Here is a 57238-nt window from a genome sequence, read left to right as displayed (position 1 = left end):
CTCAGTAACGCGGGTCTCTTGCGTGAAGTCACATTTGAGGCCTCCACACGCGTTCGATATTGGCTACTTCGGGCCCGCTATCACTTTGTCCCGGGCACGAGCGCGAGCGATGGATGCCGCTTCCGGCGCCATAGCCGTGGAAAGATTGCCCCAGCGGCTCGACAGCCTCCACTTGCTCAGATCGATGGCGTTCGGGTGACGAAGACCAGCAGCCAAGACGTTCCCCTACATCGGGATGGAAAAAGGAGGGTGCGAGCCGCGAGGGCCTCATTTCATGCCCGGCATACGAGCCTTTGCTCGGTATTGCGCCAGCCTCTGCCAGAATCCGGCGCGCCAGTTTTTTCCTGAGGAGCAAGTTGATGACCGTTCAAAAGAAGGTTCCCTTCGTCACCTTTCTCACGCGTGTTCGCGATGAGTCAGTCCAGGGCCCAAATCCATATCGCTGGGAAGAAAAGACATCTGACGACTACTTTGCCGGCAAGCGCGTCATCCTGTTCTCGCTGCCTGGCGCCTTCACTCCGACCTGCTCGACCTACCAACTGCCCAATTTCGAAGAGCTCTATGATGAGTTTGAGAAGGAGGGAATTGACGCGATTTACTGCGTCTCCGTCAACGATGCCTTCGTCATGAATGCGTGGGGGAAGTCCTTGGGCCTGCAGAAGGTCGAGCTCATCCCCGATGGCTCAGGCGAGTTCACACGCAAGATGGGCATGCTGGTCGCAAAGGACAATCTCGGCTTCGGGATGCGCTCCTGGCGCTACGCCGCCCTGATCAACAATGGCGTGGTGGAGCAGTGGTTCGAGGAGGAAGGTTTCTCCGACAACTGCGAGGCCGACCCCTATGGCGTCTCATCCCCCCAAAACGTTCTCGAAACGCTGAAAGCCGCCGCATGACCTAGAAAACGTCTCACTGGTGCCATTGCCCGCCCCAAGAGGCTCTCTCGACAGGATTATCGCGCTCACCATGCAATCCTCAGCAAGCCTGCTTCAGCGCCAGAAGCAATCCATGGTCGCATCGCCTCAACTCATTGAGTCGATTCGCTTGCTGCAACTGGCGCATACTGAACTGCATCAGTTCGTGGAGCGGGAAATCGAGAAGAACCCGCTCTTGGAATCTGCGTCAAACGATGGCGGGCCTTTTGGCGATGTTTCGATTTCGGGAGCGGATCAGCCTGTCGGCCCTGGCGCAAACGCCGTTGAAGGACCGACCGGGGCAGGGTCGCCTGAACGGCTCGGGCAATGGAAATCACTTGGCAACACGACCAACAACCCGCCGGGCAATGGCCCTTCCCTCGACGAGTTTGCCACCCTCGCCGAAACATTGCACGACCATGTCGCTCGTCAGATCGCCCTCACTGCGTTCACACCACAGGAGCGGCTGATCGCTGGCCAGCTTGCCGCCGATCTGGAAGACACTGGCTATATTCGGGCAAACCTTTTGGAGCTGGCCGAGAGCCTGAATGTCCGTGAGGCTGTTGTGGAACGGGTTCTCGGAACCTTGCAGCAATTTGATCCACCGGGAGTTTTTGCGCGAAGTCTCAGAGAATGCCTCGAGATCCAGTTGCGCCAGCGAAACCGGCTCGACCCGGCAATGGCAGCTTTGGTTGCCCATCTTGAAAAGCTTGCGCGACGGGATTTTGAGGCACTGAAGCAGCATTGCGGCGTCGATGAAGAAGACCTTCTCGACATGATGCATGAGATTCGGGCGCTCGATCCCAAGCCTGGGAACCGATTCCAATCCGGTGCGTCTGAATCAATCATACCCGATGTCTGGGTCACGCCCTCACCGCAAGGCGGGTGGCAGATCGAACTTGATCCCGCCACGCTGCCAAAGCTGCTGATCAACCAAAGCTACTATGCCGAAGTCTCGCGTCAAACTGCCCAAAATTCGAAAGATCAAGCATTTCTCGACGAATGCTTGCAAAACGCGAACTGGCTAATCCGCAGCCTCGATCAGCGCGCCAAGACCATTGTTAAGGTTGCGGCTGAAATCGTGCGTCAGCAGGATGCCTTTTTGGAACATGGCGTCGCCCACCTGCGGCCTCTCAATCTTAGAACCGTCGCTGACGCGATCGGCGTGCACGAGTCGACGGTCAGCCGGGTGACCTCGAACAAGTACATGCTTACCCCGCGCGGAGTCTTTGAACTGAAGTATTTTTTCACCGTCGCGATCGCGTCCTGCCAAGGCGGCGATGCGCACTCCGCCGAAGCTGTCCGGCATCGGATCAAAGCGATCATTGCCGCAGAATCTCCCGGCGACGTGCTTTCCGATGAGGACATCGCTGTCCGGCTGAAGGAAACCGGCATCGATGTTGCGCGCCGCACCGTCACAAAATATCGCGAAGCAATGAACATCCCCTCCTCCGTGCAACGCCGCCGGGAAATGCGCTTGTGTTTTTAGATTTGGGTCAAGGCAGCCAACATCACGTTGCATTGCATCAAAGTGGAGACTTCGTTCATGACCCAATCCGCAGCAGGCGTCATGGACGCTGTTCTGCACGACCCAGAAAAGCCCGTCCCACCGTCTGGTCCCGCATGGGGTGCGGTCATTTCGCTTTCCTTGGGCACCTTCGGGCTGGTCACGGCAGAGTTTCTGCCTGTTAGCCTGCTCACGCCGCTCGCACATGATCTCGGCATCACCGAGGGAGCGGCTGGACAGGCGATGACGGCGACCGCTATCGTCGGGGCGATCTCGGCGCCGACGGTGGCTATCATCACAAAGCGCCTGGACCGCAGGCTCGTCATGTGGGCGATGACGCTGCTGCTGATCCTGTCGGACGTTCTGGCGGCCGGCGCGTGGTCGCTGGCGGTTCTCCTGACTGCACGCGTCGTGCTCGGCATAGCGCTCGGAGGCTTCTGGTCAATGTCGGCAGCACTGGCGATGCGGCTCGTTCCAAGCCACCTCCTGCTGCGCGCTATGGCGATCATCCTCACCGGCGTTTCCGTGGCTACCGTTTGCGCAGCTCCAATCGGCGCTTATGTCGGCGATATCTGGGGATGGCGAAGTGCCTTCATGCTCGCCGCAGTCGGCGGCGCGGCTACACTGCTGGTGCAACTCATAACCATTCCGAGACTGCCTCCGATTGGAGTGGCTAGCTTCCGCAGCCTGCTGGATGTGGCTAAGATTCCGATGGTCAAGGTCGCGCTTGTGGTCGTCCTGCTTGTCGGTTCCGGCCACTTCGCCGGAATCACTTATATCCGCGCCTTCCTCGAGAAGGTTCCCGCTCTGGACGTCGAGACGATTTCGCTTGTGTTGCTTGCTTTTGGCATCGGGGGATTCTTCGGCAATTTGGCCGGCGGGCTTCTGGCCGAGTACAGTCTCAAGGCAGTCGCGGCCCTTGCACCGCTGCTCATAGCGATAGCCGCTGTTTCGCTGCTGATGGCGGGAGCATCGGCCTTCGCCTCGGCGATTGCGGTTGCCGGGTGGGGCTTTGCCTTCGGCGCCGTGCCGGTGGGATTACAGACGTGGATGGTGCGGCGGGCCGTTCCCGAGCAGGCCGAAAGCGCCGGTGTGCTGATGGTCGTAGCATTCCAAGTGGCAATCGCAGCCGGCGCGATTTTCGGCGGAGTATTGGTGGACAATGCCGGGATTACCAGTGCCATTGCCTACAGTGCTGTTGCCACGTTCGCCGCCGCCCTGACAGTGTTGCTGCTCGGCCCGAAGCGCGAAACCTAGACCGCCTGACAGAAGAGGCCTCAGCAGCGCAAGCGGCACGAGAGATGCGATGCACGGCGCGGCGCGGTCCTCCGCACGATTACGCATGGACCAGCGCAAGCGCCTCGCCGGCTTCACCTCCGGGCCACGCGACCTTCGCCGCCAGACACGCGAACCTCGCCGGCACCGGTTTCCATTTGGCGACGGTGAGCGCTGGCGGCGCGATGGAACCCTTGCTGGCGGTCATATCCTTCACGACAAGCCGGCATTCTGGGCAAGCGACAGCTACGCGCCGGCCATGCCCGTCAGAACGCCGGTGACGATGCCGCTCGATAGCGCAGACAGGTCGCGAATTGCCAGTCGTGTCAACGGCGGCCGGATTATCGTCGACCGCGCGTACCTTGTTTCGGCCGCAGACTATCGTTCGGCAGCTTGATGATGTTGACTACATAGCCTAGGAGCTATATATGACTTGGGAAGTCGTTTTTGGCGATGAGCTCGATGGGGAGTTCGAGGCGTTGCCCCAGACAGTCCAAGATGAGCTATTGGCTTCGGCTAAGCTGCTCGGTGTGTTCGGGCCCCAGCTGGGGCGACCGCATGCGGATACCTTGAATGACTCGTCGTTCGCGAACATGAAAGAACTTCGCTTCGACGCTGATGATGGTGTCTGGCGGGTTGCGTTCGCATTCGATCGGAAGCGGAAGGCGATCCTGCTCGTCGCCGGCGATAAGTCGGGCGTGAGTGAGAAGCGCTTCTATAAAAGTCTGATCGCCAAGGCGGACAAGCGCTATCAAGGGCATCTCGACCGTTTGGCGGCGGCGAAGAAGGAGAAGAAGTGATGGGACGCAAGCTTGATGACCTAATCGCTGCGCTCCCCGAGGATCGTCGGGAGCGGGTCGACGCGCGTTTCGAAGAGTTAAGGGGAGAAGTCGAGAGTCTCGGCGATTTGCGGCGTGCCGCTGGAAAGGCCCAGGCCGAAATCGCTTCGGTCCTCAAGATCAAGCAGCCTTCGGTCTCGAAGATCGAGAAACAAGCCGACATGTACTTGTCTACTCTTAAAAGCTACGTCGAGGCGATCGGGGGGCAACTCGAACTCGTCGTTCGCCTTCCCTCGCGCGCGCCCCTCCGTATAGAGCGGCTCGGCGACGTCGTGGCTCCCAAAGCCGTCTCCGTGCGTAGCGTTAAAAGAGCGGCAGGTGGACGTAATCGCACAAAGGCCGCACGCGCCGGCTGACCTCACTCTGTTTCGGCTAAAGACTACCGATGGTGCGAGATGGTCTCGTCGATGCAAGGGGCGGCAGCTCATCGCTCAATCAGCTTCGCGCCATCACATGGCACGGCTTACTTGGGCAATGCGGCGGGTTCCTGACGCCAGTCAAGGGCCGATTCTGGACGATATGCTCGGAGCCGATCTGGCAGGCGTTCATGCTGCCAAGGTTGCGTTTGCGGCCAACAAGTCCAACGGACACGCCCTGGACGAAATGCGGATCTCGCATGTCCACGAGTACCGCGTCGTACTTACGACCATTGGCACCGAAGACGCCGAGGCCGTTTTAAAACGTTGCCTCCTTGACCGGGAGTTTGGTGCCGAAGCTGCCGTCGGGCTGCAAGTGATCTGGCAGCAGCGGCACGAGCCGATGCCGGAGGGCAAGTTCGGCAATTGGCCCGACTTTGCGCGCGCTGCTACAAACCGCTCCAGAGACCGAGCCCAGACGCGCGATATTGCCGAAGTTCTCATAGCGGCTGCCCACACAGTCAAGGAGGAAGGTTCCCCTAATGACCTGGTACGCGTCGCGCGGTTTGTTGGATGTGCCGTCCTCATGCCTCATGGCGATCGAGCCGCAGAGTTCAATGAAATTCTGATTGGAAACATTACCCATGGTGTAAGGCGCGAGCTAGCGCAACGCATGGTCGTTGGTGGCCTCGTTGTTCCTGCCGACACAATCTTGAGTGGGCTTGAAGCGGTGATGGCCGAATATGGCGATCGTAAATGGATACGAGACCACGAGCTGCCCGCACTTTTCGCTTGGGTCGAGTTGCTGCCGATGTCGGACCGACCAACGGCCTTCTTCGTGGGGCTGGATATACTCGGGACAAAATTCGATTTCAACAAATGGAATGTACGCAATTTGTTGGGCAGCGCGCGCTATCTCGAGGAGGCCCAGCGGATCGAGTTGCTGCGAGGTCTCGCGACGCGCTATCCTTCTCTGACTACCTTGAGCGAATTGACGCCGAGGGGGACGCGGAAGGCGGTTTTGACGCCGGGCCCCGTCACCCGGACATCTCGTCTGGTTTGCCGTGGCCTGTCGTCGCCAGTTCAAGTCTCAGTATTGTGAACGGCCTTTCGCCGCTCACCGCTACCCGACCACAACGGCAGCGATGCGGCGCGTTCCTGACATTCGGCCTAGGGCCGGACGGTGACCCGCAGCTTTCAGCAGCAACCGTTAGGGTAGCCGCCGTTCGCTGGAGGCTCCTTCGGCAGCGATCGTCTTGGAAGAACTGCCTCGTCTCGGACTCTGCCGTATATTCGGCCACGAATCTGCAATTATTGATGTTGAAAACGATTCAAGCTCCCTAGCCGATGGCGCGGCCTATCTTGTGCGCTTGGTTCAGGCATGCAAAGTACTCCATTCGTTCGCGCTTCCGGCGTTCGCAGATTACTGCGGCTGACACCATCTTTACATGGATTGACCATGAGACTTTCAACCGTCTATGCGCGCTTCTACAAGTCGTTTAACTTCGACCATATCCGCAAGGCGACGCCCCATGCCCAGCCCAAGGGCGATTGGGAAATGTTTCGTGACGCCTGGTATCCCTACGTTGAGGTCGAGTTCGACAGTCGGATTACGACCATCGTCGGCGCGAACGAATCTGGGAAGAGTCACCTTCTGAGTGCGGTCGAGAAGGCCGTGTCAGGGATTGGCTTCGAGCAGCGCGATCTCTGCCGCTACTCGCCTTTCTTCAGCGTGGAGCGGGAGGCGACCTCGCGCGATTTGCTCTTGAAGCTCGGCAACGTCGAGCCGGCCAGGCTGAAGGATCTGCGGGAGGCGATCGCGGACGGCAAGGAGGGCTACGCCAACGCGCTAGTGGAAGCCATTAACGAACAACTGGAGCGTACCTCAACTTCAAAAAGTGGTGGGTCCAGGACCGTGATTTCTCGCTGAAGGTCACACCGCGCGAACACGAGTTGGTATTCACGATCAGGGACCGTACGGGGACCGAGTATACCTTTGACGAGCGCAGCAGCGGCCTCAAATACTTCCTCTCATATCTCATCCAAGCCCAGTCGCACCGTCCACAGACTGAGCGCGAAAGCCTCTCGACCTCAACAATCTAGTAATTGTGCCCTGCGGATCGGCGAGCGAGATCCCTTACATGCTCTACCTGATCAGAGGTCGGGATACCGACAAGCCGCCTGTTGTCGCCCTCCTCGACTCTGACCCCGCAGGCAACGATGCGGCCAACCATATGCGGACGGACAAGAAGGCGAAGCGCCTGATCGACAGCCAACATGTCTTGCAGCTGGGAGCACTTGAACTCGCAGACGGCGTCGAGGTGAAGGAGATTGAGGACCTGATCCCCGTTGAACTCGCCACCGCCGCGATGAACGCGTGCATCGGCGAGATCACGCGGTTTCGCGATACGGAAGCTCCTACCATCTCCCTGCAAAGCATTCAGGCCCAGATTGAAACCGGCAAGTCGATGTTCGCCGCCATTCAGGCGGTCGCCAAGGCAGAGAGCGGACATATCGAGAAGCTCGGCTTCGCACGCGCCGTCGTTGAGACAATCGAGCGAGATAAGGGTGAGCTCCAGGGGCCTATCGACATCTTTCTCGAGCGCATGTCCAGCCTCTTCAAGGCTGTAAACAAGGCGAGGCGGCAGGCACAGCGGGAAGCGAACCGCGAACGCCTCGGGGCAATGATCATGCGCTATCACAGGATCTTCATCCGCGATCACAAGAGCAGCGGGACTTGCGAGCAGGGTGCCGAGATCCTCGAGGAGATCCAGAGCCAGCTCGACGACACGCCGCAGTCCGACGACGTCCGCATCCGCATCCAGGTCATCCGCCGCGAGTTCGCCCTGGACGAGGATCCTTCAGCGGCGATACCTCACTTCGAGGCGTTTGTGGAGAGTCTAGCGAATCTCAGATTGCCCATGCAGGAGGTTGTCGAGCCTGACACGACGAGCAAGACCAAAGTGGCCGCATCCATATCGAGCCTATTCAAGGGCGAGGCCGCCTCAACTGAGGCAGTTGAACTCTTAGCCGAAACTAGCCCTTCTGAATTGGTCCAGCCGCCGGCGACTGCTACAAAAAAGGCTGCTGCCGGGCAGGCTCCGCCCGCTTCGACGGCTGCCTGACTCGCCCGTCAGATCGAGAGGCGCTGCTGTTCAGCATGGCTCGTGCGTCGGACTGAACTGAAAAAACGTCAGGTTTCCGGATCCGGGGTTGGCGAGTCCAGCGTCCGAGATTGGGCGCATAGCTGCCAATAAGACACGTAGAGTTAAACGCCTTCGTGCTGACGTGAACGACCTGCGAGGTCGCGAGCGTTAGAAATTCGAAGCCTCCTGAATCTATCCTAAATCCGAATCTAGTGACCTAATTTGTCCAACAAGCACACGCAATTCGGGTTGAGGCGTGATCCAGAAAGTTCGAAAAGCTTCCAGGAACCCCAGCGCGCGCCCTGCCGGAACCTGGCCGAGAATGATGGCGGAGCCGGCAGCAACGAAATTGATGGCCACGCCGGAGACAATCTGGCCGCCCCATGGGTGAGCGAGGCGAAACTGTGCACTAGCGCGAACAATGACGGCGGTGAACCGCGGCCGCCCAGGCGCCGCAACCGCGAGGCAGGCGAGCAGCAACGGCCCGGAGAACACCAGTTGCGCGGCGGCGGTGGTGCGGGTCGCATCCTGCACCGCCATGATGACGGCGCCCGCCGAAGCGAGCATCGCGAGCAATCGGACAGCAGGCACAGCATTCAAATCCTCGAAGGCGTCCGTCGACATTCGACAAGAGACACATGGCGCGGCGCGAGCGCTGGGGCTGTACGACTGACGAAAGCGGCTCTCAATCCGAGGCGATGCCGTTCTTGATCCGCGTGAGGCGGCTTTCGCCTTCCTCCGGGCCGAAGCAGCTTTCGAAATCATTGCATTCCCGGCAACTGGGCGCGCTGCACAGCGAAAAACCTTCGGCCTCGCAGAGCTTGCGGTAAAAGTATTTCTTCCATTTCATGTTTTGGGTGTTGCCGGCCGCCAGCGTCGGAAAATGCGAGGCGAGCAGGCGGCCGAGGTCGGTTCGTTTAAAAAGGCCAAGGTCCTGCCAGAGGTGGTCATTGCGCATGGCACGCCGGGCGATGATCCTGGCGAAGCGGGCGCTCGTCGGGTCGCCAGGTCGGGCATGCGCCAGCAGCAGTCCATGCAGAAGTTCTTCCTCCAGATCCGGCTCGGGCTCGCTCACCTCTTTCAAGGCAAACGCGTTGATAGGAATAGCAGGGAAACAGCGGGACAGGACATCGCGCAGCTCGGCGCGCGAAAGTCCGGTTGCCTCCGTCGCCGTCGCCTCGCCGGCGTCGATCTCCTCGAGCGCACGTGAAAGCACACAGGCAAGCACATGCTGGTCGAACCTCCTCTCCAGCTCGATCTGCGGCCACTGGCCGGTGCTGAGCCGGGCATAATGTTGGGCAAATATGGTGCGTTCTCCTGGTTTGTCCTATCAAATCATGCAGAGACCCGGCCTGCCGCAACATGGGTCGGGCAGTTCTTCGAGTATACGCAGTCGCGGATCGCCTCGCGGTCGAGTAGTTCGGCAATTTTCGTCTGGTCCATCGGCTCTGTCGCAAATTCTGTGATTGGAAGAGGCGTTTCGCGAGCCCCCGCCCTGCCGTTTGCGCCTGATGGGAACACTGGCGCCGGAAATGCCCTCGCAGAGTTGGAGGTGGACCGTGCAGGACAAACGTCGCGTGCTGAGTGCGGCCACATGGTCGGCCCCATTCAAGCCCGCCAGACTCTCGGTTGAATGACGTTTGATTCAAAGCGTCAGCGGGTGAGTTCCAGCGCACGTTCAGGACAGCATCGCGCGCCTCGCGATGCAGGCAGCTCCTCCCCTTCCGCAACTTCAATGTCACCAGGCAGGATGTAGCCCTCGTCATCAAGCTTGAAGATGTCCGGCGCTTGCGCCGCACATCGCGCGTGACCCTGGCATTTGGCCTTTTGGACGATGATGCGCATGGCGCTGCCTCCATTGTCTGTGCCCCGACTCGGGGCGGGCCTAAGACCAGTCCAGGATCAAATTTTCGATCCCGAACACATGGCCGCCAGAGGTTATCGGTGCCGTACCCTGCTTGATCCTGAAAGCCGGGATGCGCGCCAGCCACTCCTCCAGCCCAATGACAATCTCCCGCCGGGCAAGGTGTGAGCCAAGGCAACGGTGGGGACCATAGCCAAACGCGGCGTGGCGGTTGTCCTCCCGGTCCAAATCGATCGTGTTGGGGCATTCGAATTCCGCCGGGTCACGATTGGCAATCATCGTGGCGCAGGAAACATAGTCCCCCTTCCGGATCGGCGCGCCTTCGAAGTCGATATCTTTCGTAGCCACGCGGATCAACTGAATGGGCGGATAGGCCCGCAGCAATTCTTCGGTTGCGAGCGGGATGCGGTCCGGTTCGCTCCGCAGCAATTGCTGATCTTTGAGGTTGCGCGCGAGGTACGCCAAGTCAAAGCCTATAGCTGCTGCGACCGTGTCGAGCCCAGCGACGAAGACAAGCACGCCGATGCCGCGGACTTGGGTGTCCGTCAGCCGGCGGCCCTCGACCTGTGCCTGCACGATAAAGGTCATGAAATCGTCAACCGCCTCCTGGCGGCGCATGGCTGCAAGTTCGTCGATGAATGCCACGATCGTCCGGGCAGCCACAGGTCGTTCCTTATCGTCGCCGTGGAGCAGATCTTTCCCCCAGCCGACGAATGTATCGAGTCGGTCATCGGGCAACCCCAGAAAGCGAAGAAAGGTGCTCACCGCGAAAGGAAAGGCAAAATCCTTCATCGCGTCGCAGCTTGTGCCCGATGCGACAATTCTATCGATCAGCATGATCGCTTGCTCGCGGACAGCCGGCTCCAACACCCTCACCCGCTTTGGCGAAAGCAGCGGATTGAGCAGTGAGCGAAAGACGCCATGGGCCGGTGGATCGAGCTCAAGCGGGATCGTCGGCCAGTTTTCACCCAGAATGGAGGAGAAGATGCTGCGATGGCTGGAAAAAGTCTCTGCGTCCTGCAGCACCTTCCGCTGGTCCGCGGCACGGGTGATGACCCAGGTACCCCGGCCATCTTGCGTGTTGTAGCGGGAGTAAAAGATCGGAGGCCCGTCATGTACGCAAGCGACAGCTGCGTGTGGATCCCCGTTGGGTGTTGGTGGCATCCCTGGCGATGTAAACAGGCTGAAGTCCCTCACCATTTCTGGCGGGACATGATCTGGAACGGGGTTGGTCGCCATTTTATTTTCTCTACATTGGCGTTCATGGCTCGATTGAGATTGCACCGCTGTTCATAAAGTCGATTTCCAGCATGGGCACGTCTCTTGTCGGGCGCCTTCTAGATTCTGTCGCCTGATACAGCCCACCTGCACCAGCGCGGATGAGATCGGTTGCGAAGTCGATCAGAAGGGGCATCTCCGCCGCGCTGCGGTCATGAAGCAAAGCCGCCGCTTATCCCCGTTAGGGTTGAGAGGCTGGTCAATCACCTCTGAGCTCCGTGACGCACTGCTGATGCCCTGCTGATCAAATTGTCGAAGCAAGTCGCGTGCCGGATAGGCGTACCCATGGCGCTGCACCAAGCAATGCCAGCCTGCACTAGGCCCGCCGCTGATGATCACCTGTCCATCTTCTTAGGACAACGTCCGACAACCGACATCCGTGGTCGGTTTGTCGAGTCCGCGACATCGGGCTGTTCGGCTTGGCTGCTGCTGCACAGCCTTCCGGTCGACGAGCGAGGAGATCGCTCGCACGGCCCGGATTGAGCAACGACGCGATCCAGCGCAAGGTTCGGGTGCGGTCCGACAAGACCCGGCCGCGCTTCCGCTTCGGTTCGGCGCTGATGGCATACGCGTTGTTGTAGCCGCTGCAAGGATTTCCCTCAGACGGCGATGCACTCGTGCGCACCGGTCCGGCGACGACTAGCTTGACTGTATCGATGCCGTCGATTCCGGCGTGCATCATCTGACCGTGCGTATGCGCTACGACGGCAAGCTTTTCCGCACATGGACCTAAATTTCCTCGCGAGCCGCTGTCGGAACGTGGTGCCGAGTCCTATGGCGGCCGGTTCAATCCGAGGGCCTGTCGGGCTCTACACATCCCTGTCGGTCGGACCGGGAACGCGTGGCAGACTCTCGGCCAGAAACCGCCAGTCGCTGCGCTCGCGTTCGCCTTCCTTGCGCGTGCCGAAGAACTGGATGATCATCTTGCCGTCGGCGCCATAGGCTTCAACGGACGTGACGTGACCGTCCCTCGTCGGCTTGCGCACGGCCCAGACCTCGCGGATGTGATGAGTCCTAAGATGCAGATGGAAGGTCTCGTCAAGCACATTGATCCGCGGCCCGATCTGCTTGACGGACTTGATCGGGCCGGAATGGATCTGGATGCAACCACGATTGCCGACAAAGCACATGATCGGCATCTCGTCTTCGGCAGCCTGTTGGAACAGGGCGCCAACGGCATCATTGTCGAGCAGCCAGGCGTAATCCTCGTCGGCCATACGCATCGCCTGGCAGCGGCTGAGCTTCAGTGTCTTCAACATATGGTGGAACTGATGCACGTCGCTCAGCCGGCTCCAGTGCTCGCGTAGGTCGTCGACCGTGGCGGCTTGGTCTGGACTCACTGCGTTATCGCGCGCCCCGCTCGCCTCGATCGATATGATCGGCTCCTGGTCGGAGGATACGAGCTCTGCCGCCAGATCCTGATAGGCGTGCAGGTTCGAGGCGGGCCTGAGATGTACTTTGTGCATCGCCTCGCCGGTGGCATCAAAGAATTGCAGGCTGCGGCGGATCTCGGCTCCCTCGCGCTTCTCGACGGCGAAGCCATACGCCCACGCTTTCCGGAAAATGCGCAGGTCGATGTCGTCGCCGAGCACCATGGCATGCTGGTTGCCGGTGACCACTTTGTCGTAGACGCCGATCTTTTGGTGCACGGCACTTTCGTTGCGGGTGACCGCCATCACCTCGCCCACAGCTTCGAGGCCGGTCAGCAGATCATCGACGCGCGGCTCGATGCGCACCGCGCCGTGACCACAATGCGCCGCGACCAATTCGGCTTCCGAAATGCCCAATCGAGCGGCGAGATCATGCTCCCGGATTTTCGGATTGTCTTCGCACGCCCGCCGGATTTCGTCCGGCGACGGTTTCTCGCGCTGGTCCATGTCTTACCCCTGCTTCCACCTACGTGTGAGGATCAGCTGCCCTGCCGGTGAATTTTCAGCCGATAGGGCGCGCCGTAATGCTCGACCCTGATCTGCTGCTGGCCCGTGAACAAAGTGTCGCTGGACAGCGTGCGCACGTCGTCGCACCCGCGCGAAAACCGGGGGTGCTATCGGAGCGGCGAGACCCGATTGACACGAGCAGGCACATGCCGATGGAATCACATCGAGCCGGTCGGTGGCCACCGGGCGGTGGTGAGCGATTGTGGGTGTTGTCGCAATCGGCCAATCGGTCATTCGGATGCCACGGGCGGCGCTGCTTCGCCAAACAAAGCGTGTCTGACCCAGTCCTGACATGTTGCTCTCTTGCTTCGCCCCATCGATCGCGAGGGCACCCACGACACGATTGTGGATCGGCAGTCTCTTGCCGCCTCGCCAAATGGAGCTTCAAAAACCGTGCCAATTGCGCCGAAGCAAGCTCAGAAGAAGTCTTCTGTAATGGTCATTGGTTTAATGTGAGTTCAGCCAACAACTCAGGCCCAACATCCCGCGTGGCGGACCCGACAAACCCGACAGTACGTGTCGGTTGGCCGACACCTTCGCAGCAATGGACTCACAAGAACCACCGCAGTGTCAGAGATGCCGCGCTGTGTTGAAACATTTTTTCGCTTTGGCACGGTGCATGCAACGTGATGCGCAAGCAGGTCCCGGACTGAGGAGAATGGAGCCATGATTACGCTCACCGACAACGCTGTTGCCGCGATCAAGACTGCTCTTTCCCGCGCCAGCGAGCCGGCGGAAGGCTTTCGCATCATGGTCCAGGCCGGCGGCTGCGCCGGCTTCAAATACTTAATGGGCCTGGAGAGCGTGTCGCGCGATGGCGACGCGATCACCGAGACAGATGGGATCAAGCTGTTCGTGGACGCGGGCTCCCAACCGCATGCCGCCGGCATGACCGTCGACTTCCTCACCGGGCTCGAATCTTCCGGCTTTGTCTTCGATAACCCCAACGCGCGCGAGAAGTGCGGCTGCGGCAAGTCCTTCAGTTGATCGCCCGAAGCGCCTGTGCGGGTCCATGAAGCGATTGCCGCCGACGGACTCATTTGCGGCAGAGGAGGCTTATATGGCCGGCACAACAGATGTCCCTGTCCTCAAGAACAAGGCAAGGTCGAAGCCGATCTTGGGACCGGCAATCGCTTCAGGTAGGATGCAAAGAACGTCGCCTCCCGAAACAGTTCGGTTCCTGGTGGCACCCAAGCTGCTGGCGGCCAAATCGCGCCGCTGCGCCAAATTCGGCTTATCGATAACGTTGTCGTGTTCGGGCGTCCTTACCTGCGGGCTGACGGCGGCGACTGCGGACTTGTCCGTGTCGACGCCGATCCGGTCTAAGTCAAACTCTCGGGCGTCTGCGCCGGCTGCCAGTTCGGGCCCATCATCATCAACGGCATGCGCCAGAGGCTCAATCAGGCGGTCGCACGCTCGCGTCATTCCGGTCAACTGAGGATCGCACATGAAACCTGTCTACCTCGACAACAACGCAACCACACGGGCCGATCCTGAGGTCGTGCAAGCGATGTTGCCGTTCTTTAGGGATCAATTCGGCAACCCTTCGTCGGCGCACGCTCTTGGCGCCTCAGTCAGTGCGGCGGTGAGAAAGGCGCGGAGGCAGTTGCAAGCTCTAATCGGCGCGGAGTTTGACGATGAGATCACCTTCACCTCGGGTGGGACAGAAAGCGACAATGCAGCGCTTCTTTCGGCGCTCGAGGCGACGCCCAACCGAACCGAGATCGTGACGTCCGCGGTCGAGCATCCCGCCGTGCTGACGCTCTGCGCGCATCTTGAGAAGACCCGCCGCGTCAAGGTGCACAGGATCCCGGTGGATTGCCGTGGCCGGCTCGACCTCGACGCCTATATGGCCGCCCTCACCCCACAGGTGGCAATCGTCTCGATAATGTGGGCGAACAATGAGACTGGTGTGATCTTCCCCGTGGCCAGGCTTGCCGAGTTGGCCAAGGAAGTGGGCGCCCTTTTCCATACCGATGCTGTGCAGGCGGTCGGCAAGCTTCCGATGGACCTGAAGTCGACCGCAATCGACATGCTGTCGCTCTCCGGCCACAAGCTGCACGGGCCGAAAGGGATCGGCGCGCTTTTCGTAAAACGTGGCGTCAATTTCCACTCGCTGATCAAGGGGGGCCACCAAGAACACAACCGGCGTGCTGGCACCGAGAATACGCCCGGCATAGTCGGGCTCGGCATGGCGGCCGAACTCGCCTTGAAATTCATGGACGACGAGACCACACGGGTAAAGTCGCTCCGCGACCGTTTAGAGGACGGGATTCTCCAGCGCATCCCAAGCACCTGCGTCACTGGTGATCCCCTGGAACGGTTGCCCAACACCGCAAACATCTCCTTCGAACATGTCGAAAGTGATGGAATTCCACTCCTCCTCAGCCGCGTGGGCATCGCGTGTTCCTCCGGCTCCGCCTGCACCTCCGGCTCGCTGGAACCGAGCCATGTCCTGAGCGCGATGAAAACGCCACACGCGGCAGTCCGCTTCTCCTTGGCGCGGGACAACGGCGAAGCGGACGTCGACCGGGTGCTCGAGGTCATGCCGGCAATCGTGGAGAAGCTGCGTGGCTTTCCCAGTTCTGGGCCGGGTAAGCGAAGCTCCGACGACGTTCAATCCGGTCTACGCCTGAGCGGCAGCAGAACAGGCTACCGTTCATGACCCGTCATGTCTTTCTCAACGATACGACCTTGCGCGATGGCGAGCAGGCGCCCGGCGTCGCCTTTACCACGACGGAAAAGCTGGAGATCGCCGAGTCTCTTGCGGCGGCCGGCGTCACAGAGATCGAGATCGGCACGCCGGTCATGGGCGCCGACGAGATCGAAACAATTCGCGCCGTGGTCGCGCGGTGTCTCCCGGTTCGGCTCATGGCCTGGTGCCGGATGACGTCGCTGGATCTCGATGCAGCGATCGAGAGCGGCGTCCACGCCATCAATCTATCGCTGCCTGCGTCGGACATCCAACTTGCCGCCAAGCTCGGCCTCGATAAGGCGGGAGCGCTCCAGGTCATCGAACGTATGGTCAGGCGCGCAGCCGCCGCCGGCTTCTTCGTCGCGGTGGGCTGCGAGGACGCCTCGCGGGCCAATCGGGATCATCTCGCCCGCGTCATCGAGACGGCTGCACGCGCCGGCGCAAGCCGCGTCAGGCTGGCCGACACAGTCGGCGTTCTCGACCCGTTTTCGACCTTCGAACTTGTCGCCCAGCTCGTGCCGCAGTCTCCAATCGAGCTTGAATTTCATGCGCACAACGATCTCGGACTTGCTGCCGCCAACACGCTGGCCGCGATCCGCGCAGGCGCGCGCCATGCGTCCGTCACCGTCCTGGGGCTCGGCGAGCGTGCGGGCAATGCCGCGCTGGAAGAGGTGGCCGCCGCGATGGCGGTCCTCGACGGCGCGAATACCGGCATCGAGCTGACCGCATTGCCCGACCTCGCCGCCCAGGTGGCTTGGGCCTCCCGCCGGCAGACCGCGGCCATTAAGCCGGTCGTGGGCGCCGATGTTTTCACCCACGAATCCGGCATTCACGTCGCAGGGCTGCTGAAGGACTCGCGTACTTATCAGGGGCTCGATCCGGCTCTCGTGGGCCGCTGCCGGCGTATCGTCATTGGCAAGCATTCCGGCGCCACTGCGATTGCCCATGTGCTGAGCGAAAGCGGTCGCGATCTCGACCCGGATTTGGCAGCCGCGATGGTGGCCCGCGTCCGGCGCGAGGCGGCCGAGACCAAATCGACCGTCACTGCAACTCAACTGGTCGAGCTCTACGATGAAATGTGCAGCGAGGCATCCCTCGCGGAGCTGTGCGGGTCCAGGTCAGCCGTGCGCGAGCCCACCGACACCACAGTTTTCCGACCAGGGAGAATGCAATGAATTGTTCCGCTGACAGCCGCCCCATCGATGTCACCGACATCCTCGCACGACTGAAGCGCCTGTCGGCTGCGGAGGAGTTCTTCGCAGTCCTTGGGGTCTCCTATGATCCGAAGGTGCTGAATGTCTCGCGGCTCCATATCATGAAGCGCGTGGGCCAATACCTTGCCGAAGAAGATTTCTCCGGTCTGCCCGACCAGGTGATTGCCGCGCGGGTGCGCGCGACGCTCGAACGCGCTTACGAGGACTTCGCGGTTTCCTCGCCGCTCACCCATCGGGTCTTCAAGGTGCTCAAAGACCACGATCCAAACAAACCTGCCACGCCGGGCCGCACCTTTGTCCCGTTCGACTCCGTACTGAAGCGGTTCGGACAGGAATGACCGCGACACGGGTTGCGACGCGACAATGTCGAGAAGCCGACAAATCCGGTCATCACCACGGCGCCCTCAGAAGCAACCAAGCGAAGTTCTAGGAATTGGGGGCAGCGCAAAACAGTTGGCACGAATGATGCAACCCAAGGAGATGAACCGCCAAGCCCGCATCCGGACAGGAGCCTGGAGAAACCGCCAATGCACATCGTAATCTGCATCAAGCAGGTGCCGGACTCGGCACAGATAAGGGTCCATCCGGTGACGAACACGATCATGCGCCAGGGTGTTCCGACCATCATCAACCCTTACGACCTGTTCGCCCTCGAAGAAGCCCTCAGACTGCGCGACGCCTATGGTGGCGAAGTCACCGTGCTCACTATGGGTCCGCCCATGGCAGAGGACGCGCTGCGCAAGGCGCTCGGTTACGGCGCCGACCGAGCGGTGCTCTTGACCGACCGCTATTTTGCCGGCTCCGACACGCTGGCGACCTCGTTCGCCCTTTCCCAGGCAATCGCGAAGGTTGGCGAGACGTTCGGCACGCCAGACCTCGTCTTCACCGGCAAGCAGACGATCGATGGCGACACCGCCCAGGTCGGGCCCGGCATCGCCAAGCGCCTCGGACTCCTGCAACTGACCTATGTCGCGAAGATCGCCTCTATTGACCTTGCTGCGCGCGAGATCAAGGTCGAGCGCCGCTCCGAAGGCGGCACACAGATGCTGAAGAGCAGGCTCCCTTGCCTGATCACCATGCTGGAAGGCACAAACGAGATCCGCCGGGGCTCGATCCAGGACGCCCTGTGCGCCGCGCGCAGCCAGGTCTTGAAATGGAGTGCGGCCGACGCCGGCATTGAGGATCTCACCAAATGCGGCCTGCGCGGTTCACCGACGGTGGTCAAGCGCGTTTTCGCGCCTCCTGCGCGAGCGGAAAAGGCGGCAAAAATCGACACCGCCGAGATGGCCTTGCGCGATGTCGCTGACGAACTCATCACGGCAATTTTCACCCGCCAGCCGGCATTGGAACATGAGCTCGCCTTCAACGGCGGCGCGTGAGAGGGCAAAGGAGCAGACGATGTCGACCGCGAACCGAGAAACCCCTCGCCCTGCCGCCGGCCGTGCCGGCATAAAGAAGGAGCTGCCCGCGCATTTCAAGGACTACCGGCACGTTTGGGTTTTCATCGAGCTCGAACGCGGCCAGGTCCATCCCGTATCATTCGAACTGCTCGGCGAAGGCCGCAAGTTAGCAGACAAGCTTCAGGTCCAGCTTGCGGGCGTCGTGCTTGGACCGCCGGGAGAGGCCATCGGGAACGCCGTTGCCGAAGCGTTCGCTTATGGCGCCGACCTTGTCTACATCGTCGAGGCGCCGCTGCTCGCCGACTATCGGAACGAGCCATTCACCAAGGCGATGACGGATCTGGTCGATACCCACAAACCCGAGATCCTTCTTCTCGGTGCCACCACACTCGGCAGGGATCTTGCCGGCTCCGTGGCGACGACCTTGCAGACAGGGCTCACGGCCGACTGCACCGAACTCGATGTGGATACCGACGGTTCGCTCGCCGCCACCCGTCCGACTTTCGGCGGTTCCTTGTTGTGCACGATCTATACGCTCAATTTCCGCCCCCAGATGGCGACAGTGCGACCGAGGGTCATGCCCATGCCGCAGCGGGCGGATAAACCGGTCGGGCGTGTCATCCGGCACAAGCTCTCGGTAGCCGAGGACGAGATCGTTACCAAAATCCTCGGCTTCCTGCCGGATAGTCAGTCGGCAAAGGCAAATCTTGCCTATGCCGACGTCGTGGTTGCGGGAGGCCTCGGTCTAGGCGCGGCGGAGAACCTGCAGCTTGTGAAGAATCTCGCGCGGGCAATCGGCGCCGAGCACGGCTGTTCGCGCCCGTTGGTCCAGAAGGGCTGGATGCCAGCTGATCGGCAGATCGGCCAAACTGGCAAGACCATCCGGCCGAAGCTTTACATAGCGGCCGGGATTTCCGGCGCCGTCCAGCATCGGGTTGGCGTCGAGGGGGCGGATCTCATCGTGGCCATCAACACCGACCCGAACGCGCCGATTTTCGATTTCGCTCACCTCGGGATCGTCACCGACGCGATCCGCTTCCTGCCCGCACTGACGGAAGCCTTCACCCGGCGGCTGTCGCCCCACAGTCGCGACAAGCTTGCGAGCTAAGGGATGGACATGATTGAGGAACAATTCGACGCCATTGTTATTGGGGCCGGCATGTCCGGAAACGCAGCTGCTTACACCATGGCCAGCCACGGCCTGAAGGTGCTGCAGTTGGAGCGGGGTGAATATCCGGGCTCCAAGAATGTCCAGGGTGCCATCATGTACGCGAACATGCTGGAGAAGATCATCCCGGATTTCCGGGACGATGCGCCTCTCGAGCGGCATTTGGTTGAACAGCGGCTTTGGGTGATGGACGACACATCCCATACCGGGATTCACTATCGGTCGGACGACTTCAATGAGGCGAAGCCCAACCGCTACACGATCATCCGTGCCCAGTTCGATAAATGGTTTTCGCGTAAGGTGCGCGAGGCCGGCGCGACGGTTCTGTGCGAGACGACCGTGACGGAACTCATCCGTGACGCCAAGGACAGGGTGATCGGCGTCCGCACAGACCGGGCCGGCGGAGCCATCTACGCGGACGTGGTCGTCCTCGCAGAAGGCGTATGCGGACTGCTTGGCACGCGGGCCGGCCTGCGCGAGATGCCGAAGCCGCAAACCGTGGCGCTCGCCGTCAAGGAAATGCATTTCCTGCCCGAAGAGGTCATTGAGCAGCGGTTCGGCCTCAAAGGCGATGAAGGCTGCGTGATCGAGGCGGTGGGCACGACCTCCCGCAGCATGGCCGGGCTCGGCTTCCTCTATACCAACAAGGAGTCGATCTCACTGGGCATTGGCTGCCTCGTCTCCGATTTCGCCGCGATGGTCGAGAGCCCTTACGTCCTCCTCGACGCCTTAAAAACCCATCCTTCGATCCGGCCGCTGATCGCCGGCTCGGAAGTGAAAGAATATTCCGCGCATCTCATTCCCGAAGGCGGCTACAAGGCTATTCCGCAGCTCTTTGGCGACGGTTGGGTCGTGGTCGGCGATGCCGCGCAACTGAACAACGCCATTCACCGCGAGGGTTCGAACCTCGCCATGACCTCCGGCCGCATCGCGGCTGAGGCAATCATCGAGGTCAAGAGCCGCAACGGTCCTATGACCAAACGGAATCTCGCCCTTTACAAAGCCATGCTGGACAAGTCCTTCGTGGTCAAGGACCTAAGGAAATACAAAGACATGCCGGCCTTGCTCCACACCAATTCCTGCAATTACTTCACGGCTTATCCGCGGTTGATGTCGCAAGCCGCGCAGAACTTCATGCGTGTCGACGGCACGCCGAAGATCGAGAAGGAAAAGGCGACCACGGCGGCCTTCATCAAGGCGCGCTCGCGCTGGGGGCTGGTCAGCGACGCGGTCCGCCTTGCATTCGCGTGGCGCTGAGGGGAGACGAAATGACGATCGCAGTGACGAAGTCACGTGTCGAGGACAAGCTTTACCAGAACCGCTACTTGGTGGATTCTGGCCGTCCGCATATCAAAGTGCGACCGCACGAGAGGCCAAGCGCGAACTTGCTCGCGCTGACCCACGTCTGCCCCGCGAAATGTTATGAGTTGAACGACAAAGGTCAAGTGGAGATCACTGCCGACGGCTGCATGGAGTGCGGCACCTGCCGGATTTTGTGCGAGACCAGTGGCGAGATCGAGTGGAACTATCCACGCGGCGGCTTCGGAGTCCTCTTCAAATTCGGATGAGGACGCACGCACCGTATCAAGAGGGTCAATCTTGGTACACCTGAGGTCGCGACCAACGCCAAGTCTATCTTTGCTTGAATTGCCGCGCCACGAAGAGAAGCTCGTGAATACTGTGCTTTCACAATTAGACTCAGACACGAAAGGAGGAGCACTCTGGACGACAACCGCTGAGGTGTTTCCATGGCTCACGTACCGCAAGATCGGGTCGACGAGGTAGCACCTCCGGATACCCGCCCTGAACCGCCCATCAAAAGCATGCCCCAAGCAGATATCGCGCTCAGGGGACTCTACGAGATATCGAAGGTGCTGACCGCCCCCAGCGAGCTGGAGATTACGCTCGCCAATGTCGTGAACATCCTGCCTTCGTTTCTGCAGATGCGTCACGGAGCAATCGTCGTCCTGGACGCTGAAGGAGAGCCGGAGATTGCCGCAACTGCCGGCAATTCCCACGCACCTCAATCAGGCACTCGCCGCGTCATACCACAGGCCATAACAGATCAAATCGTCGCTACGGGGACGCCGCTCTTCATACCGGACGTCCGCAAGTCCCAACTGTTTCAGGCTGACCTTCAAACATCTTCGAGCAGCGGCACCATCCCGATTGCCTTTATCGGTATCCCGCTAAAGGCTGAGCATAAGATCCTTGGGACGTTGTCGATCGACCGCGCCGGAGACGGCGCCACCGACTTTCGCGACGACGAGGACACATACTTCCTGACGATGGTCGCCAACCTTGTCGGCCGGACGATCCGTCTCCATCGCATCCTGAGTACAGATCGTCAGCGGTCTGTCCATGAGCAATGGAGACCGGAGAAATCGCCCAACGAGGGGAGGACCTACGACCCTGCCCGGCATGCGGATGTCAAAATCGACGGGATCATCGGGGAAAGCCCCGCACTCAAGCAGGTGCTCGAAACCGTCTCGGTCGTAGCAGGTACCAATTCCACCGTGCTACTGCGGGGTGAAAGCGGCACAGGCAAGGAATTCTTTGCGCAAGCCATCCATAAGCTCTCACGTCGGAGGAAGAAGTCTTTCGTCAAATTGAACTGCGCCGCACTGTCTGAAAGCGTTCTGGAGTCAGAACTGTTTGGGCATGAAAAGGGCGCTTTCACGGGTGCTATCTCCCAGCGCGCCGGTCGTTTTGAATTGGCAAATGAGGGAACGCTGCTACTTGATGAAATCGGCGAGATTTCGCCGGCCTTTCAAGCCAAGCTGTTGCGTGTCTTGCAGGAAGGCGAGTTGGAGCGAGTCGGCGGCACCAAAACGCTACAGGTCGACGTGCGCCTCATATGCGCCACCAACAAGGACCTCGAGACGGCCGTCATAAAAGGGGAGTTCAGGGCCGACCTTTATTACCGCATCAATGTGGTGCCAATTATCCTGCCTCCGCTCAGAGAGCGACCCGGCGATATTCCACGCCTTGCGAACGCCTTCCTCAATCGATTCAACAAGGAGAACGATCGCGCACTCGCCTTCGCGCCGTCGGCGCTTGACCTGATCTCGCAATGCTACTTCCCTGGTAACGTCCGCGAGCTGGAGAACTGCGTCCAAAGGACGGCCACACTTGCGCGTTCAAGGACGATCACGCCATCCGATTTCGCCTGTAAGAAGAGCCAGTGCCTTTCCTGGCTCCTCTGGAAGCGAGCCGACCGCTCGAATGGCGGCAATATCATCGACGATCTCGCACGGGTCAACGCAGGGCCGGTCGGATTGCGGCTGCCGGCCAGTCGCATCGGTGCCTCCGCAGGCAACGTATCTCCCCTTGCGGCCGGCGATCCGAACGATCCCGCTTGTCCCCCGCGTCTGACGGAACGCGACCGGCTGATCGACGCGATGGACAAGGCCGGTTGGGTTCAGGCCAGGGCGGCTCGTATCCTCGGCCTCACGCCGCGGCAAATCGGCTACGCGCTGCGCCGATATGGCATCGAGGTGAAGAAATTCTAGACGTTGTGATGACGTCAAACGTAAGCCCGGAGTAGTCTCCCTCACACTCTGCACGCCCAAGGCTGGTAGCCTTCGCGACCCGATTTGCTTGTCCACTGTCGGAAGCCCGACAAAGGTGTGTCGGAGCAATCCGACGGATTCCGACACGAAAGCCAATTCGTGAACCAAAACCGCTCTTTGAGCTGGCATAGCTCTTGCGGTTTGAACTGCGACATTCACCCAGCAACGGAGCCGTTCGATGTCCGCACCGGCAATTTCGCTTGAGAGCCTCAGCACGACATTCGATGACCAGTTGCTTGCCACCGTGAAAGCCGGTGGCTGCGCGTCTTCGTCCTGCGGCTCGTCGATAAAGCCGGACGACACGGATCCGGCTGTCTGGGACAAGATCAAGGATCACCCCTGCTTTTCAGAAGAGGCGCATCACTATTTCGCGCGCATGCACGTCGCGGTCGCGCCCGGCTGCAATATCCAGTGCAACTACTGCAATCGCAAATATAACTGCGCCAACGAAAGCCGGCCTGGGGTGGTCTCCGAAAAGCTGACGCCCGACCAGGCGCTACGCAAGGTGATCGCGGTCGCCAACGAGGTGCCGCAGCTTTCCGTGCTCGGCATCGCCGGACCTGGCGATGCCTGTTACGACTGGAAGAAGACGAAGGCAACGTTCGAACGAGTCGCCAGGGAAATCCCAGACATCAAGTTTTGCATCTCCACGAATGGGCTCGCGCTGCCGGACCATGTCGAGGAGCTTGCCGACATGAATGTCGATCACGTGACGATCACCATCAACATGGTCGACCCTGAGGTCGGTGCAAAGATCTATCCTTGGATCTTTTACGACCATCGCCGCTACGTCGGCATCCAAGCCGCCCGGATCCTGCACGAGCGCCAGATGTTGGGTCTGGAGATGCTGACCGCGCGCGGCATCCTCACCAAAATCAATTCGGTGATGATCCCCGGCGTGAACGATGAGCATCTGATCGAGGTGAATAGATGGGTCAAGGAGCGAGGCGCGTTCCTGCACAACCTCATGCCGCTGATTTCGGACCCGGCGCACGGCACGCACTACGGACTGAGCGGGCAACGCGGCCCAAACGCAATGGAGATGAAGGCTCTTCAGGACCGTGTCGAAGGCGGCGCCCAGTTGATGCGCCACTGCCGGCAGTGCCGGGCAGATGCCGTCGGCCTGCTCGGTGAGGATCGTGGCCAGGAATTCACACTCGACCGGATACCCGGCGAGGTCACCTACGATGCCAGCAATCGCAAGGCCTATCGGGAGCTGGTCGCGGAGGAGCGCCGTGATCACGTGGCGGCTAGGAGAGAAGCGATCGGATTGGTCAAGGCAGCGAGCCCCGGCAAGTCCCTTCTCTTCGCGGTGGCAACCAAGGGCGGCGGCCGCGTCAATGAACATTTCGGCCATGCGAAGGAATTCCAGGTTTATCAAGCCTCGCCGAGAGGGATCAGCTTTGTCGGGCATCGGAAGGTGGAGCAGTATTGCCTCGGCGGCTGGGGCGGAGAAGCCGCCCTCGATGGCGTCATCGCTGCGCTTGAGGGCATAGATGTCGTGCTGTGCGCCAAGATCGGAAACTGCCCGCAGGATCAGCTCGCCGACGCTGGAATCCAAGCCACCGACGCATATGCCCACGACTATATCGAGACCGCAATCAGCGCGATTTACGCGGCCGCGTCTGGGACCCCCGCACTCGCGGCGACGGCCTGAGCGCGTCTCATCCATTCGGACCAGGAGTTAAAATGGCTTTCAAGATCATCGCATCCCAATGCACCCAATGCGGCGCCTGCGAATTCGAGTGTCCCTCCGGCGCGATCAAGTTCAAAGGCGAGAGCTATGTGATCGAGCCGCAAAAGTGCACCGAGTGCGAGGGGGTCTTCGATGCGCAGCAATGTGCCTCGGTATGCCCGGTGCCGAAGACCTGCGTTCCTGCGTGACGAACATTGGGCTGCCGACATGGTCGGGGATGCCTTCGCAGGACGCCTGGAACGCCTTTGTTCACAATCTGCAGCCTCAAGAGAAATCAGGGAACGGACATGTCGCTCGGACGCGAAGAGGAGGTCGAAATCCGCAGGCCTCCACGATTCATGCCGGGAGAGCGGGTACGTGCCGCTCGCCACATAAAGAATGACGGCACCTATCCTGGAAGGGAGATCGGCGAAAATCTCGTGCGGAAGGGCGACGAGGGATATGTGCGCGACATTGGCACCTTTCTCCAGCAGTTCTTCATCTATGCGGTCGAATGGATCGACCGTGGCACCGTCGTCGGCATGCGAGCGCGTGAACTGATGAGCCTCGACAAAGCCGAGGCGCCCTGCAGTGCTGAAAGCAATACCAATGAAGGGACGGCGAGATGAAAGTCATGATCCGCAGGACCGATGCTGGCTTGTCGGCGTATGTCCCGAAGAAGGACCTCGAAGAGCCGATCATCAAGCTCGAGAAGGAAGAGTTGTGGGGCGGAACTGTGACGCTCAGGAACGGGTGGCGGCTCCTCCTACCCGATCTTCCACGGGATACGCGTCTGCCGATCACCGTCGAGGCAAAGAAGGTTTCCGAAGAGGACTGATGCTGCCCCTTGATAGGTGCGTCGCGAGGAACGAGCATGAACACGATCCTGACATCGGGCCACCTGGTCATCGTACGGGACAGTTTTGCCGAAAAGCTGCTTGACCTGGCGAAGGAAGCGCTCGCCGCCGATCAGGTGATCCCCTATCTCGGTCCGGGTCTTCTTGGGTTCAACTGTGCGGAACCGCCTGTGCCGCATACGCCGGAGGTCGTTGCCGCGGCACTCAATGCGCGGGCGCCAGCCCCTTCCAGGATCCGCACCAATATGTGGTCGGTTGCGCAGTTCATCGAACAGCGCCGGCATCGCCGGACGCTTCAAGCTTGGATGACCGACATATTCGCAGCGCCGGTGGCGCCCACCCTCCTCCACGCCTGGCTCGCAAGGCTGCCGCTCTCCCTCATCGTCGACAGCTGGTACGACGGCGCGATGCGCACGGCTCTCGTAGAGACCGGCCGAACGGACGTCGTTGAGATACAAGGCGTCACGCGGGCGAACGAAATCGGTAACATTTGGACGAAAACCTACGATTTGTCCGGGAGGGAACTCGACCCCCGATCGGGGGCAAAGACGGTTCTCTATACACCTCACGGGAGTATTAGGCCGGCGCAAAACTTTCTCGTCGCAGATTCCGACTATGTCGAAGTCCTGACCGAAATCGATATCCAGACACCGATCCCAGACGTGGTGAAGGAACGGCGCATCACCCGTGGATTTTTCTTCGTTGGCTGCCGCTTCGACGATCAGATGCTGCGCACCTACGCTAGGCAGATCATGAAGCGCTCCCGAGGTCCGCATTGCGCGGTAATGGACGCGGAAACGCTGACCAGAAACGAAGCGCGTTTCCTTGCGGCAAGCGGAATCACGGTGATCGACATGCCAGTAAGTGAAGCCGCGGCTCGGCTTATAGGAACGGGCACTGCTGCAGGTGGTGGACAGGATTAACAATGGCGGGCCCCTTTGATGATTGGTCCTTCGGCTTGCCTCGAAGGCGCAAAATGCAGTCGGGAATACACCCGTGAGCAGTGATGCTATCGGCAGCGCAACGAACGCTCTGAATTCGTTGACCCATGTGGAAGCGGCGCGCTGGGGCAGGGATTTGAGTACGCTGTTGCGTATCACGCGTATGAATTTGCGGCATCCCTGGCAGGTCGCCTTCGCTATGGGCTCGACGATCATGGCGGCAATCCTCCAGTTGCTCATTCCCCAGCTGCTCGGCCGGGCTGTCGACCAGACCCAGACAGCCATCGGGGGCGGTGTCGCGGGGACCGCCGCAGGACAATCGCTCTGGACCCCGGCTCTCCTGCTGCTCGCCGTCAGCGCGCTACGCGGCCTTTTCACGATGGCGCAGAACTATTTTGCCGAAGCCGTCGGGCATCATGTCGCGTACGAACTGCGGCTCGCCTACTACGACAAGATCCAGCGTCTCAGCTTTTCCTTTCACGACCGGGTCCATTCAGGCGATCTGATCACCATCGGAATGCTCGATCTCCAAGGCGTGCGGATGTATTTTTCCACCGCGCTCGTTCGCGTGCTCCTGCTCACCATGCTGATCGGGATCGGCGCCTACATGATGATCTCGACCGATCCCACGCTCGGCCTGGTCGCGCTGAGCTTCGTGCCTTTTGTCGCCTGGCGCTCATCGGCCACACAGCTTAGGCTGCGCGCCACCTGGCTCGACCTGCATGAGCGGCTTTCGGTACTGAGCCGCGTGATGGAGGAAAATCTCGCAGGCATCCGCGTGGTCCGCGCTTTTGCGGCTCAAGCCTACGAGATGCTGAAGTTCGACGGCGCTTCCAAGAACGCGCTCGACCTCGCCCGCGACCGCGTTGACATCTACGTGCCCAGCACGTCGGCGATGACCTTGTCCTTCTTTTTCGCAATGGGATTGGTGCTCTGGATCGGTGGCAGCAAGCTCGTCGCTGGCGAGATCAGCGTCGGAACGGTGGCGACCTTCCTGACCTTCATGACAATCCTGCAAATGCCAGTCCGCCAGATCGGCCTCATGGTCAATGCCTTTGCCCGCGCTTCTAGCTGCGGTTCGCGGCTTTTCGGTCTCCTCGACCAGGAGATCACAATCAGGGATGCTCTCGAGGCCAGACCGCTCGAGATAGGCGACGGCACTCTGCGCTTCCACAATGTCTCGTTTGCTTACCCCAGCGCCGAAAACCGCGCCATTTTGAAGAACCTCAGCTTTGAGGCCCGTAGAGGCGAGACGATCGCGATCGTCGGTCCGCCGGGTTCGGGCAAATCGACGATGGCTCATCTGGTCCCCCGCTTTTACGACGTGACCGGTGGCGCCATCACGCTGGACGGCCAGGACGTACGCAATGTCACCCTCGCGACGCTTCGCAAGGCGGTCGCCGTCGTACAGCAGGATGCATTCCTATTCACCACTACGATCGAGAACAACATCGCTTATGGCGATCCCTGGGCGAAGAGACAGCGAATCGAACGCGCTGGCGAATTCGCCCAGCTCCACAACTACATCCTCGGGCTCCCAGCAGGCTACGAGACGGTCGTGGGCGAACGCGGCGTCTCTCTCTCTGGCGGCCAGCGCCAGCGTCTCACGATTGCTCGCACCATGATGCTGCGCCCCTCCGTCGTCGTTTTCGACGACTCAACGGCCGCGATCGATGCCGCCACCGAGCAGCGCATCCGCGCGGCGATGCGGCGCTTCGCCAAGGATCGGGTGACGATTATCATCGCGCATCGGCTGAGTGCGCTTATGCATGCCGATCAGATCCTTTTTGTCGATAACGGCGAAATCGTAGAACGCGGCACGCATCAAGAGCTTTTGGCGAAGCGGGGGCGCTACAGGGCCCTTTACGATCTCCAGACGCGCCCGGGTGACGACAATATGACCCAGTATGGGGGCGCCCGCTGATGGCGCAGGGCCGCGCCGGCGAACTCGAAGCCGAACGTGACGACGGCAGACGCCCTCCGCGCGCGGTTGTCGGCTCGCACCGCATCGAGGAGGAGATGTTCGGCCGGGCTTTCGACAAGAGCATCCTCCGGCGCATCTGGGCTTTCGTCCGTCCCTATCGGGCCAGGGTAGTCATCACGATTGCAGCAATGCTGATCTTCACCGGGACGCAGCTTCTCATCCCGTTGATCATCCGCTACGCGCTCGACCAGGGCATGAACCCGGCAAGGACCGATCGCTCAGCCCAGCTCGCAGCCGTCGGCGCGTTCGTTTTGGCGATTTTGGTCAATTTCGCTGCCGGCTACATGCAGGAAACCGTGGTTGGGAAAGTGGCCGAAACTGTCCTGTTCGACATCCGCCGCGCCATGTTTGGCCATCTGCAGAAGGTTTCGCTCTCCTTCATGGACAAGACCGAGGTCGGACGCCTCATGTCGCGCCTGCAAGGCGACGTCAACTCCATACAGGAATTCCTCGAAACCTCGGTATATTCCGTAGGCGATGTTGCGCTTCTCTTCGGCATCGTTTTCGTAATGCTGTGGCTCGACTTCCGCCTCGGCCTCCTGACGCTCTCGGTTCTGCCGGTCCTGGTGATCGTCCGCATTGTCTGGCTGCCGCGTGCCCGCGACGCCTTCATGGCCGCACACGAGACTAATTCCGTCGTCAACGGCGCGCTGGCCGAAGCCATTCACGGCGTGCGCACCGTCCAGTCAATGGACCGCCAGCAGGTGAATTTCATCCTTTTTGACGACAAGGCCCATGCCAACCTCAGGACCCACCTGATCGCTGCCAAATATGCACTGGTCATGGTGCCTATCGTCGATGGCCTCACCGGCCTCGCCATGGCCGCCGTTATTGTGGTCGGCGGCTCGATGGTCATGAATGGCCGCATAGATGTGGGCGTATTGGTTGCCTACCTATTTTACATCCAGCGCTTCTTTGACCCGATCCGCTCACTCACCCTGCAATATTCGGTCATGCAGCGCGCCATGGCCTCAGGCAAGCGCCTGACCGATGTGCTCGACGTCAAGATCGATGTTCAGGACAAACCCAATGCCGAGGTGCTTTCGCCCGAAATGGACGGCTCGGTCGAGTTCAGGGACGTCACCTTCGGCTACAATCCGAACCGTTCGGTGCTGAAAAATGTCTCCTTCCGGGTCAATCCCGGCGAGACGGTCGCACTGGTCGGGCCGAGCGGTTCTGGCAAATCGAGCGCGATGGCCCTGGTCCACCGCTTCTATGATGTTCAGCAGGGCCAAGTGCTGGTCGGCGGACATGATGTGCGCGATCTCACCCAGGAATCGCTCGGCCGCCAGGTCGCCATGGTGCTGCAGGAGCCGTTCCTGTTCACCGGGACGGTGTTCGAGAACATTCGATACCACAAGACGGAAGCCACGCGCGACAAGGTGATCGAGGCCGCCAAGGCGGTCGGCGCCCACGACTTCATAATGAGCCTCGCCGACGGGTATGAGACCCAACTTGGCGAACGCGGCGACAACTTATCTCTCGGCCAGCGCCAGCTTATCAGTTTCGCCCGCGCCCTCGTCGCCGACGCCAAGATCCTCGTGCTCGACGAAGCTACCGCCAACATCGACAGCTACACGGAAATGCAGATTCAGAAGGCTCTGATAAAGCTGCTTGAAGGGCGCACTGGCCTCGTCATCGCCCACCGTCTTGCCACGATCCGGGGTGCCGACCGCATCATCGTGTTTCAGAATGGCCAAGTTATTGCGACTGGCAACCACGATCAGCTAATAGCCATGGGCGGCCTGTATTCCAAACTCTACAATCTCAACTACGCCTCCTTTGACGATATTCCAGAACACGACACGACCGTACAAGCCGGCTCCCAGACCTGACGTCTTGGCGGCCTTGTGGTACTGACATTGACTTCGGGCGTGCCGGCGGATACTCAGGCAGCCGCAGACGAGGAAGCAGGCAGCATTCATGCAAAGCACTCGCGCGGATCGTGAAGACCGGCTGCGAACGATTTCCTCCAGCGTCGTTATCCGACCGCGGTGCACGCCGCGACATCGGGCGAACTCGCTCCAGGTGGTGTCGCTCGGCGTAGCAAAGCCGCTCGCGAGCGCGCCCTCAACAGCGCCGTAGCGAGTGACGGCTTTGCTACCGCCGAGCCGCTGATGAAGCTGGATGCGGGAGCCGCCACCGGCGCCGCCCCGGTCGAGAAGAACCTCTTGCGGCGGGCTATGGGCAACGACTAGCGCGAGCGCGACGAGCAGATGCGTGCCGGCATCGTGACGCGCTCGGCCATCATCTCCTTAGGATCGTGCAGTCTCACACCGTGCCCAGATGCCGGCCAACGCACAAACCTGGTAATCTGTGCCGCCGGCTCGTCGTCAGTTTGGCCTCCCTCACGATTTCCCAATCCCCACCACGTGCACGCTCGAGCAATGTGAGGGAGCGCAGTTACAACGATTTACCTTCGGATCAGACCGCGAATTTCATGGTCAGCCAAGTCGAGCCATGATTTCGGATTGAATGGTCGTCGCGGTGTATAGGGAAGCATCTAGCGGCAGATTCCCAAATGCCAGCTGACAAAGAAGGTAGTTAGCACCTGCCTCTTCCAACTGACTGAGCAGAGCTTCTCGCACAGACGCTGCTGATCCTACCACGCACAATTCACTCTCGACTGCCGCATCGAAGGTCAGCGGCAGGTTGGGTGGAGTGGGGATAGCGTTAAGCTCGTAAAGGAATTGGAAGCTCTTGAGCCATCTTTCGTAAGCAGGTGCCGCGAGCGAATAGGCATGTGTGTCACAACGCCCAACCACGACCATGCGGAGCAATCCAATAAATGGCGCTCGATCGCCCGCGCCAGTGTTGTCCTCTTGATAGGCGCGGAACGCATCAGTAGTTTTGCGAACAGAAGAGGAAGGTCCTACACACGCGATATTTGCTCCATTCGCAGCGGCCCAGGCTGCGGACTCGGGTCGATTGGCGGCGACCCATGTCGGCGGATGTGGACGCTGATGAGGTCTTAGCGTCAAAGGAACGTCATTGAGCTCAAAATGGCGGCCTTGATAGCACAGCGTGCCAACCTTCATGGCATTAACAAGTATTTCAACAAGAATTTCGCTGGCTTCCGCATAGCGGCCCGGCACCGCGTCCGCACCAATCCCGAAGTAACCCAATTCGATCGGGAGAGCACCGCGCCCTATGCCCAGTTCGAGCCTGCCACCGCTCAACTGGTCCAGCATACAGATCTCTTCGAACGCACGCAGCGGATGATAAAGCGCAAGCAGCATCACCAAGGGTCCGAGACGCAGGCGCCGGGTGCGCTGGGCGACGCTCGATAAGAACAGATTCGGCGATGGACCTCTCCCATGGGGGGTACAGTGGTGCTCTGCGAGATGATAGGCATAGAACCCTAGCTGATCGCACGCCTCTGCTAATATCAGGCGATCTTTGTACTGCCGGGCGATATCGAGGCCGTCCTCGTCCAGATGATCGAAGATGCCGAAGGCTAGGTTTGAAGGAAAGACGTTTGTCACTCGATATTGTCCCCGATTTTAAAGAAAAATGTTGTCGTGCTTGGGTGACCAAGCAAGTCTAAAGATAGCAATGTGTGATATCGGATTAGCGTCAGCGTACCGAACGAGCAGAGCCTGACGCTCCCCTGCCCGTGGTGCTTGGTATGTTTAAGCTTCCAACTATATCGCGAGCGGCAGCAAGAAATGCATCCAATTGCTCTTTTGTGCCGATGCTGACGCGGATGCAATGTTCCAAACCATTGTCCGGAAAGTAGGCAACGAGTATCTTTTGCCTTTCCAAGGCTGCTTGCCACCATGAGCCGTCCTGTCCCGCTGGCACACGGGCTAGCAAGAAATTTGCGTGGGAGGGCGTTACGGAAAATCCAAGTTGCGACAGTGCGGCTGTCACTCGCTGTCGTTCATGTCTGATGTGCTTGTGGTTCTCTGCGTAGGCGCCGCGATGCGCAAGCACGCTGATACCAACCGCATGCCCGATCACGTTCATGTTGAAGACGTTCTGGATGTTGCGCAGCCTGCCAATAATCTCAGGGTGACCGAAACCGAAACCGACGCGAATGCCGGCGGCGGCATAGCTCTTCGAAAATGTTCTCAAGATCAGAAGGTTCGAATAACGGTTGATGAGGCGCAGCCCGTGATCGGGTGCAAAGTCGACGTAGGCCTCATCAAGGACGACCAGGCGATCCGATTGTGCCACGAGGCGTTCGATATTGCTTATCGAGAGGAATGTTCCGGTCGGATTGTTTGGATTGGCCACCAGAATGAACTTGGCGTCTTTTGCCGGACCGGAAAGCAATTGCTCCATTGGCAGCGAATGAGTTTGACATCCGATCTCGAGAAACTCAGCACCATGCAACATGGCAAGTTTGCGGTTGAACGAAAACCCTGGCGATATCATCGCCACCTTGTCGCCAGGGGCGAGGAAAGCTCTGTAGATGAGTCCGAGCAGTTCAGACGACCCGTTGCCTGCGATGACCTGATCCGTGGATACGCCATAGGTATTGGACGCTGCTTCCCTCAAGCTGATGTTATCGTCGTCCGGATACAGATACTGGCGCTGGAGGGCCGCCACTGCACTTTGCATTATGATTGGCGGCAACGGAAACGGGTTCTCATTCGTATTCAGCTTGACAAAACTTTTGTCCGGCGCTGGTCCGTTGGACGGCAGAGCATCTAACTGCCGCGTCCCTTGCGGAAGAGACGAAAGCACAGCTTGCAGTTTTGCATCGGACATATTTTATCTCCGTTTCAGTCGCACAGGGGCTTCCGTATGAGCTCGCAACGAGAGCAACATGGCGGACGGATTGACGATGGCAGCGTCGCCTTTCACAAGATGGTCGCAACGCCGGCTGCCACGGGAATTCGGCCAGGCTGTCCTCGGTCGGATCGACTTGACGCGGACGCGGATCTGCATCCCTGCGCGGGCCAAGCCGCTAAGCGGTCTCAGCTAATCCGCCTGAGTCAAGCTTTCACAGACGCTTGACCTCGATGCCGTATTTCCTCAGCACGTAGCCAATCTGGCGCGGGGTCAGTCCAAGCAGGCGCGCCGCCTTTGCCTGCACCCAGCCACATCTTTCCATGGCAGCAATGACGCGCTCGGCGTCGGTGGTCCTCGCGCCCAATGAGTGGGTTGCTCCGGCAGGCGGGACTGTGGTGGCGGCCGAACGAGCGGCCGCATCCGGCGGCGTGGCCGGATTCACTGCCTCTGGGAGGATTGGCGCTGGTTGCAGCGCGGCCTTGCCCGATCTGCTCTTCCGCAGCGCCTCGGCAAAGCATTGGTCGTGGGAGCACGCAAAGTCGTTTCTCCCGATTGATCGTCCCTCCGCCAGGATCGCTGTCCGGTGCACGCAATTTTCAAGCTCGCGAATGTTGCCGGGAAATTCACATTTCATCAGTACTTCAATCGCACGCGCATCGAAGGTCAGCGTACGGCCGTTCTCATCGTTGAAATTCTTGAGAAACTCAGCTGCGAGGAGCGGAATATCGCTGCGCCTTTGGCGTAATGCCGGCACCAGCAAGGGAACCACGTTGATGCGATAATATAGGTCGGCGCGGAACTCATTCCTTGCAACCGCCTCTTCAAGGTTCCTGTTCGTGGCGGCAATCACGCGAACGTCGACCTTGATGGTCTGGTTGCTGCCGACGCGCTCAAACTCCTGCTCCTGCAGCACGCGCAGTAGCTTTGCCTGGAAGGAGGCCGAGATCTCGCCGATCTCATCCAGAAACAACGTCCCCTTGTCGGCGAGCTCAAAGCGACCCTTGCGGGAATTGAACGCGCTTGTGAAGGCACCCTTCTCATGACCGAACAATTCGGATTCCAGGACTGTCTCTGGCAGCGCTGCACAATTGAGTTTGATGAAGGGCCGCTTGGCGCGCGGCGACAACTCGTGAATTGCCTTGGCGACCAGCTCCTTCCCGGTACCGGATTCGCCTCGCAACAGAACCGTGGTCTTTGCCTTAGCTACCACTGCGATCTTCTCGAGCAGCGCGCTTAGCGCCGGACTATCGCCAATCATCCCCTTGACGTGAACCTTCTTGCGCTGCGGTGCAGGGTGCTTGACATCAGAGAATTGCGTTTGCAGCCGATCTTCCACCTCTGTCGGTCGTTCGCGGTCGCCCGCGGAGAAGCGGTGCAACTTGACTGTCTGTCCCACCATGTTGGCGATCATGGTGAGCAGCCGGACATCATAATCGAGCCGATACGTTGACCTGCTGTCCAAGGCGCGGTCGATAGTCAGCGTGCCTACGGCGTTCCCATCAACACGAATGGGAACGCCGATGAACGACACGGGGTCGGAGGCCCCAAGCACCTCTATGTCAGCGGCAGTGAAGGCCGAATGCACCGCTATGTTCTCGGCGACGAGCGGCGTGTCCGTCGTCACAATCAGATCGATTGCCTTGCGCGGCAGGCGCATCCGGGAGCGCTCATCGCTGTTCTCGTCGCAGCCGGTGACTACGGTGATGTCCAGTACGCCCTCAGCGTCGAAGAGAGCGATGATGCCGTGCCGCATCTGCACAAACGAGGGCAGGAGATCGACGACCTTGGCCAACGTGACTTCGAGCCGGGCGGGGTCGGTGAGTACTTTCGATATTTCGAAGATGCCGGTAAGCGCGTGCTCGTGCGATGGCACAAAAGGGACCGCGGTGTTTATCTCGGACTTTGGGTAAGCCCTTTTCGCATCCGGAAGCGAAATGCGGCACTCGCTGGCATTTTGTTCTGATTTGGGAATGTTGTGGTGCATATGATCCTCGATCTCGCGCCATGAAATGCATGCCGGCGGCATGTGCGCCCGCGACGTCGCGGGCAAGCGCGAAAATGCTCTGACGTGAACTCGTGCCACCGCCGTGTGGTCGAGTGCAAAGCGGGTCGACCCCTGACGCATCGCTTGGCTCTCCCTCCACGAAGCTTGGCCACGTTCTCGGCTTGCACGGGGGCAACCACACGTTGATTTTCAAAAGACTGGAGCGAGGCGGGATAGTCAATCGAGCTTTCTTTCATTCGTGAAAGGAAACCTCGCGGCCTATGATAGAATTCATCAGTTCTAATTTTTTGTCGGCGATGTTGAACGACAGAAATACGGCGCCGGCGATGCGGTGCCCGAGCGGCTGACCGCGCCGAGTATAAATTGCCGGGCCGTGCCATTCACCAGCGCCTGCGAACCAGGGGCGGGAGCGATAATCACTGCCGACGACACTGGTCGGTCGCGGCAACCGCAATTTCCTCGATATTGATGACGCCCATAACGCGGCGGCGTCGCGTGTGAAGGCGCGAAGCTGGCGGTCGAGCGCGGCTTTCTCGGCGGTGCTCGGAACTTCTGAACCGCATCGTCGCGGTCAGCACCAGCGGCGTCAATCCCTACGTCTCGACGTCGCTTTCAAGCTGTCGCTGCAGCGGCAGCGCGGCAAAGAACACGGCAATTCTCCGCTCTGGTGCCAGCGATGCGGCCCTTCCCAAAGTCGGCAAACCGAGGAGCCCACCACGATGTGCAGCAAAACCGCAAGCCAGAGAGATCGACCGGCAATCTGCCGGAGAAGATCAAGCGCGTGCTGGACGGCGGCCTTGTCATTCCCGTCTTGTGCCACCGCATTCATCCCATCATTGGCGAGCCCAACGTCAGTTCAGGTCATGCGGATCCATTTGGCATGGGTATTGCGGCGGCGTTGGTGCAGCGTTCGACCGGAGCGCCGCGATAGGGAGAAGCCCGGGAGAAGTCACGCCACCTCGATCCGGTCAGGGAGAGAGAAACAGTGTCAGCTGCACAAGTCCGCGGCGCGAGTCCCGCGCCCCGCAAACCCTTCTATGCCAAGCTTTACGCGCAGGTGCTTGCCGCCATCGCCCTCGGCGTCGCAATTGGCTATTTCTATCCGGGAACCGGCGAGAGCCTGAAGCCGCTGGGTGATGCCTTCATCAAGCTGGTCAAGATGATCATCGCGCCTGTCATCTTCCTGACAATTGCGACCGGCATTGCCGGCATGAACGATCTTCACAAGGTCGGCCGGGTCGCCGGCAAGGCAATGGTCTATTTCCTCACCTTCTCGACGCTCGCGCTGATCGTCGGCCTGATCGTCGCCAATGTCGTCCAGCCTGGCGCCGGCCTCAACATCGATCCGGCCTCGCTCGATGTCCAGGCCGTGAATACCTATGCCGCAAAGGCCCACGAGCAGTCGGTCACCGGCTTCCTGATGAACATCATCCCGCCAACGATAGTCGGCGCCTTCGCGGAAGGCGACATCCTGCAGGTGCTGTTCTTCTCGGTTCTGTTCGGCATGGCGCTCGCGATGGCCGGAGAGACGGGCAAGCCTGTCGTTTGCTTCCTTCAGGCGCTCATCGCGCCTGTCTTCAAGCTCGTCGGCATTCTGATGAAAGCCGCGCCGATCGGCGCTTTCGGCGCAATGGCCTTCACCATCGGCAGATATGGCATCGGTTCGGTCGTCAACCTCGCGATGCTGGTCGCGACGTTCTATTTCACCGCCTTCCTCTTCGTGTTCGGGGTTCTCGGCGCGGTCTGCCGCTACAACGGCTTTTCGATCTGTTCTCTCATTCGCTACATCAAGGAAGAGCTGCTGCTTGTCCTCGCAACGTCCTCCTCGGAGGCCGCGCTCCCCTCGCTCATGCAGAAGATGGAGAAGGCGGGCGCCAGGCGTTCGGTTGTGGGTCTCGTCATCCCGGCCGGATATTCGTTCAATCTGGACGGCACGAATATCTACATGACCCTGGCGGCCCTCTTCATCGCGCAGGCGACGAACACGGATCTGTCAATCGGCGATCAGGTGCTGCTGCTGCTCGTTGCGATGCTTTCCTCCAAGGGCGCTGCAGGTGTAACAGGTGCGGGCTTCATCACCCTGGCTGCTACGCTCGCCGTAGTTCCGAGTGTTCCCGTTGCTGGGATGGCACTGATACTCGGCATCGACCGCTTCATGTCCGAATGCCGGGCGCTGACGAATTGCGTCGGCAACGCAGTGGCATCCCTCGTCGTTGCCCGCTGGGAAGGAGAATTGGACCGGGCGCAGATGAAAGCCGCCTTCTCCGGTCATCAGCTTGCCGAGGCATCAAACCGGCTATCCTCCGCCGAGTAAGGGCGACGCACCGCGACCGGTTTCGCCAAGCTGGTCACATGACCTGAACGATCGACTCGCAGGCTCTAAACGGCGCCTCACGGACCATGTATCAGAAGCGCTAAATGTGTGAGTGCAAATCGTCGCCGCCCTAAGCGAATGAACCTTCCGTTATACCCCGCCGGTCTACGTCTGGAGTAGTCCAATACACTGTCGATCATTCAGTATGCGGGCGTCTTCACTTTGCCCACCCGAAACCATTGTCGAATCGCGCTAGGTGACAGAGAGCCAGCCTGCGTCAAAAACCAATCAGAATAGGACCCATGACCAAGCGCCCCACAATTGCCGATCTCGCCCGCGAAGCCCGAGTCAGCGTAGCAACGGTCGATCGGGTTCTGAACGCCCGCCATCCGGTGCGCGAGGAGACCGCGCGGCGGGTCCACGACGCCGCCCACGCGATCGGCTATCATGCTGCCGGGCTCATCAAGCAGCGCTTGCGGCGAGACCTACCGTGCTACCGTCTGGGCTTCATCTTGAGAAAACCGGCCCAGCATTTCTACCAAGACTTTGCGCGCGAGGTCGAAGCGTCGGTCAATTTGGCCCAGTCCTTCCACGGCATTCCGCTCATCCAATTCGCCCCGTCACATATGCCGAGCGACCTAATCGCACCGCTCAAGGATTTGGGCGCACGCTGCCATGCGATCGCGATGGTGGCACCGGACCACCCAAAAATTACAGCAGCGGTTGAGGACCTCAAGGCCAAAGGCATTCCGGTTTTCTCGCTGCTTTCCGACTTCGCCGCCGGCGTGCGACAGGGCTATATCGGCCTCAACAACCGCAAGGTGGGGCGCACGGCCGCTTGGATGGTGTCCAAGGTCGCAAAACGGCCCGGCAAGGTGGCGGTGTTTGTCGGTAGCCATCGTTTCCAGGGGCACGAGCTCCGTGACGTCGGCTTTCGCTCCTATTGCCGTGAGAACGCGCCGACGTTCGAGGTACTCGATCCGCTTGTGAACCTGGAGAAACGGCAGGTCACCTACGAGGCAACGCTTGATCTCATGCAGCGGGAACCCGAGCTCGTCGGCTTCTATGTCGCCGGGGGCGGCATGGAGGGCGCCATCTCCGCGGTCCGGGAAGAGGGTAAAAGTCGCGATCTCGTCGCGATCGTGAATGAAATCACGCCGGAATCTCGGGCGGCACTCGCTGATAACATCATCACGATGGCGGTCGCCACGCCAATGCGCCGGCTTTCCCAGGAGCTGATAACGCTGATGACGCGGGCTATCGAGACCGGCACTGCTGAAACACCAGGACAGACATTTCTGCCGTTCGACATCCATCTGCCGGAAAATATATGAAACTGATGGCTTCTATCGTAAGCGGGGAGTTTCCTTTCATGAATGAGAGAAAGTTGATTGATTATCCCATCCACGCGGGGTAGCCGCACCCCACAGGCCTCAGCCGCGGCCCAGGATGAAGCGCCGATTGGGTGAACGGATCGGCCACGCGTTCAGGCGGAAGCGCGAGGTCGCGACCGGCTTCATTGCCAACATCTCGACGTTGTCGGTGCAGGGCGGTGTCGTCAAGGATGCCTCACGCCAGTAGCCGAGCGAGGCCGGCACAGTCCAATGGGATTGACCTCGTCGACCGGCATCTCCTCGCCTGGCCGCGCGTGAAAAGCCGCGGCAAGGCCGGCAAAGTTGGGATTGAGTGGGGCTAGACATCTTCTGGGACTTCGCACGCGAAATCGGAGGCGGCAGTCAACTCAGCACCAACCCGGGCATGTGGTTCTGCTCGTTCCTGGCCCTCGTACTCAGCAAGGAACTGCGCCGCTCTGCCGAGCCAAAGGCCTGACGCCCGAATGGCAACCGCTCCTACGCGATCGCGACCGCCTCCAGGAAGCCCGAGACGCTCAATAGCTTTCAACCAAAGGCGCCAGGCGAGATGCCTCCTGCAACATCATTTCCCGCATCCACAGGCTTGCCGGATCAGTATTGTGAAGCGCAGGCCATTGGACGGCCTCCGTGAATGCGGGATGAGGAAGTGGCGGCGGAAGTCCGACAATCCGCAGGGGTGTTGTTTTTGCGAAATGCTGCGCCAGCCGTAAGGGCATGGTCCCGATGCGGTTGGTGCCTGATAGGACGGGCGCGATCAGGCTAAAGCCCTGTACGACGACCTCGATACGTCTCTCGAAACCGTGCTCGAGCAAATACCACTCCTCCATGGTGGGCTGCCGGGTGTGCCTGAATTTGAGCACGACATGCCCCATCGACAAGTATCGCTCGAATGTAAGTGGCTCTGACAGCTGCTTGTTCGTGCCGCAGCCTACGCATACGAGCATATCTTCGAACAGGGCTGCGCGAGGATGTTTCGACATGAACACTTCCGGCATAATCAGAAAATCAACGTCGCCGCGCCGGAGAAGCTCCTCGGGGTCGTCGCAAATAGGGAGACATTCGAAGCGGACGGCGGGAGCTTCCCGCGCAGTACGCTCTACGATCCTCTTAAAAAGCACGAGCGTGAGGTAATCGGAAAGCATGATTCGGAAGAGACGATCCGATTGGGCTGGGTTAAAGGCGTCGGAGGAAATAATCGATAGCTGGATGTGCAGCAATGCGTCCCGGACTGCTGGGGCAAGCCCCTCCGCGCGCGGTGTCAAAATGAGCTCGCGGCCGTTCATCGTAAATAGCTCATTGCTGAAGTAGGCGCGTAACCGAGCGACGGCGGCGCTCATGGCCGGCTGGCTCAGGTTAATACTGTTGGCCGCGGCAGTGACTTTACGCTCCCTGATCAGAGCGTCCAGCACAACGAGGAGATTCAGATCCAGCCCCTTAAACCGCATATCCTGATCTATCCAGCGTGTGGATGGGCATCATCTAAACAATCAATTTTACGAATTTACGAACCATGCATTAGAGGAACGTAAATGACCGACGTCAAGCTCAAATCGACGGCGCCGCGACACGGGCGGGAACATCGAGAGAGCTCATTGGCGAGCCCCACCGGCTGGCTCACCGCCGCTAACGACAACGGTTGAGTGCAGCCAACAACGCCGCCGCTTTGGCCGGGTAATGCGGCCCGCAAGAAACTATTTTGAAGAGAGGTCCTGAATGCGCCCTCAGGTGCAGTGGAAATTGTGCTGGGAAAACGAGTTGCAGCTCTCGGAACACGTCGAGCTCGCCCAGTTCTTTCGTAATACCTACGGGCCGACTGGGGCGTCCAACGCAGAACCGTTCGAAGGTAGTCGAAGCTGGGCCGGAGCCAGGCCTGAACTCCGCGTAATCGCCTATGATTCGAGCGGTGTAGCGGCTCACATGGGCATACTGCGCCGTTTCATCAAGGTTGACGCGGTCGATCTGTTGGTGGCTGAGCTGGGCCTGTACGGGGTACGTCCGGATCTTGAGGGTCTCGGAATCGCCCATTCAATCCATGTCATGCTTCCAATACTGCAGGAGCTTGGCGTTCCATTCGCTTTCGGAACCGTCCGAGACGCGCTGCGGAATCATGTTGAGAGGTTCGGGCGGCGATACAGCCCTTTGGCCGTTTTGTCGGGAATTCGCGTGCGCTCCACCCGACCAGAGGCGCGCCTCGACCTGCCGCCCACACGCACCGATGACGCACTCACCATTGTTCTGCCAGTTGGACGGCCGATCAGCGAGTGGCCCACGGGCACGATGATCGATCGGAACGGACCAGAGCTATGAGCCGTCCCGATTGCTTGTACGAAGTGGGCCGTGAGTGCTCTGACGGCACCGGCCGTCGCAGCGTTTATCTGACGTTTGACGATGGTCCCAATCCACTTTTCACACCGGAGATTCTCGATGTGCTGGCAGAGCAGCGGGTGCCGGCGACTTTCTTCGTCATCGGCGCCTACGCCTTAGAGCACCCGGATCTAATCCAACGAATGTTTGCAGAAGGGCACGAGCTAGGCAACCACACGATGACTCATCCGGATCTGTACAAATGCGGCTTCGGCGAAGTGCAACGTGAGATCTTTGAAGCGAACGGCGCCATCATGAGGGCGTGCCCTCAGGCCTCGGTGCGCTATATTCGCGCGCCCTACGGCGCCTGGAGCGAAGAAGTCTTCACAGCGTCACAGATCGCCGGGCTGACGGCCCTCCATTGGTCCGTCGATCCTCGAGATTGGTCTCGCCCTGGGGTCGACGCGATTATCGATACCGTGCTCGCCTCTGTCCGGCCGGGCGCAATCGTACTCTTGCACGACGGATGCCCTCCCGGCGAGTTGAGCCAGGGCGCTCACGCCGGTCTGCGCGACCAGACGGTCACGGCGCTGTCCCGTCTGATTCCAGCACTTCATGAGCGCGGATTTGTAATCCGCTCACTTCCTCAACATCACTGAACAAACGAGATCCCATGACTCTTCTTGGTACAACCAGCACTGTGGCCATTTCGCTTTATGCACTGCTCTCGACTGCTTATAAGAGCATGCAGGGGATTTATGCTCTGCCGACAAACGACTCATCGGCGTTGAAGGATCTCGTCGGCTCCGATCAACTGCCCAGCGTGGATGTCATCGTCCCCTGCTTCAACGAGGATCCGCGCACGCTTTCAGAGTGCCTGGCTTCCATTGCAGACCAAGAATACGCCGGAAGACTTCGGGTCTATGTGGTTGATGACGGTTCTGGAAATCGCGAAGCCGTAGGAACTGTCCACGAAACCTGCGCGCGCGACCCTAGGTTCGACATCATTTTGCTTCCCGAGAATGTTGGAAAGCGCAAGGCGCAGATCGCCGCGATACGCCGCTCATCCGGGGATTTGGTGCTTAACGTTGATTCAGACACGATACTCGCGTCCGACGTCATCACCAAGCTTGTACCGAAGATGCGAGATCCAGCGGTCGGCGCAGTCATGGGTCAGTTGATTGCCAGTAACCGGAGCGAGAGCTGGCTGACAAGGCTGATAGACATGGAGTACTGGCTGGCTTGCAACGAGGAGCGCGCGGCACAGGCTCGCTTCGGTGCCGTTATGTGCTGTTGCGGCCCATGTGCCATGTACCGCCGGTCTGCGCTCCTTTTGTTACTGGACCAGTACGAGTCGCAATTTTTTCGGGGCAAGCCAAGCGACTTCGGGGAGGATCGCCATCTCACTATCCTCATGCTGAAAGCAGGCTTTCGAACCGAGTACGTTCCGGGCGCCATCGCGGCCACAGTCGTTCCGAACAGACTCGGACCGTATCTGCGCCAACAACTCCGTTGGGCACGAAGCACATTCCGGGACACGCTGCTTGGGCTGCGCTTGCTGCCCGGCCTCAATAGCTATCTCACGTTGGACGTGGTCGGACAGAATCTCGGGCCGCTACTCCTCGCCCTATCGGTACTAACGGGCCTCGCACATTTCGCACTGACAGGCACTGTGCCTTGGTGGACAGGACTGATGATTTTGTCCATGACCATGCTCCGATGCAGCGTGGTAGCATTTCGTGCTCGACAGTTTCGATTTCTGGGCTTTTCCCTGCACACGTTCATCAACATCTTTCTCTTACTTCCCTTGAAGGCCTACGCGCTGTGTACATTGAGCAATAGCGATTGGCTGTCGCGAAGCTCTGCTGTCGCTACATCGAACACTGGGGGAAAACAGGCCCCCACCCAAACTCCGATCACTGGATCAAGCAGGGCAGAATTCTCACCGCATGCGGCTCCGCTTCGCAGGCTCAATCTTGCGCGGATTCTTCGGGATTAGCGCTGTCGAGCAACATCTGCGGCGACGAGTGATCGCTAATTACCTAGGTGACGAGAGGTGGACGAGTTTGACCCAGAACATGAATCATCAGTTGCTCGATCGGGAATTGGCCGCAGACGATCCGTGGCGCCTCGACGGCAATCCGTTCGAGCGGGAGCGCCACACGCAAATGCTCCAGCTGGCGCTTGCCCAAGGCTCCATTACAAATGCCCTCGAAGTCGGGTGCGCTGCCGGCGCATTCACGGAAAAACTAGCTCCCTACTGCCAAGGGCTCACCGTCATCGATGTCGTGGCGCAAGCGATTGCTCGAGCACGTCAACGGATAAAGGAGCCGTCGCGCATCAACTGGATAGTCTCCGATGTTCAACAGTTTTCGACCGGCGAGTTGTTTGACCTGATCGTTGTGGCGGAGGTCCTATACTACCTCGAAGACATAGCCGAGATGCGCGCGGCCGTCAAAAACCTGGTGCGGGTGCTTGCGCCAGGCGGGCATCTGATCTTCGGATCGGCAAGGGATGCTAATTGCCGTCGCTGGGGTCACGCCGCTGGTGCTGAGCCGGTCATCGCCATGCTGAACGAAACGTTGATCGAGGTAGAGCGTCTTGAGTGTCGGGGCGAGTCGGTCAACGAAGACTGCTTGCTCGTCCGTTTCCGGAACCCGCTTTCCGCTTCCTGATGAATCGAATCTATCGCCGTTAACGTGGAGACACTATGCGCATCTGTGGTACCAAGCTGACCCATGATGGGGCGATCGCCCTTGTCGAGGATGGACGGCTCGTCTTCTGCGTTGAGCAGGAAAAGCGGCACAACAATCCTCGTTATCAAACCATCGATAATCTCGACGTAATTGTCGCCGCTTTGGCGGAACAGGGGCTAAATCCTTGTGATGTCGATCAGTTCGTTATCGACGGCTGGGATGGCGAAGACGAGTCACAGTTTCAGGTCCGGCAGGCAACCAAGCAACTGCCAGTCTTGGCGTCCCTCTCGGTAAAATGAACCCATGTCCATGGTAGCGATCGATCTTACTGACGTAAGCAAAACTTATGACAAGCTCGTTGTCGACAGACTGTCGTTCCGCGTTGCGGCGGGGGAATGCTTCGGGCTCTTGGGACCGAACGGCGCGGGCAAAAGCACGATTGCGCGTATGGTCCTCGGCATGACATCGCCTGATGCGGGGAAGATTACTGTGCTCGGCGCTCCAGTGCCGGCGCGCGCGCGTTTGGCACGTATGCGCATCGGCGTGGTCCCGCAGTTCGACAATCTTGATACCGCGTTCACTGTACGCGAGAACCTGTTGGTGTTCGGGCGCTACTTCCGGATGAGCAGACGCCAGATCGAAGCGGTCATACCGTCGCTGCTTGAGTTCGCCCGCCTCGAGAACAAAGCGGATGCGCGCGTCGCCGAACTGTCCGGCGGCATGAAGCGGCGCCTGACGCTCGCGCGTGCGCTGATCAATGACCCGCACTTGCTGGTGATGGACGAGCCGACCACCGGCCTCGATCCGCAGGCCCGCCACCTGATCTGGGAACGGCTGCGATCGCTGCTGGCGCGGGGCAAGACTATTCTTTTGACTACCCATTTCATGGAAGAGGCCGAGCGGCTGTGCGATCGGCTGTGCGTTATGGAGGAGGGGCGCAAGATCGCCGAAGGCCGCCCGTCCGCACTCATTGACGAGCAGATCGGCTGTGACGTGGTCGAGGTTTACGGCGGCAATCCGCATGAACTGGGTGCGCTGATCCGGCCGTACGCACAGCGCATCGAGGTGAGCGGTGAGACGCTTTTTTGCTATGCACCCGATCCGGAGCAGGTGCTGGTGCAGCTACGCGGGCGCGCGGGTCTGCGCCTTCTGCAGCGTCCCCCCAATCTCGAGGATGTGTTCTTGCGGCTAACCGGGCGCGAGATGGAGGACTGAACAATGGGCGAACGTTATGCGGCGGCCATGCCCGCCAATGCGTGGAATTGGGTCGCGGTTTGGCGCCGCAACTATCTTGGATGGAAGAAAATCGGGCTTGCATCGGTTCTCGGCAACCTCGCCGATCCGATGATCTATCTGTTCGGTCTCGGCTTTGGCATCGGAACAATGATAGGTCCTGTTGAGGGCACTTCGTACATTGCGTTTCTCGCGGCTGGCATGGTTGCCACAAGCGCGATGGCATCGGCGACTGCTGAAACGGTTTACGGGAGTTTCGGCCGCATGGACAACCAGCGCACCTGGGAAGGAATGCTATGCACTCAGCTGACGCTCGGCGATATCTTACTCGGCGAATTGGCGTGGGCAGCCACCAAGGCCCTGATGGCGGGCACAGCAATCACTATTGTTGCCACCACGCTCGGCTACACATCGTGGCCATCCATCCTCTGCTTGCTGCCAGTCATCGCTCTCAGTGGCCTCGCCTTCGCGAGTCTAGCGATGGTCGTCACGGCGCTTGCGCCCAGTTATGAATATTTCATATTTTATAATACGCTTGTTATAACACCCATGCTGTTCCTTTGCGGCGCGATGTTTCCGGTCAACCAATTGCCCGGCGCTTTTCAGGACGTCGCCTCCTTGTTGCCGCTCGCACATGCAATTGACCTCATTCGTCCGGCGATGCTTGGCCGTCCGGCCGGCAGCATGGGCCTGCATATCGGCGCGCTTTGCATATACACGGTTTTGCCGTTCTTCCTATCGGTTGCTCTATTTCGTCGTCGGCTGATGCGTTGACGCTACTCACCATTCGTAAAATTGATTCTTTGGGCGATACCCATCCACGCGTCGGATAGGTCAATACATGCGTTTTAAGGGACTCGATCTAAATCTCCTGGTTGTGCTGGACGCTTTGATCAGGGAGCGTAAAGTCACCGCCGCGGCCCGCAGTATTAACCTGAGTCAGCCGGCCATGAGCGCCGCCGTCGGTCGGTTACGCGCCTATTTCAGCGATGAGCTATTTACGATGAACGGCCGCGAACTCATTTTGACACCACGCGCGGAGGGGCTCGCCACAGCAGTCCGGGAGGCATTGCTGCACATCCAGCTGTCGATTATTTCCTGGGACGCCTTTAACCCGGCCCGATCGGATCGTCGCTTCCGCATCATCCTTTCCGATTACCTCACGCTCGTATTTTTTAAGAAGATCGTAAAGCGTGCTGCGCGGGAAGCTCCCGCCGTCCGCTTCGAATGTCTGCTTATTTCCGACGACCCCGAGGAGCTTCTCCGGCGCGGCGACGTTGATTTTCTGATTATGCCGGAAGTGTTCATGTCGAAACATCCTCGCGCAACCCTGTTCGAAGATATGCTCGTATGCGTAGGCTGCGGCACGAACAAGCAGCTGTCAGAGCCACTTACATTCGACCGATACTTGTCGATGGGGCAGGTTGTGCTTAAATTCGGGGACACCCGGCAGCCCTCCATCGAGGAATGGTATTTGCTCGAGAACGGTTTCGAGAGACGTATCGAGGTCGTCGTACAGGGCTTTAGCATGATCCCGCCCCTTCTAGCAGGCACCAACCGCATCGGGACAATGCCCTTACGGCTGGCGCAGCATTTCGCAAAATTAACACCCCTGCGGATTGTCGAACTTCCGCCGCCACTTCCTGCCGCATTCACGGAGGCCGTCCAATGGCCTGCGCTTCACAATAATGATCCGGCAAGCCTATGGATGCGGGAAATGATGTTGCAGGAGGCATCTCGTATGATTACCCCGCCTAAGAGCACCGGACGTCTCAGTTGTCGGTCGAATTGAGAAACTGACCCCCTCGGTTATGAGAGGAGGCATGGGTGGCGATTGGGATTGGGCGATTCCTGCATTGTCGAGAACGATGCAGGGAGAGCAGATCCTTCAGCATGAAGAGGTGGCAGCGATGCTGCGGCTGCATGAGCTTGGCTGGGGAATGAACCGACGGGCGAAAGAATTCGGGTGCGCGCGCAACACGGTGCCTCGGTATCTAAGCGAGGGCGGGACTGTTCCGTTTCGCAAGCCTGTGCGGCCGACCGCGTTTGACGGACTGGACCATTGGCTGCGGGAGCGCTTCTTCCCCCATGGCTCGGGCTGGATGACGATCTCGACCCGCTCCAGATGCGCCGGGAACGCCTTGCGCGGTCGCGCAGCACGTCGCGGCTCGCCTGTCGGTCTTGCGGCCTCGAGCTCGGACTCAATCGCGCCGAGCCCGGTCTGGATTTCGTCGAAGGCGAAGGCCTGCTGGTCACGTTCGAGCTTCTCGGAGCTGCGACCGAAGCGGCGCGCTCCAGCTGCTTGACGATCCCATGAAGGTCGGCGATCCGCTCCTGGGCAGGCTCGTTGAGTGTCGCCATCCGGACGATCTCGGCCTTGAGTGTTTCGCTCCGGAGTTGTTGCAGTTTGGCCTTCTCCGCCGCCATGGCGACGAACATCGCCTTGAGCGTATCGATTTCGTGGGGACGGGCCGAAGCGCTTCTCGTCATGACGCCGACAGAAGCTTATTGTGCACGGCCTGAAGCCCGCCTTTTGCGCCTGAGTCACTTCGCCACCGCCTTCCGGCCGGACGCCGTCGCCGTTCGGCTCGAACGCGTGTCCAGTCCATGCCTTCGACGAGCGCCATCAGTTTCGGCGCGGCAAGCCGATCACGCCGTTCTCCGCCAGCGGAACTTGTCCTCGTCCAGCGCTCAAGGTGCGGGTATGCCGGCGTCGAGCAAACAGAGAGACGTTTGGGGCCCAACCAGGACGGCCCCGTTACGAAGTGTTGTCCTGGTCCGGTTTGAGTGTCGAATCTTCAGATCGATTGCTTGGGCGACCAGCTTCCCGGCCGCCAGCGAGCCCGCAACTGCTCAGCAGAAGGGCGAAGTGAACGTGAGTGCATCCATTTCGTAAATGTGTGTCTATCCAAGCAATCGATTTCTCTAATTATCCGATGAGGAATATGAAACGCGTCAGGCAGGGTGCATCATTAGGAGTATTTTCGATGGCAAACATTATCGAGGGTGGCCCGGGTTCCGAAACACTCCTCGGCACCAAGCTTGAAGATTGGATGGAGGGTTTCGGGGGCAATGACTGGATTGACGGTCGTGGCGGCAACGACGAGATCTCGGCTGGCGCGGGCAGTGACCGAGCCCTCGGCGGCGAGGGTAACGACCGCATCTTCGGCGGAGATGGCTGGGACGATCTCTCCGGCGACAACGGCCGCTTCAACGCGCGCATCTCCGGTGAGGACAATGACAGGCTCAGCGGCGGTCCCGGCCAGGATGTCGTCTACGTGGGTGACGGCCAGGACACGTTGACCGGGGGCACCGACAGTGACACGTTCGTGTTCCAGTTCCACAATCCGGTGCCTGGGGTCGTCCCGAGTGTCGGGTCGAAGCCGGACATTTCCACTATCACCGATTTCAACCCGGCGGAGGACAAGTTCGCCTTCGATGCGGTGGGCCTCTACAACGACGGTTTTGGCGCGAACTTCGTCAACAACGCCAGCATACAGTCCGGCTACCCGGTGAGCAGCTTCTACAGTGGTGCGGCCTCGGGTGCGAACGGCGAACACGTCGTGGTGATCACTGGCGAATCTTTCAACTCTGCTTCTGAAGCCGCGAGTGCGATCTCCGGCGAGCACGCCGGCGACATCATTGTCTACCAAAGCAGCTACACCGACAGAGTCGCAACTCTGGCCTATGTCACCGCCGACAACAGCGCGCATGAGTTCGTCCACCTGGGCGGTGTGGTCACCGTGGCCGACCTAGGCCTGACCGCGTCGGACTTCACCTTCGTTTGATCCAGAAAACCCATACGGAACAGCGCCCCGCCCCCCTGGGCGGGCGCTTTCCGTTTCCGCTACTTGCGATGGGCCGGGGCGCCCGGGAGCAGTCGCAGCGTGTACAGCTTGACGAAGCCCTGCACGTCGCGCTGGTCGTACACCGAAATCTCCCTGAAGGCGTGGAGGCGGAAGCCTGTTCGGGCCCTTGCGGCCGGCCACGATGACGTTGCCCTTCCAAACCTTCAGCCGGACGGTGTTGTTGTTGACCCGCTCCATTAGATGCCAAACCAAACATATTCGGCGGGAGCACTGATCCTGAATCAGCGAGCGGATGCAGTCGGTCGCCGCTCGGGGAGCAATATAGGGAGCTGGGTCGCCAGATCCTCACGGAGACCTACGTGAGTAACCATTCCTTGAAGGATTCAGCTTTGAGACCTTTCCCTCTGACTTCCGCTATTTGGGGAATTCTGTTGATCAGCGGCGTGGTCAACGTGCTTGCGCTGATCTCGCCGCTGTTCATGCTTCAGGTCTACGACCGCGTTCTGGCAAGTGGCAGCGTATCGACGCTAGTGGGGCTCGTCGTGCTTGCTGCAGGGCTTTATGCGTTCCAATGCCTGCTCGACGTTTTGCGCGCCCGCGTGCTGCTGCGGATTGGCGAGCGTTTCGATGAACAGTTTTCCGGACGCGTTCACGATGCGATCGTTCGCCTTCCGCTTTTAACGCGCATGCCGGGCGACGGCTTGCAGCCGCTTCGCGACCTCGACAATATTCGCGGATTCTTAGGTGGAAACGGTCCGACAGCGTTCTTCGATCTGCCATGGATGCTGCTTTATCTTGCCATTTGCTTCCTCCTTCATTTCTGGATCGGCATGACGGCACTTATCGGGGCGATCGGTCTCACATCTCTGACACTTCTTACCAACACTCTCTCGCAACGGCCGATACGCGAGACCATTGCCCACGACATGGTGCGCAATGGCCTACTGCAAGCAGCGCGTTGCAATGCCGAGGTCGTGCAAGCTCTCGGTCTCGGAAAGCGGATCGCTGCCCGATGGCACAAGGCCAATGCCGAGTATCTGGCCGCCAACCGGAAAGCTGGGGACGTGGCAGGTGGGCTGGGTGGCATTGCAAAGTCGTTGCGCGTGCTGCTGCAATCGGCAATTCTTGCCGTCGGCGCGTACCTTGTCATCAGGCAGGAGGCTACGGCCGGGGTCATGATTGCCAGTTCGATCATGATGGGGCGTGCGCTGGCTCCGGTCGATCTGGCCATTTCAAGCTGGAAATCCTTCCTCATGGCGCGCCAGGGTTGGGCGCGGCTGGAGGACCTCCTGGGAAAGGTTCCTGAAACCGCTCCTGTTATGCCAATGCCTGCACCTGAACGCGAACTCCGCCTCGAAGGCGTGACAATCGTTCCGCCCGGCGAAAGGAAGCCGACCGTGACCGGCCTTGCGTTTGCCGTTCAGGCGGGAAGCGCACTCGGGATCATCGGTGCATCGGGTTCGGGCAAGTCGACACTCTCGCGCGCCATCGTCGGCGCATGGGCGCCGGTCGCCGGAAAGGTTCGCATCGACAGCGCAAGCCTCGATCAATGGGACCGGGAAGCGCTAGGCCGTCATATCGGCTATTTGCCGCAAGGTGTTGAACTATTCGACGGCACCATTGCCGAAAACATCGCTCGTTTTGAAGATAATCCTGACCCTGAGGCTATTGTCACCGCGGCGAAAGCAGCGGGCACGCACGAACTGATCCTCCGATTTGAGCACGGCTACGAAACTCCGATTGGTGAGGCCGGATCGGCACTTTCCGCCGGGCAGCGCCAGCGTATCGGTCTTGCCCGTGCTCTTTATCGAGACCCTTTCCTTGTTGTGCTGGATGAACCCAATGCCAATCTCGATGCGGAAGGCGAGGCTGCGGTCGTCAAGGCGATCGCCTCCGTGCGCGGGCGCAAGGGCATTGCGGTTGTCGTCGCCCATCGGCCGAGCGCCATCCGCGCCGTGGATTTTGTGTTGGTCATGGAAGGTGGACGGCAGCGAGCATTCGGTGCGCGTGATGAAGCGCTTTCCAAAGTCTTGAAGAGGGCAGCGATGGCACCAGGCGCTGGCGTCAAGGCCATCGAGTCTACACAGGATAACGTGGGAGAGCGCGCTGACATGGAGGATCCCGGTGGCCGGCATTCATCAGAATAATGACGTTTCCAGCTCCATTCGCCGGCACCTGGTGGCGGGCCTTCTGGCGAGCGTGATCTTTGTTGGAGGAGCCGGAGCTTGGGCGGCCTTCACGAATCTCTCCGGTGCGGTTGTCGCGTCCGGACACTTTGTCGTCGATTCCTATGTGAAGAAGGTGCAGCACCCGACCGGCGGGGTGGTGGGAGAAATCCTGGTGAGCGAAGGTGATAAAGTAAAAGCCGGCGACATCCTCATGCGGCTCGACGCCACCCAGACGCGCGCCACTCTCGCTGTAGTCACCAAGCGGCTCGATGAGCTGGCCGCCAACCTGGCACGACTCGAAGCTGAGCGTGACGATCTGGCGGAGATCGCCTTCCCGGACTGGCTGCTCGCCCGCAGAGATGTTCCGGACGTAGCTTCGGCAGTACATGGCGAGACGCGGCTGTTCGAATTCCGCAGACAATCCCGCGACGGAAGGCAGGCGCAGCTAGCGGAACGCATCACTCAATATGAGCACGAGATCGAGGGGCTCAAGGCGCAGGAAATCGCTTCTGAGAAAAGCACCGAGATTCTCCAAAAGGAAATTGCTGCCCTGAGTGGGCTGCGCGACCAAGGCATTGTCTCGGACCAACGCTTGAACAGCCTGAAGACGCAGGTTGCCACTTTCGGCGGCGAACGCGGTGAGAAGATTGCACATCAGGCACAGACGGCAGCCCGCATAGCCGAAACGCGCCTCCAGATCCTGCAGATCGATCCGGATTTCAAGACGGAAGTCGGCCAGGAGCTCAGAGAGGTTCAGGCGCAGGTTGGGGAGTATGTTGAGCGCAAGGTGGCGGCTGAACAGGAACTGCGACGGATCGATATTGTCGCGCCGCAGTCAGGCGCCATTCAACAACTCGCAGTTCATACGGTCGGAGGAGTGATCACGCCCGCCGATCCGATTATGCTAATCGTGCCGGAAGGCGACGATCTTGCGCTTGAAGCACGAATCACCCCGAAGGACATCGACCAAATCCAGCTTGGTCACAAGGCCGTGCTGCGGATGTCAGCCTTCAATCTGAGGACCACGCCGGTATTGAACGGATATGTCAGCCGGATCGCAGCCGATCTGGCGACGGACGAAAAAAACGGCGTTTCGTATTACCTGGTGCGTCTGTCGGTTCCGCATGCGGAACTGACGAAGCTCAAGGACCTGACGCTCGTGCCCGGCATGCCGGCCGAAGCGATGATCCAGACGGGCGAGCGTACGGCGCTTTCTTATTTTGTGAAGCCGCTGTCGGACCAAATCAGTCGCGCATTCCATGAGGAATGAAAGTAACCACAGAAACATTTTGTTGGTATTCTTGTTGGTTGTTACGCATGCATGAGAGTCATAACCGTCTGAAAACACAGCCATACTTTCCTCAGTTGGATTCCGCCTCTGACTCAGATTCGTGGTTCCACGGTCATTTTGCCCTTCCAAGTCGCCGACCATTCAGTTCTTGGCCTCGAGCGCATTAAGATACCCATCATCGTACACAAAGGCTGGAAAAGAGTCCGGTGTCTTGAGCGATCCTGAGGTCTGGAGACCTAGGGTGAGCCTGCAAGCACAGGGCTAGGACATGATTGAGCGTCTGCAATATTCGGACGGGTACATAGGAAGACAGGCAGGCGTCAAAAACGCGCTTTCAACGCGCTAAACCGATGCTACGCACCCCGAGCGTCTTGCCGCCCTCGCTCCCGCCGGTAGGAATCAATCGCGAGCAGGCTGCGACGTTCATCGGCGTAAGCTCAACGACCTTTGATGAAATGGTCCAGGACGGCCGGATGCCCCAGCCACGAATGCCGAGCAAGGGGCGCATTGTTTGGGACGTCGAGGAACTTGTATTGGCCTTTCGAAAGCTCCCTCACCGCCAAATCGGAGGAGCACCAAAGCTTGACGAAGATTCGCCGCCACTAGACAATCCTTGGGATCGAAAACCACGAACATGACGGATGAGCCCGTGAAAATCGATCTTAAGGGCGTAGTGAAGGACACTGATCGCCACGGCAATGATCGGTACTATTTTCGCGCACCGGGTCGGAAGAAGGTCCGGCTCCGTGAACCGACCGGCAGCGACGAGTTCCTCGAGGAACTGCGGTGCGCGCGCGCCGAGGTCACTTATGTTCGGCCCGGCACTCTTCCCGAGATTTGCCGGCGCCTCTCCAAGCCTTCCGAGCCAGCGAAGAAAGGCACGTTGCTGTGGCTTTGCCAGGAGTATTACCGTCGGGGCGGCACGGAAATCACCCAAGACACTATGGCGCGCCGACGAGCAATTCTGGAGCGCGTATGCGAATTACCTCATCCCCTCGAAGGTGACCCGGATCCTCAGTATCCCACCAAGGGATCTCTGCCATTCGCCGGTATGAAACGGTCTCATGTTAAGGAGATCAGGGACACCAGGCTCGACGCCCTTGGCGCGGCAAACAATATCGTAAAAGCCATCAGCGCGATGTTTGAGTGGGCAAAGGACACAGAGATTCCGGGCGTCGACTCCAATCCCGCCCGCGGCATCAGACGGCTAAAGAGCGGCGACGGCTGGCACCCATGGGACGTGTCGGAGATCGTTCAATATGAGAAGCGGCATCCGCTGGGTACCGCAGCCAGACGTGCGCTCTCGATCTTCATGTTTACTGGCCTGCGGTTGTCCGACGTCGCGATCTTCGGTCGACAGCACATCACGCTCGTCTACAACGAGGAGACCGAGCAGTGGGAGAAGTGGATCAGAATTAAGCCTGGGAAGACCAGTCGTAACAAGGATGCGGTGTTGGTGGAGCTCCCGCTTCTGCCCGAACTAGAGGCGGAACTTGAGCACACGCCCTCCGACCAGATGACCTTCCTGGTCAATGAGTATGGTCGCCCGTTCTCGGAGAACGGTCTGGGCAACAAGATGCGCCAGTGGTGTGATCAAGCTGAGCTGCCGCACTGCAGTGCTCATGGAATTCGCAAGGCCGGCGCGACGATCGCCGCTGAGAACGGCGCGACGCACGAGCAGCTGAAGGCGATATATGGGTGGACTACGTACCAGCAGCCCGACCACTACATCAAGAAAGCGCGTCGCCGGAAGGTAGCGAGAGCGGCGAAATACCTGCTGGTTATCGATCGAAAAGAGAACAAAATTGTCCCACTTTCTGAGGGGGTTGAAAGAGGTGGGACAAAAATGGCCAAAAAATCCAATTAAATCAACGGCCACAAAAGCCAATGGTGGGCCCGGAGGGACTCGAACCCCCAACCAAGCGGTTATGAGCCGCCGGCTCTAACCATTGAGCTACAGGCCCCACGGCGCTGGATTAGTGTTTTTCCCTGAACCGCACAAGGCTTTCCGAGGGCTTTCCGAGCAGGCGTTCCAAGGGGGCTGGCAGGGATCGCCCAAATCAGCCCATATTGATAACCTATTGCACGTCGCCCATTGGACGCCGGCCAACACTCGGCTGTCTTGGGATCCCAGATCGAGGAGATTTCATGACCAGACGTATTTTGCCCCTGGCGATTGCCGCCGCAATCGCATTTCCGGCGATCGCGGCCGCCGCCGATTCGCCACCGCCGCCGCGTATCGTTGTCACCGGTGAAGGCGAGGCGGCGATAGCACCCGATCTGGCTCTGCTGACGCTCAGCGTCATGCGCGAAGCCAAGACGGCTCGTGCAGCGCTCGATGCCAATAACGACGCCATGGCCGCGGTGATCGCTGCCATGAAATCGTCCGGCATCAAGGAGCGCGACCTGCAGACAGCGGGCATCCAGATCAATCCGCGCTATAACTACACCAACAAGCCCGACGGCAGCCAGGAGGCCGAGCTTGTCGCCTACCAAGTGACCAACACGCTTTCGGTGCGCGTCCGCGACATCGACAAGACCGGCGACATTCTCGACAAGGCGGTGTTGCTCGGCGTCAACCAGGGCGGCGGCATCTCCTTCTCCAACGACGATCCGGCGGCAGCCGTCACCGAGGCACGCAAGAAGGCCGTCGCCAATGCCATGGCCAAGGCCAAGACGCTGGCCGAAGCGGCCGGCGTCGGCATCGGCCGGGTCTTGGAAATCACCGACCAGAATTTCGCACCACCGCCGATGCCGATCAACGCCAAGGCATTCGATGCCGCCGGCGCGTCGGTCCCAGTGCAAGCCGGCGAGAATTCCTATACCGCACAGGTGACGGTGACTTTCGAATTGAAATGACCATCGCTTGCAGCATGAAAAAACCCCGGAGGATCGATCCTCCGGGGTTTTTTTGAGCCGCGCTTTCCGTCCTGGCGGAAAGGGCTCCGCTACTCTACCGGCTGCAAGTCAGCCGGCCGCAAGCCCGAAGACCTTAGCGATAGATGATCGGACAGCCGCGCTCGTTGGCGAATACGATTACGACGCGGTCGCCATACTGGCGGCCGGCGACCTTGACCGTGCGGCGGTTGATGTCGATGATGCGGGCGCGGTGCAGGCCCATGCGTTCGGCCTTGTCAATGGCACGCTCCGGCGAACAGGACCGGCGCCAGCCGCCATGACGGCGGTGTTCGCGATAGTAACCATCATCTTCGTCGCCGGTATAGACGCCGACGCGCGGATCCTGGTTGTTGCCGAAGCCGAGATAGATGCTGTCAGCATGAGCGGGGATGGCAGCAAGCGTGCCAAGGCCGACAAGTGCCGAAAGAGCAATCGTCTTGATGGTATTGAACATTGTCTTCTCTCCTTGTTTGAGGGTTTCCACCCGTTTTCGTCAAACCTATGCGAGGAGAATGCACCCGCCTGTCTGAATTTTTTGCGAACCGGCCATTCATCCCCCGTTCATGCGGCAAGAATGGGCCAGCCGTTAGTCTGTCCGTTTCTGGAACCGTTCTATGCAGGGCAGATGGGGAACGTACCCTTTTGCCATGGTTCCCGGTCTTCGTTACCGCAGGAAATCCTAAGGCTCGTCCGCGAGCATATGGTCGAAATAGTCGTCCGGCTCGGCAAGGTCGGTCTCGCTGGCGCTGACCCGGCCGCGCATCGAGATGCCGGCCTCGTGCACGGTCTCGTCGCTTCCCGACACCAGCCTGTGCCACCAATAGAGATCGCGGCCCTCGGCCACCAGCCGGTAAGCGCAGGTCTTGGGCAGCCAGCTGATGGTGCGCACGTTCTGCGGCGTCAGCCCGACGCAATCCGGAACACGCGCCAGCCGGTTGGCATAGTCGGAGCAGCGGCAGCTTCCAGCGTCGAACAGCCGGCAGCCGACGCTGGTCCAGTAGATCTCTCCGGTGTCCTCGTCTTCGAGTTTGGACAGGCAGCACTTGCCACAACCGTCGCAGAGTGATTCCCACTCGGCCGGGGTCATCGCCTCGAGCGTCTTGGTCTTCCAGAACGGCTTTTCCATCGTCGGCATGTGGCCCCCGGACGCTTCAAGGTCAAGCACGGCAACCGTGCACCCTCGTCCGAACGATACGCCGGGACCATACGCCGGAACATACGCCAGGACCATACGAATGACATGAAGTCGCCTTCAAAACGCCGGTCAATCGCCCTGTGCCACAGCTAGAACCTACAAACAGGAACCAAACATGGTTGCTGAAAGTTTGGGCATGGATGGGACGCCACAAGGAGTGTTTATGATGAAACGCCAACCACGGATTCTGGCAGGCACGGCGCTTGGCCTGTTGATGGCGTCCGCGCCGCTAGGCGCGTTCCCGCTGCAAGGCGACGCCGCATTCGGCCCCGTGCAACGTACCGCAGCGCCGCTCATCCCAGTGCAATCGAGTTGCGCCGAGGGCGAGTCGGCGGAGGCCTGCGCGCAAAGCCAGCAGGCAGAGCAGCCCAGAAAGAAGAAGCGCGACCAGCAGCAGCAAACGGAATCCGCTCCGGCCGAGCAGGCGGCTCCAGCCGAGTCCGAGCAACCCCGCAAGAAGCGGCGCAATCAGCAGCAGCAAACAGAATCCGCTCCGGCCGAGCAGATCGCTCCAGCCGAGTCCGAGCAACCCCGCAAGAAGCGGCGCAATCAGCAGCAGCAAACAGAATCCGCTCCGGCCGAGCAGATCGCTC

55 protein-coding genes, 1 tRNA gene and 5 pseudogenes are annotated in these 57238 nt (G+C 59.8%); 45 read left to right on the top strand and 16 right to left on the bottom strand.

Translation table 11 applies throughout. The features are described from left to right. The first annotated feature begins 359 nt into the window (after positions 1-359). From NKH99_RS22795 to NKH99_RS22755, 10 genes are all read left to right on the top strand, one after another. Positions 360-893: a peroxiredoxin gene (locus NKH99_RS22795; RefSeq protein ID WP_352466644.1), complete on the top strand. Its 534-nt coding sequence runs from the start codon at positions 360-362 to the stop codon at positions 891-893. 70 nt (positions 894-963) lie between these two features. Further along, a complete protein-coding gene (rpoN, locus tag NKH99_RS22790) occupies positions 964-2400 on the top strand; it encodes an RNA polymerase factor sigma-54 (protein ID WP_353015656.1) in 1437 nt (478 codons plus the stop codon). 57 nt (positions 2401-2457) lie between these two features. Next, positions 2458-3675 (top strand): MFS transporter, encoded by a 1218-nt coding sequence (locus tag NKH99_RS22785; protein WP_353015653.1) that lies wholly within the window; start codon positions 2458-2460, stop codon positions 3673-3675. Between the two features lie 49 nt (positions 3676-3724). Further along, positions 3725-4090, top strand: a complete 366-nt coding sequence (locus tag NKH99_RS32775; protein WP_502900097.1) for a hypothetical protein — start codon at positions 3725-3727, stop codon at positions 4088-4090. A gap of 31 nt (positions 4091-4121) precedes the next feature. Next, positions 4122-4493: a type II toxin-antitoxin system RelE/ParE family toxin gene (locus NKH99_RS22775; protein WP_353015651.1), complete on the top strand. Its 372-nt coding sequence runs from the start codon at positions 4122-4124 to the stop codon at positions 4491-4493. Next, positions 4493-4888, top strand: a complete 396-nt coding sequence (locus NKH99_RS22770; protein WP_023801991.1) for an XRE family transcriptional regulator — start codon at positions 4493-4495, stop codon at positions 4886-4888. The genes NKH99_RS22775 and NKH99_RS22770 overlap by 1 nt, the downstream gene beginning before the upstream one ends. A 163-nt stretch (positions 4889-5051) precedes the next feature. After that, complete coding sequence (locus NKH99_RS22765) at positions 5052-5990, top strand: hypothetical protein (RefSeq protein WP_353015648.1); 939 nt, start codon at positions 5052-5054, stop codon at positions 5988-5990. Further along, a complete protein-coding gene (locus NKH99_RS32770; RefSeq protein WP_502900099.1) occupies positions 5879-6232 on the top strand; it encodes a hypothetical protein in 354 nt (117 codons plus the stop codon). The genes NKH99_RS22765 and NKH99_RS32770 overlap by 112 nt, the downstream gene beginning before the upstream one ends. A gap of 115 nt (positions 6233-6347) precedes the next feature. Further along, positions 6348-6818 carry an OLD family protein gene (locus tag NKH99_RS22760; protein WP_353015645.1) on the top strand — a complete coding sequence of 157 codons (471 nt, stop codon included), beginning with the start codon at positions 6348-6350 and terminating at the stop codon, positions 6816-6818. Positions 6819-7029: 211 nt separating this feature from the next. Continuing rightward, positions 7030-8013, top strand: coding sequence for a hypothetical protein (locus tag NKH99_RS22755; RefSeq protein WP_353015642.1), 984 nt, complete (start codon positions 7030-7032; stop codon positions 8011-8013). Positions 8014-8346: 333 nt separating this feature from the next. On the opposite strand, the pseudogene NKH99_RS22750 reads toward NKH99_RS22755, so the two are convergent. The 6 genes and pseudogenes from NKH99_RS22750 to hemP form a co-directional block, all read right to left on the bottom strand. Next, positions 8347-8453: pseudogene (locus tag NKH99_RS22750) on the bottom strand (ABC transporter permease); the annotation flags it as partial. Positions 8454-8719: 266 nt separating this feature from the next. Then, positions 8720-9340: a nitrogen fixation protein NifQ gene (locus NKH99_RS22745; RefSeq protein WP_502900098.1), complete on the bottom strand. Its 621-nt coding sequence runs from the start codon at positions 9338-9340 to the stop codon at positions 8720-8722. Positions 9341-9687: 347 nt separating this feature from the next. Then, a complete protein-coding gene (locus NKH99_RS22740; protein WP_352480500.1) occupies positions 9688-9879 on the bottom strand; it encodes a ferredoxin in 192 nt (63 codons plus the stop codon). 40 nt (positions 9880-9919) lie between these two features. Further along, a complete protein-coding gene (locus tag NKH99_RS22735; protein WP_353015639.1) occupies positions 9920-11137 on the bottom strand; it encodes a cytochrome P450 in 1218 nt (405 codons plus the stop codon). An 848-nt stretch (positions 11138-11985) separates the two neighbouring features. After that, positions 11986-13053: a hemin-degrading factor gene (locus tag NKH99_RS22730; RefSeq protein WP_353015636.1), complete on the bottom strand. Its 1068-nt coding sequence runs from the start codon at positions 13051-13053 to the stop codon at positions 11986-11988. Between the two features lie 32 nt (positions 13054-13085). Beyond that, a complete protein-coding gene (gene hemP / locus NKH99_RS22725; protein ID WP_023678236.1) occupies positions 13086-13190 on the bottom strand; it encodes a hemin uptake protein HemP in 105 nt (34 codons plus the stop codon). A 589-nt stretch (positions 13191-13779) separates the two neighbouring features. Between hemP and NKH99_RS22720 the strand changes: the two genes are divergently transcribed. Beyond that, complete coding sequence (locus NKH99_RS22720; RefSeq protein WP_353015634.1) at positions 13780-14100, top strand: HesB/IscA family protein; 321 nt, start codon at positions 13780-13782, stop codon at positions 14098-14100. A gap of 69 nt (positions 14101-14169) precedes the next feature. On the opposite strand, the gene NKH99_RS22715 is transcribed toward NKH99_RS22720, so the two are convergent. Next, positions 14170-14547, bottom strand: coding sequence for a hypothetical protein (locus NKH99_RS22715; RefSeq protein WP_352860340.1), 378 nt, complete (start codon positions 14545-14547; stop codon positions 14170-14172). A gap of 13 nt (positions 14548-14560) precedes the next feature. Between NKH99_RS22715 and nifS the strand changes: the two genes are divergently transcribed. The 16 genes from nifS to NKH99_RS22635 all read left to right on the top strand — a co-directional run bounded on the left by nifS (position 14561) and on the right by NKH99_RS22635 (position 30817). Beyond that, positions 14561-15778 carry a cysteine desulfurase NifS gene (gene nifS, locus NKH99_RS22710; RefSeq protein WP_353015632.1) on the top strand — a complete coding sequence of 406 codons (1218 nt, stop codon included), beginning with the start codon at positions 14561-14563 and terminating at the stop codon, positions 15776-15778. Beyond that, the gene (nifV, locus tag NKH99_RS22705; RefSeq protein ID WP_352965590.1) at positions 15775-16983 is read left to right on the top strand and encodes a homocitrate synthase; all 1209 of its coding nucleotides are present in this window, start codon (positions 15775-15777) and stop codon (positions 16981-16983) included. The genes nifS and nifV overlap by 4 nt, the downstream gene beginning before the upstream one ends. Continuing rightward, positions 16980-17360 carry a nitrogenase stabilizing/protective protein NifW gene (nifW, locus tag NKH99_RS22700; protein WP_352503026.1) on the top strand — a complete coding sequence of 127 codons (381 nt, stop codon included), beginning with the start codon at positions 16980-16982 and terminating at the stop codon, positions 17358-17360. The genes nifV and nifW overlap by 4 nt, the downstream gene beginning before the upstream one ends. A 189-nt stretch (positions 17361-17549) precedes the next feature. Then, a complete protein-coding gene (locus NKH99_RS22695) occupies positions 17550-18401 on the top strand; it encodes an electron transfer flavoprotein subunit beta/FixA family protein (RefSeq protein ID WP_352466656.1) in 852 nt (283 codons plus the stop codon). Between the two features lie 19 nt (positions 18402-18420). After that, positions 18421-19530 (top strand): electron transfer flavoprotein subunit alpha/FixB family protein, encoded by a 1110-nt coding sequence (locus tag NKH99_RS22690; RefSeq protein ID WP_352457019.1) that lies wholly within the window; start codon positions 18421-18423, stop codon positions 19528-19530. Between the two features lie 9 nt (positions 19531-19539). Then, positions 19540-20847, top strand: a complete 1308-nt coding sequence (locus tag NKH99_RS22685) for an FAD-binding protein (protein ID WP_353015630.1) — start codon at positions 19540-19542, stop codon at positions 20845-20847. A gap of 11 nt (positions 20848-20858) precedes the next feature. Further along, positions 20859-21158: a ferredoxin family protein gene (locus NKH99_RS22680; protein WP_023678245.1), complete on the top strand. Its 300-nt coding sequence runs from the start codon at positions 20859-20861 to the stop codon at positions 21156-21158. Between the two features lie 180 nt (positions 21159-21338). Continuing rightward, positions 21339-23102, top strand: coding sequence for a nif-specific transcriptional activator NifA (gene nifA, locus NKH99_RS22675; RefSeq protein WP_353015628.1), 1764 nt, complete (start codon positions 21339-21341; stop codon positions 23100-23102). Positions 23103-23340: 238 nt separating this feature from the next. After that, positions 23341-24819, top strand: a complete 1479-nt coding sequence (nifB, locus tag NKH99_RS22670) for a nitrogenase cofactor biosynthesis protein NifB (protein WP_353015626.1) — start codon at positions 23341-23343, stop codon at positions 24817-24819. A gap of 32 nt (positions 24820-24851) precedes the next feature. Continuing rightward, positions 24852-25046 (top strand): 4Fe-4S dicluster domain-containing protein, encoded by a 195-nt coding sequence (locus NKH99_RS32765; RefSeq protein WP_023678248.1) that lies wholly within the window; start codon positions 24852-24854, stop codon positions 25044-25046. 99 nt (positions 25047-25145) lie between these two features. Next, positions 25146-25466, top strand: coding sequence for a nitrogen fixation protein NifZ (locus NKH99_RS22660; RefSeq protein ID WP_353015623.1), 321 nt, complete (start codon positions 25146-25148; stop codon positions 25464-25466). Beyond that, entirely contained in the window at positions 25463-25675 is a 213-nt protein-coding gene (gene nifT / locus NKH99_RS22655; RefSeq protein ID WP_352457024.1) for a putative nitrogen fixation protein NifT, read from the top strand. The genes NKH99_RS22660 and nifT overlap by 4 nt, the downstream gene beginning before the upstream one ends. Before the next feature lie 36 nt (positions 25676-25711). Then, positions 25712-26617, top strand: a complete 906-nt coding sequence (locus NKH99_RS22650) for an SIR2 family NAD-dependent protein deacylase (RefSeq protein WP_353015621.1) — start codon at positions 25712-25714, stop codon at positions 26615-26617. 73 nt (positions 26618-26690) lie between these two features. Further along, the gene (locus tag NKH99_RS22645; RefSeq protein WP_353015619.1) at positions 26691-28559 is read left to right on the top strand and encodes an ABC transporter ATP-binding protein; all 1869 of its coding nucleotides are present in this window, start codon (positions 26691-26693) and stop codon (positions 28557-28559) included. Then, positions 28559-30454, top strand: coding sequence for an ABC transporter ATP-binding protein (locus NKH99_RS22640; protein WP_353015617.1), 1896 nt, complete (start codon positions 28559-28561; stop codon positions 30452-30454). Before NKH99_RS22645 ends, NKH99_RS22640 begins: the two co-directional genes overlap by 1 nt. A 159-nt stretch (positions 30455-30613) precedes the next feature. After that, complete coding sequence (locus NKH99_RS22635; RefSeq protein ID WP_352457028.1) at positions 30614-30817, top strand: hypothetical protein; 204 nt, start codon at positions 30614-30616, stop codon at positions 30815-30817. Between the two features lie 246 nt (positions 30818-31063). Here NKH99_RS22635 and NKH99_RS22630 read toward each other — a convergent pair whose 3' ends face one another. The 4 genes from NKH99_RS22630 to NKH99_RS22615 all read right to left on the bottom strand — a co-directional run bounded on the left by NKH99_RS22630 (position 31064) and on the right by NKH99_RS22615 (position 35812). After that, on the bottom strand, positions 31064-32104 hold the full coding sequence (locus NKH99_RS22630; RefSeq protein WP_353015615.1) for an LLM class flavin-dependent oxidoreductase: 1041 nt from the start codon (positions 32102-32104) through the stop codon (positions 31064-31066). A 91-nt stretch (positions 32105-32195) separates the two neighbouring features. Next, positions 32196-33335, bottom strand: a complete 1140-nt coding sequence (hisC, locus tag NKH99_RS22625; RefSeq protein ID WP_352523374.1) for a histidinol-phosphate transaminase — start codon at positions 33333-33335, stop codon at positions 32196-32198. Positions 33336-33570: 235 nt separating this feature from the next. Further along, positions 33571-35343, bottom strand: a complete 1773-nt coding sequence (gene nifA / locus NKH99_RS22620; protein WP_353015720.1) for a nif-specific transcriptional activator NifA — start codon at positions 35341-35343, stop codon at positions 33571-33573. 253 nt (positions 35344-35596) lie between these two features. Further along, on the bottom strand, positions 35597-35812 hold the full coding sequence (locus NKH99_RS22615; protein WP_352457032.1) for a hypothetical protein: 216 nt from the start codon (positions 35810-35812) through the stop codon (positions 35597-35599). A gap of 273 nt (positions 35813-36085) precedes the next feature. On the opposite strand from NKH99_RS22615, the gene NKH99_RS22610 reads away from it, so the two are divergent. From NKH99_RS22610 to NKH99_RS22600, 3 genes are all read left to right on the top strand, one after another. Further along, positions 36086-36295 carry a hypothetical protein gene (locus NKH99_RS22610; RefSeq protein ID WP_353015613.1) on the top strand — a complete coding sequence of 70 codons (210 nt, stop codon included), beginning with the start codon at positions 36086-36088 and terminating at the stop codon, positions 36293-36295. Between the two features lie 54 nt (positions 36296-36349). Then, positions 36350-37678 carry a dicarboxylate/amino acid:cation symporter gene (locus NKH99_RS22605; protein WP_353015610.1) on the top strand — a complete coding sequence of 443 codons (1329 nt, stop codon included), beginning with the start codon at positions 36350-36352 and terminating at the stop codon, positions 37676-37678. Positions 37679-37980: 302 nt separating this feature from the next. Further along, positions 37981-39012: a LacI family DNA-binding transcriptional regulator gene (locus NKH99_RS22600; RefSeq protein ID WP_023678260.1), complete on the top strand. Its 1032-nt coding sequence runs from the start codon at positions 37981-37983 to the stop codon at positions 39010-39012. 554 nt (positions 39013-39566) lie between these two features. Here NKH99_RS22600 and NKH99_RS22595 read toward each other — a convergent pair. Next, positions 39567-40496: a LysR family transcriptional regulator gene (locus NKH99_RS22595; RefSeq protein WP_352646416.1), complete on the bottom strand. Its 930-nt coding sequence runs from the start codon at positions 40494-40496 to the stop codon at positions 39567-39569. Between the two features lie 268 nt (positions 40497-40764). On the opposite strand from NKH99_RS22595, the gene NKH99_RS22590 reads away from it, so the two are divergent. From NKH99_RS22590 to NKH99_RS22550, 9 genes and pseudogenes are all read left to right on the top strand, one after another. Then, complete coding sequence (locus NKH99_RS22590) at positions 40765-41358, top strand: NodA family N-acyltransferase (RefSeq protein ID WP_352646417.1); 594 nt, start codon at positions 40765-40767, stop codon at positions 41356-41358. After that, complete coding sequence (nodB, locus tag NKH99_RS22585; protein WP_352646418.1) at positions 41355-42014, top strand: chitooligosaccharide deacetylase NodB; 660 nt, start codon at positions 41355-41357, stop codon at positions 42012-42014. The genes NKH99_RS22590 and nodB overlap by 4 nt, the downstream gene beginning before the upstream one ends. Before the next feature lie 14 nt (positions 42015-42028). Continuing rightward, positions 42029-43354, top strand: coding sequence for a chitooligosaccharide synthase NodC (gene nodC / locus NKH99_RS22580; protein ID WP_353015608.1), 1326 nt, complete (start codon positions 42029-42031; stop codon positions 43352-43354). Between the two features lie 79 nt (positions 43355-43433). Beyond that, positions 43434-44030, top strand: coding sequence for a nodulation methyltransferase NodS (gene nodS / locus NKH99_RS22575; protein WP_352842597.1), 597 nt, complete (start codon positions 43434-43436; stop codon positions 44028-44030). Between the two features lie 35 nt (positions 44031-44065). Then, positions 44066-44299, top strand: a pseudogene (locus NKH99_RS22570) (carbamoyltransferase N-terminal domain-containing protein); the annotation flags it as partial. Positions 44300-44354: 55 nt separating this feature from the next. Further along, positions 44355-45266, top strand: a complete 912-nt coding sequence (nodI, locus tag NKH99_RS22565) for a nodulation factor ABC transporter ATP-binding protein NodI (protein WP_023719311.1) — start codon at positions 44355-44357, stop codon at positions 45264-45266. A gap of 3 nt (positions 45267-45269) precedes the next feature. Further along, a complete protein-coding gene (locus NKH99_RS22560; protein WP_352450738.1) occupies positions 45270-46058 on the top strand; it encodes an ABC transporter permease in 789 nt (262 codons plus the stop codon). Between the two features lie 67 nt (positions 46059-46125). Continuing rightward, positions 46126-47076: a LysR family transcriptional regulator gene (locus NKH99_RS22555; protein WP_353015604.1), complete on the top strand. Its 951-nt coding sequence runs from the start codon at positions 46126-46128 to the stop codon at positions 47074-47076. 31 nt (positions 47077-47107) lie between these two features. Further along, a pseudogene (locus NKH99_RS22550) lies at positions 47108-47374 on the top strand (hypothetical protein); the annotation flags it as partial. A gap of 77 nt (positions 47375-47451) precedes the next feature. Here NKH99_RS22550 and NKH99_RS22545 read toward each other — a convergent pair. Next, positions 47452-47832, bottom strand: a pseudogene (locus NKH99_RS22545) (transposase domain-containing protein); the annotation flags it as partial. Positions 47833-48271: 439 nt separating this feature from the next. On the opposite strand from NKH99_RS22545, the gene NKH99_RS22540 reads away from it, so the two are divergent. The 4 genes from NKH99_RS22540 to NKH99_RS22525 all read left to right on the top strand — a co-directional run bounded on the left by NKH99_RS22540 (position 48272) and on the right by NKH99_RS22525 (position 54419). Then, entirely contained in the window at positions 48272-49072 is an 801-nt protein-coding gene (locus NKH99_RS22540; protein WP_023678272.1) for a calcium-binding protein, read from the top strand. Between the two features lie 395 nt (positions 49073-49467). Continuing rightward, the gene (locus NKH99_RS22535) at positions 49468-51240 is read left to right on the top strand and encodes a type I secretion system permease/ATPase (protein WP_353015718.1); all 1773 of its coding nucleotides are present in this window, start codon (positions 49468-49470) and stop codon (positions 51238-51240) included. Continuing rightward, positions 51218-52531, top strand: a complete 1314-nt coding sequence (locus NKH99_RS22530; protein ID WP_352566043.1) for an HlyD family type I secretion periplasmic adaptor subunit — start codon at positions 51218-51220, stop codon at positions 52529-52531. Before NKH99_RS22535 ends, NKH99_RS22530 begins: the two co-directional genes overlap by 23 nt. Positions 52532-53201: 670 nt before the next feature. Further along, a complete protein-coding gene (locus NKH99_RS22525) occupies positions 53202-54419 on the top strand; it encodes a tyrosine-type recombinase/integrase (protein WP_353015602.1) in 1218 nt (405 codons plus the stop codon). 21 nt (positions 54420-54440) lie between these two features. Here the strand turns inward: NKH99_RS22525 and NKH99_RS22520 are convergent. Further along, positions 54441-54516: transfer RNA gene (locus tag NKH99_RS22520), tRNA-Ile, on the bottom strand. 184 nt (positions 54517-54700) lie between these two features. Here NKH99_RS22520 and NKH99_RS22515 point away from each other — a divergent pair. Further along, the gene (locus NKH99_RS22515) at positions 54701-55411 is read left to right on the top strand and encodes an SIMPL domain-containing protein (protein WP_353015600.1); all 711 of its coding nucleotides are present in this window, start codon (positions 54701-54703) and stop codon (positions 55409-55411) included. A 133-nt stretch (positions 55412-55544) separates the two neighbouring features. Here NKH99_RS22515 and NKH99_RS22510 read toward each other — a convergent pair whose 3' ends face one another. Continuing rightward, complete coding sequence (locus NKH99_RS22510; RefSeq protein WP_352472399.1) at positions 55545-55904, bottom strand: hypothetical protein; 360 nt, start codon at positions 55902-55904, stop codon at positions 55545-55547. 225 nt (positions 55905-56129) lie between these two features. Then, positions 56130-56576, bottom strand: a complete 447-nt coding sequence (locus NKH99_RS22505) for a YcgN family cysteine cluster protein (RefSeq protein WP_023678278.1) — start codon at positions 56574-56576, stop codon at positions 56130-56132. 235 nt (positions 56577-56811) lie between these two features. Here NKH99_RS22505 and NKH99_RS22500 point away from each other — a divergent pair. Further along, a pseudogene (locus tag NKH99_RS22500) lies at positions 56812-57238 on the top strand (OmpA family protein); the annotation flags it as partial.

The organism is Mesorhizobium sp. M0854, from assembly GCF_040319815.1.
Lineage (GTDB): Bacteria > Pseudomonadota > Alphaproteobacteria > Rhizobiales > Rhizobiaceae > Mesorhizobium.
This window is presented reverse-complemented; position numbering and strand designations above follow the sequence as displayed.

Excerpts from the sequence above, each read along its gene's own strand:
- NKH99_RS22795 (WP_352466644.1), top strand. The coding sequence starts at position 360 with ATGACCGTTCAAAAGAAGGTTCCCTTCGTCACCTTTCTCACGCGTGTT.
- rpoN (WP_353015656.1), top strand. The coding sequence starts at position 964 with ATGCAATCCTCAGCAAGCCTGCTTCAGCGCCAGAAGCAATCCATGGTC.
- NKH99_RS22785 (WP_353015653.1), top strand. The coding sequence starts at position 2,458 with ATGACCCAATCCGCAGCAGGCGTCATGGACGCTGTTCTGCACGACCCA.
- NKH99_RS32775 (WP_502900097.1), top strand. The coding sequence starts at position 3,725 with ATGCACGGCGCGGCGCGGTCCTCCGCACGATTACGCATGGACCAGCGC.
- NKH99_RS22775 (WP_353015651.1), top strand. The coding sequence starts at position 4,122 with ATGACTTGGGAAGTCGTTTTTGGCGATGAGCTCGATGGGGAGTTCGAG.
- NKH99_RS22770 (WP_023801991.1), top strand. The coding sequence starts at position 4,493 with ATGGGACGCAAGCTTGATGACCTAATCGCTGCGCTCCCCGAGGATCGT.
- NKH99_RS22765 (WP_353015648.1), top strand. The coding sequence starts at position 5,052 with ATGCTCGGAGCCGATCTGGCAGGCGTTCATGCTGCCAAGGTTGCGTTT.
- NKH99_RS22760 (WP_353015645.1), top strand. The coding sequence starts at position 6,348 with ATGAGACTTTCAACCGTCTATGCGCGCTTCTACAAGTCGTTTAACTTC.
- NKH99_RS22755 (WP_353015642.1), top strand. The coding sequence starts at position 7,030 with ATGCTCTACCTGATCAGAGGTCGGGATACCGACAAGCCGCCTGTTGTC.
- NKH99_RS22740 (WP_352480500.1), bottom strand. The coding sequence starts at position 9,879 with ATGCGCATCATCGTCCAAAAGGCCAAATGCCAGGGTCACGCGCGATGT.
- NKH99_RS22735 (WP_353015639.1), bottom strand. The coding sequence starts at position 11,137 with ATGGCGACCAACCCCGTTCCAGATCATGTCCCGCCAGAAATGGTGAGG.
- NKH99_RS22730 (WP_353015636.1), bottom strand. The coding sequence starts at position 13,053 with ATGGACCAGCGCGAGAAACCGTCGCCGGACGAAATCCGGCGGGCGTGC.
- NKH99_RS22720 (WP_353015634.1), top strand. The coding sequence starts at position 13,780 with ATGATTACGCTCACCGACAACGCTGTTGCCGCGATCAAGACTGCTCTT.
- nifS (WP_353015632.1), top strand. The coding sequence starts at position 14,561 with ATGAAACCTGTCTACCTCGACAACAACGCAACCACACGGGCCGATCCT.
- nifV (WP_352965590.1), top strand. The coding sequence starts at position 15,775 with ATGACCCGTCATGTCTTTCTCAACGATACGACCTTGCGCGATGGCGAG.
- nifW (WP_352503026.1), top strand. The coding sequence starts at position 16,980 with ATGAATTGTTCCGCTGACAGCCGCCCCATCGATGTCACCGACATCCTC.
- NKH99_RS22695 (WP_352466656.1), top strand. The coding sequence starts at position 17,550 with ATGCACATCGTAATCTGCATCAAGCAGGTGCCGGACTCGGCACAGATA.
- NKH99_RS22690 (WP_352457019.1), top strand. The coding sequence starts at position 18,421 with ATGTCGACCGCGAACCGAGAAACCCCTCGCCCTGCCGCCGGCCGTGCC.
- NKH99_RS22685 (WP_353015630.1), top strand. The coding sequence starts at position 19,540 with ATGATTGAGGAACAATTCGACGCCATTGTTATTGGGGCCGGCATGTCC.
- NKH99_RS22680 (WP_023678245.1), top strand. The coding sequence starts at position 20,859 with ATGACGATCGCAGTGACGAAGTCACGTGTCGAGGACAAGCTTTACCAG.
- nifA (WP_353015628.1), top strand. The coding sequence starts at position 21,339 with ATGGCTCACGTACCGCAAGATCGGGTCGACGAGGTAGCACCTCCGGAT.
- nifB (WP_353015626.1), top strand. The coding sequence starts at position 23,341 with ATGTCCGCACCGGCAATTTCGCTTGAGAGCCTCAGCACGACATTCGAT.
- NKH99_RS32765 (WP_023678248.1), top strand. The coding sequence starts at position 24,852 with ATGGCTTTCAAGATCATCGCATCCCAATGCACCCAATGCGGCGCCTGC.
- NKH99_RS22660 (WP_353015623.1), top strand. The coding sequence starts at position 25,146 with ATGTCGCTCGGACGCGAAGAGGAGGTCGAAATCCGCAGGCCTCCACGA.
- nifT (WP_352457024.1), top strand. The coding sequence starts at position 25,463 with ATGAAAGTCATGATCCGCAGGACCGATGCTGGCTTGTCGGCGTATGTC.
- NKH99_RS22650 (WP_353015621.1), top strand. The coding sequence starts at position 25,712 with ATGAACACGATCCTGACATCGGGCCACCTGGTCATCGTACGGGACAGT.
- NKH99_RS22640 (WP_353015617.1), top strand. The coding sequence starts at position 28,559 with ATGGCGCAGGGCCGCGCCGGCGAACTCGAAGCCGAACGTGACGACGGC.
- hisC (WP_352523374.1), bottom strand. The coding sequence starts at position 33,335 with ATGTCCGATGCAAAACTGCAAGCTGTGCTTTCGTCTCTTCCGCAAGGG.
- nifA (WP_353015720.1), bottom strand. The coding sequence starts at position 35,343 with ATGCACCACAACATTCCCAAATCAGAACAAAATGCCAGCGAGTGCCGC.
- NKH99_RS22600 (WP_023678260.1), top strand. The coding sequence starts at position 37,981 with ATGACCAAGCGCCCCACAATTGCCGATCTCGCCCGCGAAGCCCGAGTC.
- NKH99_RS22595 (WP_352646416.1), bottom strand. The coding sequence starts at position 40,496 with ATGCGGTTTAAGGGGCTGGATCTGAATCTCCTCGTTGTGCTGGACGCT.
- NKH99_RS22590 (WP_352646417.1), top strand. The coding sequence starts at position 40,765 with ATGCGCCCTCAGGTGCAGTGGAAATTGTGCTGGGAAAACGAGTTGCAG.
- nodB (WP_352646418.1), top strand. The coding sequence starts at position 41,355 with ATGAGCCGTCCCGATTGCTTGTACGAAGTGGGCCGTGAGTGCTCTGAC.
- nodC (WP_353015608.1), top strand. The coding sequence starts at position 42,029 with ATGACTCTTCTTGGTACAACCAGCACTGTGGCCATTTCGCTTTATGCA.
- nodS (WP_352842597.1), top strand. The coding sequence starts at position 43,434 with ATGAATCATCAGTTGCTCGATCGGGAATTGGCCGCAGACGATCCGTGG.
- nodI (WP_023719311.1), top strand. The coding sequence starts at position 44,355 with ATGTCCATGGTAGCGATCGATCTTACTGACGTAAGCAAAACTTATGAC.
- NKH99_RS22560 (WP_352450738.1), top strand. The coding sequence starts at position 45,270 with ATGGGCGAACGTTATGCGGCGGCCATGCCCGCCAATGCGTGGAATTGG.
- NKH99_RS22555 (WP_353015604.1), top strand. The coding sequence starts at position 46,126 with ATGCGTTTTAAGGGACTCGATCTAAATCTCCTGGTTGTGCTGGACGCT.
- NKH99_RS22540 (WP_023678272.1), top strand. The coding sequence starts at position 48,272 with ATGGCAAACATTATCGAGGGTGGCCCGGGTTCCGAAACACTCCTCGGC.
- NKH99_RS22515 (WP_353015600.1), top strand. The coding sequence starts at position 54,701 with ATGACCAGACGTATTTTGCCCCTGGCGATTGCCGCCGCAATCGCATTT.
- NKH99_RS22510 (WP_352472399.1), bottom strand. The coding sequence starts at position 55,904 with ATGTTCAATACCATCAAGACGATTGCTCTTTCGGCACTTGTCGGCCTT.
- NKH99_RS22505 (WP_023678278.1), bottom strand. The coding sequence starts at position 56,576 with ATGGAAAAGCCGTTCTGGAAGACCAAGACGCTCGAGGCGATGACCCCG.